Raw genomic sequence first — 57671 nt, forward strand, 5'->3', positions numbered from 1 at the left:
TTGTCGCCGCGCTTTGCTGGTGACTATGACTTCTTCGGTGACCGCAGCACCGTGCTGGTCTTCGGTGCCAACCGCTACTACGGGCGCAACCTGTTCAAGTACCGCCTGGCCGACGGCCGCCAGGCGATGAACACCCTGTACCGCCGCGCCACCCAGACTTCCGCCTGGGTCGGCAGCACCAACCTCAACACCACGCGCTTCTCGACCCTGGACATCCCCTACGACGACGAACTGACCCTGGGTCTCGAACAGCGCTGGCTCGACACCGACTTCAGCCTCAAGTACGTGCACCGCAAGGGCCACGACAAGATCGTCAAGACCAACGTCCGGGTCCTCGGCGAAGACCCGCTGGCCGGCTACACCACGCTCTACACCAAATACACCAACGAAGGCTCCAGCGAGAGCGACAACGTCAGCCTGACCATTACTCCGGTCCAACCGATCCGCGTGCTCAACAGCCTGACCAGCTTGCAGGTGGCCCTGAACTGGTCGCAAACCAAGGACGCCTACGGCAGCTACGACAGCTCGGTGGACGCCGACGAGTACGACAACAGCGACGTGATCTACAAAGGCTCGCGCATGCCCTACAACGAGCTGCCGGCCAGCGACTTCAACCGGCCGTGGACCGCACGCCTGAGCACTATCACCGAGATCCCGCAGTGGAACCTCACCATCAGCAACTTCTTCCGCTATCGCGGCGCCTACGAGCAGATCATCGATACCGGCAGGGACGTTGATGTCGGTGGCGAATCCCTGGCGGTCTACGACGTGGCCAAGGTCAGCCCGGCGCCGACCTGGGACCTGAAGGTGAAATGGGAGATCCCCACCGCGAAGGAGCAGGCGCTGTTCATGGCGGTGGACGTGACCAACGTCACCGACCGGGTCAACACGATCGTCTCCAGCAGCTCCACCGCACGTACCACCTACGAGATCGGCCGCCAGTACTGGCTCGAGGTCGGCTACCGCTTCTGACTTTCCTCACCGTGGAATGAACCTGATGAACAAGATCCTTGCGAGCCTGCTTGGCCCGCTGCTGCTCGGCGCCTGCGCCACGTCCCAGGCGCCCGACGAGGCGCTGCCCTGGGATGCCGCTGTGGTCCGCGGCACCCTGTCCAACGGCCTGGAATACCGCCTGGTGCGCGATGCCAGCCAGGCCAACCGCCTCGACCTGCGCCTGACCGTGCAGGCCGGCTCGGTGGACGAGGAGGCCGATCAGGTCGGCGTTGCCCACCTGGTCGAGCACCTGACGTTCTATAGCCATGGCGGCGACACCGATGACCTGCGTCAGCGCATGACCAGCCTCGGCTGGATCCAGGGCCGGCACTTCAACGCGGTGACCAGCTACGACCGCACCCAGTACCTGCTCAGCCCGCCGTCCGGGGTGAAAGAGGCTCCGCAGGCGCTGGAAGCGCTGTCCGACCTGGTCTTCGCCATGGACTACGATGCCGCCGACCTGGAGCGCGAGCGCCCGGTAGTGATCGAGGAATGGCGCGGCGGGTTGGGCGTGGCCCAGCGCATGAACGAGCAGCGCATCGCGTCCCAGCGTGCCGGCTCCCATTACCCGGCGCACCGCACCATCGGCAACGAGGGCGCCATTCGCAAGGCCAGTGTCGAAGCACTCAAGCGTTATCAACAGCGCTGGTACGTGCCGAACAACATGATCCTTTCGGTGGTCGGGGATTTCGAGCCCGTCGAACTGGCGAAGCAGATCGAACAGGCCTTCTCCGCACCGCTGGCGGGCCCTCTGCCAGGTCGAGAGCAACGCGAATTGCCGCTGGGCGACAGGCTCAAGGTCTTCCGCCTCCAGGATCCACAGTCCGGCAGCAACCAGGTGGCGCTGCTGTTCCGTTTGCACGAGCCGGACAGCCGCGGCACCACCCGGGCCGCCATGCGCGAGCGACTGATCGATCGGATGGCGCTTTCCGCCCTGATCACCAGCCTGCGTCGGCAACTGCCGCTGGATGGCGTGCGCAGCCTGACCGCGCAGAAAACCCTGATCGGCGAGCATTCCACGGTACTTGGCATCGCCGCCGGGGTGGACGGCCAGCAGCATCGCCGGGCCCTGCAACAGTTGCTGGGCGAGATCGAGCGCCTGCGCCAGCACGGTTTCACCGAAGCCGAAATGCAGCACGAGCGTGAAGTCATCCAAAAGCTGGGTGAGAAAGCCCTGGCCAAGGATGGCTCGCGGGACTTCCAGCAGTGGGTCGAGCAACTGAACAACGCTGCCGTGCAGGACAAGCCCGTCGTGGCGAAGCATGCGGCGGCGCAGCGTTACCTCGAGGTGCTCGGCAGCATCGACCGGGACGACCTGAACCAGCGGCTGTGGCGCTGGCTCGCCAGCCGCGACCGGGTGTTGCAGCTCAGCGCCCCCGGTGTGACGCCGCTGGAGCTGCCGACGGTGGCCGAGGTGGAACGATTGCAGGACTCCATCGCCCATACCGCGCTGGCTGCACCGAAACAGCAAGCCGCAGAGAGCACCAGCAAGCCCCTCGCCGAACTGGTCATGCCGGCGCTGCCGGCGCCAGGCAGCATGGTAAAGCGCAGATCGTTCGCCGAAGAGAAGGTCGAGCACTGGTCGCTGGGCAATGGCGACCGGCTGGTCTGGCTGCGGGCCAATGCCGAAGGCGGACGTTGGTCGCTGCAGGCGGATTCGACGGCGGGCTACAACCTGGCCGACCGACCGGTCTGGCGTACCCAGATGACCACGCAACTGGCGACCCAGAGCGCGCCGGCCGGGATTTCCGCCGAAGCGTTGGACGCTTGGCGCAAGGCGCGGAAAGTGACCTTGGGCGTCGAGCAGAAACCCCAGCGCCTGCAACTGAGCCTGAACGTCACGCCGGGCGAGGGTGCGCTGGCGGACCTGCTGCAAAGCTATCGCCTGAGCCAGGTCAATGTCCGTATCGACCCGGCGGCCTTCAGCGAGGCCCGGGAAGAACTGCTAAAACGCCTGCAAAGCCGTCTGGACGATGTGCGCGAGCGCGAAGCGTCGAGCATGCGCCGCCTTATGTACGGGCGCGATAGCTGGCAGGCGCCGGATGCTGCGGCCTTGCGGGCCCTGGATGCTGCCGCGCTGGACAGTGATTGGCAGCGCCTGTCCGCGGCACCGGTGACCTACTACCTGATGGCCGATATCGAGCCGGAGGCGCTCGAACAGGCAGTGCTCGCCCATCTGGCGAATATCCCCAGGGGCAAGGCCCTGAATCCCGCCGCGGCCTCGCAGAAACCGGGCCGGCGCAGCGAATCCCTGGCCATTGCCCTGGAGCCCCGCGCGGTATTCCAGGCCAGCAGTTTCAGCGAACAACCCTGGAGCCCGCAGGCGGCGGCGCGGGTCGCGGCCTTGCGTGATCTCGCCAGCCTGCAGCTCAAGCAGCGCTTGCGTGGCGAAGCGGCGGGGGTGTACCGGCTGAAGTTCGACAGCGAGCTGAACCCCGACACCGGTCGTATCGAAAGCCGGTTGAGCTTCACCTGCGATCCGGCCCGGGTCGATGAGCTCTGGGCCCTTGCCCAGGATGCCCTGGATAAACTGCCGGGGGCGGTGAGCGCCGAGTGGGTCAAGGGCGAGCGGGCGGAGTTGGCCAGGCAGGAAAGCAAACGCCGCGACGACCCGGCGACGCAACAGCGCCGCCTGGTCCTGAGCGAGCGCCACTGGGGCGATCCGCGTTACCTGAGCAGCCAGGCGCGGCTGCCTGAAGGCCTGAACAGCGGTGCATTGAAGGCCATGGCCGGGCAGTTGTTCCCCCGCGCCAACCAGGTCCAACTGCGCCTGTTGCCATCCCCGGCAGCGCAGGACCAGGCCCTGTGAACGCCCTGCGTGCCTTCTGGCGCCTGTCACGGCCCTTCTGGGCCAGCCGCCGGCAGTGGCCGGCCTGGGTGATGCTTGCCGGGGTGATCGGCATGGGCTTGCTGGTGGTGCAGATCAACGTGTGGATCAACGCCTGGAGCAAGACCTTCTACGACACCCTCGGCGCCTTCGACACCGACGCGCTGTATGCACTGATGGGCCAGTACTCGCTGTATATCGGCGCCTACGTGCTGATCTACGTGTACCTCGACTGGCTGCGCAAGGGCCTGGTGATGCGCTGGCGCCAGGCGATGACCGAGCGCCTTGCCGCCGACTGGCTCGGCGACCAGGCCTTCTATCGCCTGGGCCTGGGCAACGAGCCGGACAACCCGGACCAGCGTATCGCCCAAGATGTGGACATGATGGTGGACCTGAGCATCGAGCTGGTGGCGTCTTTCGTCATCAATCTGGCCCAGGTCGGCGCCTTCGTGGTGATTCTCTGGGAACTGTCCGGGACCCAGACCTTCAGCCTGTTCGGCACGGCGTTCAGCATCGACGGCTATCTGGTCTGGCTGGTGCTGGCCTACACATTGCTCGGCAGCCTGGTTACCCATTGGGTCGGCAAGCCGCTGCACCACCTCAACTACGAACGCGAACACCGCGAGGCGGACTTCCGTGCCAGCCTCCTGCGCAAGCGCGACCATGCCGAGCAGATTGCCCTGTACCGCGGCGAAGCGGTGGAACGGCGGCAGTTGTCCGGGCATTTCCAGGCGATTGCCGACAATTGGCGGCAGCTGATGGGGCGCGAGCGCAACCTGAGCCTGTTTACCGTGGCGTTCGAGCGGGTCAGCCTGATTATCCCGGTATTCGCCGCCTTGCCGCTGTTCCTGGCGAAGACCATCACCCTGGGCGGGCTGATGCAGATCCGCAGTGCGTTCACGGCGGTGCAGGGCTCGCTGAGCTGGTTTATCAAGCTGTACCCCAAGCTGGTGCGCTGGAGCGCGGCGTTGCAGCGCCTGGAGCAGTTCGAGCGGGCGATTGCCGCCAGCCGCCAGCAGGTTCGCGAGGTGCCGGCAGGGGCCTGCCTGTGTACCGAAGGGCTAGTGGTGTGCCAGCCAGACGGCACCGTACTGCTGGACGGGCTGGATGTGCGGGTGATGCCGGGGCAGTGGGTACGCCTGGACGGGCGCAGCGGGCTTGGCAAGTCGACGCTGCTGCGCACCTTGCAGGGTCTGTGGCCCTACTGCCGGGGCCAATGGCAGTTGCCGCCAGGGCGAAGCCTGTTGTTGCCGCAGCAGCCTTATCTGGCGCGAATGTCATTGCGTGAGCTGCTGGCGTATCCGGACACGGCTCTGCCCAGTGACGGTCGACTTGCCGGGGCGCTGGACAAGGTCGGGCTCGCCGCGCTGGCCGCACGGCTGGACGACACCTGTGAATGGCAACGCGCCCTGAGTGGCGGCGAGCAGCAGCGCATCAGCCTGGCCCGTGCCTTGTTGTACAGGCCGCAGACGCTGTACCTGGACGAGGCGACCAACCAACTGGATGACGACAGTGCCCGGGGCCTGTTGAAGATGCTCAAGCGGGAGTTGCCGGGGTGCACGGTGGTGGCGGTGACGCACCAGGTGGTGTTGGCGGGGTTGTTCGAGCGGACGGTGATGCTGGAAGGGGAGGCTGTACCTGCATAGTGGTTGCTGCTGATGGCCCTATCGCTGGCAAGCCAGCTCCCACAGGGGCCGAGTGCACCGCTGAACCTGTGGGAGCTGGCTTGCCAGCGATAGGGCCCGGAAGAACAGTCAGAGGCTCAGATTTGCCACGAACTGGCTGGCATTCCTCCCCAGCTTCTCGATCACCGCGCCGCGCACCTGCTCGTACGCCTGCACATTCAGCACCGCCGTCTGTGCCGAGCGGAAGATCTGCACTTCGTTGTTCTGGAAATTGATGAACAGGAAGCTGTTGTTGCTGACATTGCGGATCAGTTGCACGCAATTCATCAACATGGTCACGTCACCCGCAGCATTCTGCGAACAGGGCAGGATCTGGAAGGTGCCGACATGCCCGCTGTTGCTGTGGTTCATGAACAGCTCCAGGGCATGGGGCTGCTTGCGCAGCGACTCCAGGGTGCGCCGGGCGATGGGGCTGAAGGCCGAACCCCCGGCGACGCCTTCGATGATGTCGATGATGACGTCGTTCATGCTGAACGACGCCTGGCTCGGGTGGAAACGCAGCAGTTCCGTGTGCGACAGGGTCCAGCCCAGCTTGCCCAGGCCCTCGGTATAGAACCCGAACCATTCCTCGCGCTGGCGCGCCTTGTCGAAGCGTTTGTTCGCTGCCAGTTGCATCAGCAGGGTGCTGTTGAGCACATCTTCCCTGGCCTGGCGGGTCAGGCCGGCGACGAACGACAGCAGGCTGTCGCCGGCGACCATTGCGCTGTCGGCGGACGGGCCGGGGTTATCGGGCTGGTCGGGCGGGCTTTGTTGCAGCAGTCGGGTCGCGTTGCCGGTGATTTCCAGCGCGGCGATGAATTCCAGCCGATCGGTCAGGTTGTTCATCGGGTGACTCCTTTCATTGATGGACCGCCGACGTTAGCGAAATGCCCGATACATGGCAGGCGGAGGGCCTTCCCCGGCGGTTCCCGACGCCCTTTGTCGCCCTTTGACGCTTTCGGCAATTCCCCTGTCGTTTTTGCATCGGGACGACAATCAACCGAGGCATATGCTGACCCCCAATAGCGCCGGCAGACGATTCGGCGCGCGATTGCCAATAAAGGGGACAGCCTGATGAGCCCAGCCGAACTACACGCCGACAGCATCGTTATCGACGGTCTGATCATCGCCAAGTGGAACCGCGAACTGTTCGAGGACATGCGCAAGGGCGGGCTGACCGCGGCCAACTGCACCGTGTCGGTCTGGGAGGGCTTCAAGGCGACCGTGGACCAGATCGCCGCGAGCCAGAAGCTGATCCGCGAAAACAGTGACCTGGTGATGCCCGTGCGCACCACCGCCGATATCCGCAAGGCCAAGGAGCTGGGCAAGACCGGCATCCTCTTCGGTTTCCAGAACGCCCACGCGTTCGAAGACCAGATCGCCTACGTTGACGTGTTCAAGCAGCTCGGCGTGGGCATCGTGCAGATGTGCTACAACACCCAGAACCTGGTCGGCACCGGCTGCTACGAGCGTGACGGCGGGCTGTCGGGCTTCGGTCGCGAGATCGTCGCCGAGATGAACCGCGTCGGCATCATGTGCGACCTGTCGCACGTAGGCTCGAAGACCAGCGAGGAAGTCATCCTCGAATCGAAGAAGCCGGTGTGCTACTCCCACTGCCTGCCTTCTGGCCTGAAGGAACATCCGCGCAACAAGTCCGACGAGGAACTGAAGTTCATCGCCGACCACGGCGGCTTCGTCGGCGTGACCATGTTCGCGCCGTTCCTGGCCAAGGGCATCGACTCGACCATCGACGACTACGCCGAGGCCATCGAATACACCATGAACATCGTCGGTGAAGACGCCATCGGTATCGGTACCGACTTCACCCAGGGCCATGGCCAGGACTTCTTCGAATACCTGACCCACGACAAGGGCTACGCCCGTCGCCTGACCAACTTCGGCAAGATCATCAACCCGCTGGGCATCCGCACCGTGGGCGAGTTCCCCAACCTCACCGAAACCCTGCTCAAGCGCGGCCATTCCGAGCGCGTGGTGCGCAAGATCATGGGCGAAAACTGGGTGAACGTTCTCAAGGATGTCTGGGGCGAGTAAGCCTCCGAAGCCTCTCTATCGAACCCCCGCATCAGGGCGGGGGCAGCCAATACAAATTTCTGGAGTTGAGTTTCCATGGCCAAGATCGCCCCGCAATTGCCAATCGAAGTCGACAGCGAGACCGGTGTCTGGACCAGCGACGCCCTGCCAATGCTCTACGTACCTCGGCATTTCTTCGTCAACAACCACATGGGCATCGAGGAAGTGCTGGGCGCCGAGGCCTATGCCGAAATCCTCTACAAGGCCGGCTACAAGTCCGCCTGGCACTGGTGCGAGAAGGAAGCCGAATGCCACGGCCTGGAAGGCGTGGCGGTGTTCGAGCACTACATGAAGCGCCTGTCCCAGCGTGGCTGGGGCCTGTTCAAGATCCAGGACATCGACCTGGATAAAGGCACCGCCAGCGTCAAGCTCGAGCATTCCGCGTTTGTCTACGTCTACGGCAAGGTCGGGCGCAAGGTCGACTACATGTTCACCGGCTGGTTCGCCGGGGCCATGGACCAGATCCTCGCCGCTCGCGGCAGCAACATCCGTACGGTCGCCGAGCAGGTCTACGGCGGTTCCGAAGAAGGCCACGACGACGGCCTGTTCATCGTCAAGCCGTTGTAAGTCGAGGAGCACCCGCCATGGCGTTCGAAGCTATGTTCCAGCCGATCCAGATCGGCAAACTGACCATCCGCAACCGTGTGCTGAGTACCGCGCACGCCGAGGTCTATGCCACCGACGGCGGCATGACCACCGAGCGCTATGTGAAGTACTACGAAGAGAAGGCCAAGGGCGGCATCGGCCTGGCCATCTGCGGCGGTTCTTCCGTGGTCGCCATCGACAGCCCGCAGCAGTGGTGGTCGTCGGTCAACCTGTCCACCGACCGGATCATCCCGCACTTCCAGAATCTTGCCGACGCCATGCACAAGCACGGCGCCAAGATCATGATCCAGATTACCCACATGGGCCGTCGCTCGCGCTGGGACGGCTACCACTGGCCGACCCTGATGTCGCCGTCCGGCATCCGCGAACCGGTGCACCGCGCTACCTGCAAGACCATCGAGCCGGAAGAGATCTGGCGGGTGATCGGCAACTACGCGCAAGCTGCACGCCGCGCGAAGGAAGGCGGCCTGGACGGCGTCGAACTGTCCGCCGTGCACCAGCACATGATCGACCAGTTCTGGAGCCCGCGGGTCAACAAGCGTACCGACGAATGGGGCGGCAGCTTCGAAGGCCGCATGAAGTTCGGCCTGGAAGTGCTCAAGGCGGTGCGTGCCGAGGTCGGGCCGGACTTCTGCGTCGGCATGCGTATCTGCGGTGACGAATTCCACCCCGATGGCCTTAGCCACGAGGACATGAAGGAAATCGCCAAGTACTACGATGCCACCGGCATGGTCGATTTCTTCGGCGTGATCGGCTCGGGTTGCGACACCCACAACACCCTGGCCAACGTGATCCCCAACATGAGCTACCCGCCGGAGCCGTTCCTGCACCTGGCGGCGGGCATCAAGGAAGTGGTCAAGGCCCCGGTCCTGCACGCGCAGAACATCAAGGACCCGAACCAGGCCACGCGCATCCTCGAAGGCGGCTACGTCGACATGGTCGGCATGACCCGCGCGCACATCGCCGACCCGCACCTGATCGCCAAGATCAAGATGGGCCAGGTCGACCAGATCAAGCAGTGCGTCGGTGCCAACTACTGCATCGACCGCCAGTACCAGGGTCTGGATGTGCTGTGCATCCAGAACGCCGCGACCTCCCGCGAATACATGGGCGTGCCGCACATCATCGAGAAGTCCACCGGGCCGAAGCGCAAGGTGGTGATCGTCGGTGCCGGCCCGGCGGGCATGGAGGCGGCGCGGGTCGCTGCCGAGCGTGGCCACGACGTCACCCTGTTCGAGAAGAAGGAGCAGATCGGCGGGCAGATCACCATCGCCGCCAAGGCCCCGCAACGCGACCAGATCGCCGGTATCACCCGCTGGTACCAACTGGAGCTGGCGCGCCTGAAGGTGGATCTGCGCCTGGGCACTGCGGCGGATGCCGACACGATCATGGACCTGCGCCCGGACATCGTGGTGCTGGCGGTGGGCGGTCATCCGTTCATGGAGCAGAACGAACACTGGGGCGCTGCCGAAGGGTTGGTGGTCAGCAGTTGGGACGTGCTCGACGGCAAGGTCGCACCGGGCAAGAACGTGCTGGTCTACGACACCATCTGCGAATTCACCGGCATGTCGGTGGCCGACTTCATCGCCGACAAGGGCAGCCAGGTCGAGATCGTCACCGACGATATCAAGCCGGGCGTGGCCATCGGCGGGACCTCGTTCCCCACCTACTACCGCAGCATGTACCCCAAGGAAGTGATCATGACCGGCGACCTGATGCTGGAAAAGGTCTACCGCGAGGGCGACAAGCTGGTGGCGGTGCTGGAGAACGAATACACCGGGGCCAAGGAAGAGCGGGTGGTCGACCAGGTGGTGATCGAGAACGGCGTGCGGCCGGACGAAGCGCTGTACTACGCGCTCAAGGACGGTTCGCGCAACAAGGGCCAGATCGATGTGGAAGCCCTGTTCGCCATCCAGCCGCAGCCGATCCTCGGCCAGGCCGGCGACGGTTACCTGTTGTACCGCATCGGCGACTGCGTGGCGCAGCGCAATACCCATGCGGCGATCTATGACGCCTTGCGCCTGTGCAAGGACTTCTGATCGGACCTTGATCGAGAGAGCGGCACGGACCCTGTGGGAGCGGGTTTACCCGCGATTGCTGTAGTGGCTTCACCATCGCAATCGCGGGTAAACCCGCTCCCACAAGGTTCGCGGCAACTGAACCACCCGAGTGGGAGCTTCCCATGCTGAACGTTATCCTCCCCGTCCTGCTGTTCGCCGCCCTCGGCCTGGCCGTGCTCGGCGCCGTGCGGCGCGTGCGGATGTGGCGCCAGGGCCGGCCTTCGCCGGTCAACCTGCTGGCCGGCCTGCTGGCCATGCCGCGGCGCTACCTGGTCGACCTCCACCATGTGGTGGAGCGCGACAAGTACATGTCGAAAACCCACGTGGCTACCGCCGGCGGCTTCGTCCTGTCCGCCGTGCTCGCCATCGTTGTCCACGGCTTCGGCCTGCACAGCAAGATCCTCGGCTACGCCCTGCTGGCGGCGACGGTGCTGATGTTCTGCGGTGCCCTGTTCGTCTTCAAGCGCCGCCTCGACCCGCCTTCACGGCTGTCGAAAGGCCCCTGGATGCGCTTGCCGAAAAGCCTCCTGGTGTTTTCCACCACCTTCTTCATCGCCACCCTGCCGGTAGCCGGCATCCTTCCCGAAGGCTTCGGCGGCTGGTTCCTCGTCGGCCTGCTCGGGCTGGGGGTGATCTGGGGCGTGTCCGAGCTGTTCCTCGGCATGACCTGGGGCGGCCCGATGAAACACGCCTTCGCCGGAGCCCTGCACCTGGCCTGGCACCGCCGCGCCGAGCGCTTCGGCGGCGGCCGCTCCACCGGCCTCAAGCCGCTGGACCTGGAAGACCGCAGCGCGCCATTGGGCGTGGAAAAACCCAAGGACTTCACCTGGAACCAGTTGCTCGGCTTCGATGCCTGCGTACAGTGCGGCAAGTGCGAAGCGATGTGCCCGGCCTTCGCTGCCGGCCAGCCGCTGAACCCGAAGAAACTGATCCAGGACATGGTCATCGGCCTGGCCGGTGGCACCGACGCGCAGTTCGCCGGCAGCCCGTACCCTGGCAAGCCGATCGGCGAACACGGCGGCCATCCGCACCAGCCGATCGTCAACGGCCTGGTGGACGCCGAGACCCTGTGGTCCTGCACCACCTGCCGGGCCTGCGTCGAGGAATGCCCGATGATGATCGAGCACGTCGATGCCATCGTCGACATGCGTCGCCACCTGACCCTGGAAAAAGGCGCCACACCGAACAAGGGCGCGGAAGTGCTCGATAACCTGATCGCCACCGACAACCCCGGCGGCTTCAACCCGGGCGGGCGCATGAACTGGGCGGCCGACCTGAACCTCAAGGTGCTCTCAGAGGTGAAATCCACCGAGGTGCTGTTCTGGGTCGGCGATGGCGCTTTCGACATGCGCAACCAGCGCACCCTGCGCGCCTTCGTCAAAGTGCTGAAAGCCTCGGGCGTGGACTTCGCCGTGCTCGGCCTGGAAGAACGCGACAGCGGCGACGTGGCCCGGCGCCTGGGTGACGAAGCCACCTTCCAGACCCTGGCCAAGCGCAACATCCAAACGCTCGCGAAATACCGTTTCCAGCGCATTGTCACCTGCGACCCGCACAGCTTCCATGTGCTGAAGAACGAATACGGCGCCTTTGGCGGCGAGTACCTGGTGCAGCACCACAGCACCTACATCGCCGAGCTGCTGGACGCCGGCAAGCTCAGCCTCGACGCACACAAGGGCGGCAGCGTGACCTATCACGACCCGTGCTACCTGGGCCGCTACAACGGTGAATACGAGGCGCCGCGCCAGGTGCTGCGCGCCCTCGGCATCGAGGTCAAGGAGATGGCGCGTTCCGGCTTCCGTTCCCGCTGCTGCGGCGGTGGCGGCGGTGCGCCGATCACCGACATCCCCGGCAAGCAGCGTATTCCCGATATGCGCATGGAAGACATCCGCGAGACCGGCGCCGAGGTGGTGGCGGTGGGTTGTCCACAGTGCACAGCCATGCTCGAAGGCGTGGTCGAACCCCGGCCTCTTATCAAGGACCTGGCCGAGCTGGTGGCCGACGCCCTGGTGGAAAGTGCCGCGCCGAGCAAGCCGGCGCCGAGCAAACGTGAACCTGCGGAGGTGCACTGATGAGCGACATTATTCGCCGCGACCCGCGTGCCGAATGGATCGCACGCAACCGCCTGCATCCGCTGCATGCGGCCATGCAGGTCAAGCAGGACAGCTGGATGGGGCCCAACGGCGTCATCCGCAAGAATCCCCACGCGGTCGGCTTCATCGGCCCCAATGGCCTCAAGCGCATCGACCGCAGCGGCGCCCAGCAGGGTGGTGGCAGCAGCAAGCGCAGCGCGGCGGCCGAGGTACAACTGCCGCTGCACCAGGTCACGGCGCCGGCGTTCTATATCGCCGTGGTCCCGGACATGGTCGGCGGTCGCCTGAGCAGCCACGACCGCGATCTGCTCGGCCTGGCCCACAGCCTGGCCGGCAGCGACGGCGCGGTACTGGCCGTGGTGTTCGGCGAGCACAAGGAAAGCAACTTCACCGGCAACGGTGTCGACCGCCTGCTGCTGATCGACGGCGAGCAGTTCGAGGGTTATGCACCGGAACAACGGGTGCAGGGCCTGCGGGCTGTGGATAACCAGTTCTCGCCGCGCCACTGGCTGCTGCCCGACAGCCGTACCGGTGGTGGCGAACTGGGCCGGCGCTTTGCCGCCGCCTTGGGCGAACGCCCGGCGACGCGGGTCTGGCAGGTCAAGGACGGGCTTTCCAGCGGCCGTGCCGGTGCCGGCCAGCAGGACCTGGTGCGCAATCTGCCACGCCTGATCCTGGCCGCCGCCGAATGCGCCGAACCGGTCAGCGAAACCCGCCATGAAGCCTTGCCGGTGGAGTTGTCCACAGCGGTGGCGCGCAGCCTGTCGCGGATCGAGGATCTCGGCCCGGTGGCGGTGGACCCGGCGGCCATTGCCATGGCCGAGGCCGAGTTCATCGTCTCCGGCGGCAACGGGGTCAAGGACTGGGCGCTGTTCCACCGTGCCACGGCAGCCCTCGGCGCCACCGAAGGCGCCTCGCGGGTGGCGGTGGACGACGGCTTCATGCCGCGCAACCGCCAGGTCGGTGCCACCGGCACCTGGGTTACCGCGCGGGTCTATGTGGCCGTCGGTATCTCCGGGGCGATCCAGCACCTGCAGGGCATCGGCGCCTGCGACAAGGTGGTGGCGATCAACATGGATCCGGGCTGCGACATGATCAAGCGTGCCGATCTTTCGGTGATCGGCGACAGCGCAGCGATCCTCCAGGCCCTGATCGAGGCTGTGGACAACTTCCGCAATGGCGCCCGGCGCGATGCGGCATAAGGGCAGGGCAACGTCATGAACACGAAGATCATCAGCCTGGTATCGGTTGGCGCCCACCCCACCTCGGGGCGCAGCCGCCGCGCCGAACAGGACGCCCGGGCCGTCGAGCTGGGCCTGCAACTGGCCGGCGACAGCCTGCGGGTGCTGCATGCCGGCGACCCACGGGAAGAAGCCTTGCGCGCCTACCTGGGCATGGGCCTGGAGAAACTGGAGGTACTGGAACAACCGGTCGGTGCCGATGTGCTCGGGCCGCTCGGTGATTACCTGCGTGATGCCGGAGCGCAACTGGTGCTGACCGGCAGCCAGGCGGAAACCGGCGAAGGTTCGGGGATGCTTCCGTACCTGCTGGCCGAACGCCTGGGCTGGCCGTTGGTGGTAGGGCTGGCCGAGGTGGAATCAATCGAAAACGGCACTGCCCAGGTGCTGCAAGCCTTGCCACGCGGGCAGCGCAGGCGGCTGAAGGTGCGCCTGCCGTTTCTCGCCTCTGTGGATAACGCCGCACCGAAGCCTCGCCAGAGCGCTTTCGGCCCGGCCCGGCGCGGCGTGCTGGCGGCTCACGAGGTGGAAATCGTCGACGACGAACTGTTCGACAGCGCCGAGCTGCTGCCGGCAAAGCCCCGGCCCAAGCGGCTCAAGGTGATCAAGGCGAAGAGCGGCGCCGATCGCATGAAGGCCGCCACGGCCAAGGCTAGCGGGGGCGGTGGTCAGGTGCTGAAGGACGTCAGTCCACAGGCGGGCGCCGAGGCGATTCTCAAGCTGTTGGTGGAGGAAGGCGTGCTGCGCTGAGCGTTGTGCACAAAGTCTGTTGGCGGTTCTGTGGATAAAATGTTGGTCACCCTCTGGAAGCCTTGCTCTGCAAGGCTTTCGTGCTTCTGGTCATAAATCGTACAGCTCAATTCCGGTTGTGTGCGCTGTAGATGCGGCTTTGAGCGAAAGGAGTTGCTCACAATCCTTGTTGGCGGCTCTGTGGATAAACTGTTTGGTTTAAAAATAAAATTATTAAAATCAACGGGTTATCTTTTCTGATCAAAAAATATCCAATTTACCCGAAAACTACGATCGGTTGTCCTATAACCCAGAAAAATCCAAGGCTTGCGAGCTTATCCACAGCGCAAGCCGCAACCTGAAAAGTTTCACACAAAGTCTGTTGGCCCATTTGTGGATAAGGTGTTCGCTGACCGCTGAAGGCCAGGTTTTACAAGGGCTTTAGCGAGTCGGTCAAAAAATGATCAGTTTATCTTTGTGCAACCGGCGTGCAGCCATGCCGCGTTCCTGCAGGGTTGCCCACAATAGCTATGGGTCGTGCTGTGGATAAAATTTTTGTCAAGCTGGCTTTGCTTCGCAAATGCGGGGGCTTGTCGGGTTTGTTCAAAAAACGCACCTGATAGAACTGTCAGTAGTGCTCGTCCCGGATCAAGGCGTAAAGTTGGCCCGAGGGGACTACCTGCGTGAGGTTCAGCATGCCGACTTTGCCCGCCGTCCGGACTGATCGGAAAGCGCCTGGTGTCACCCGAATCGGCTTCAACGGCCAGGTTCTCGAGCCTTGGGGTTGCTATCTGCCAGGCAATGGTTATCGCGCCTACAATCCGGCCCTGTTGCGTTTCCACAGCCCGGACCGCTGGAGTCCCTTCGAGCGCGGCGGGCTCAATCCCTATGCCTACTGCTCCGGTGACCCGGTGAACGCCGTGGATCCGACCGGACGCTGGGAAGAAAAGATCACTCCGCTGCTGTCGCTGGGGCTGAACATGATGCTGTTCAGCCTGGCTGCCTACGCATTGCGCAGCACGGCGCCAGCCATGCAAAAACGCGCGCCGCTGACGGCTACCTATATCAGCTTCAGTGGTTCCCTGATCGGCATGTATGGTTCCGTCGAGCAATTACTGGGCAATCCCGAGGGCAGGTACCTCAACTGGCTAGGCACATCGTTGTCGACCATCTCGGCCGCGACGCGCGTCTGGCTCGCGCGGAGGGTGGACCGGCAGGATCGCTTCAACGAACGCATTCAGGCGATGCGTGACAAGATGTACAGGGAATCGAACGTCAAGTATGTGCCGCCGGTTTCCCCGTCCCAGACACCCGTTCCGCTCCGCTCGGTCACTCCGCCCGCGAGCACGCCCCCGGCCAATCCGGTACAGCGGACACCGCCGCCGCCGCGTGAGCAGTCGGCTTCTCCGATCTCCAGCGTTCCGCCGCACTTGTCGGGTTCGCTGCGTTCGGGATCGATAGTCAGCGTTGCGTCGACCAGCAGTCGAGGTTCGGTAATTGGAGATTTACCGAAGATCAACCGGGATATTCGTGGGCAGCGCAAGCAAAGCGTGCGCTTCTTCGCGACCAACTATTGATGAGCAGACCATTCTCACAACTTGGCTTCAACGGCCACCACCTGGAGGCTGCGGGTTGGTATCACCTGGGCAACGGCCACCGGGTCTACGGCCCGATGCTCATGCGCTTTCACTGCCCGGACCGGCTGAGCCCGTTCGGCGCGGGGGGCTTGAATGCCTACGCCTATTGCCTGGGCGACCCGGTCAATAGAAGGGACCCGACGGGACGCGCGACAGAAGATATTCACATCGTGAGTCTGGTCGTTGCTGGTATATCCATCGGCTACGGGTTCATGTCTCTCATCGTTCCTCCGCTGGCCAGGCTGGCACGCCCTGGCTCCCGCGTGCATGGCTGGGCTTCGATGGGGCCACCTCTCAGCTCGTCCCCGGGGGGGCTGGATGCCGCTGCTACCATTGCCGGAATAGCAGGGGGAGCAATCGGGGCCGCGGCCACCAAGCTGAGCATGGAGGACCCGGAGTCACGCTTGGCGAAGGACCTTACTCATATCAGCCTGTACACAACGCTCGGCGTACTGGTCACCGGCAGGCTGGTTGTGGGGGTGACGCCTGCGAAAGACTTCACCTCCCATCGCTGGCGCACCGTGGGCAAGTTCGTCCATGGTCCGAAAAAAATCGAACGGAACGAGCAGCCCAGGTTGAATGTAGCGTCGATGAACGATCCGGATATCGAAATGAGGAATCTCTCGTCGAGGCGGGCCACCCCTCCAATCTTGCCGGAGATACAGTCGCAACAGCAGGTCGTGCAGAGGCGTAGCGGTCGTACCGCAGAGTATTTCCGGCGACTATGGCCAACGCGGGGCAGTTGGAATCGTCCCGAGTAGGCCGGGTGCGGGGCGTAGCTGACCTGGCATTTCTGTCAGTTTCGCTGTGCCGACGACTGGATTAGCGTGGTGGATACAAATTCGCCTACAGGGACATCCAGCAATGAAAGACCTCGGTACGGATGCTGACTATGGTCGAAAGGCTGTCACCACAGTGCTGATCGCCACCAATCACAGCCAGACGGTGATTGCCGAGTATGCCGGCAGGCTCAACCGTATCGCCTGCGAACCCTACGGTGTTCAAAGCGCAGATCGGTCGCCGCAGTCACGCCAGGGCTTCAATGGTGAGCTTCGCGAAACGCTGCTGGACGGATACGCGCTGGGAGTGGGTTATCGTTTCTACAATCCACTGTTGAGGCGGTTTCAAGGTGCGGACGAGCTAAGCCCGTTCGAGGCGGGTGGGCTCAATGGATATGGATATTGCGCAGGTGACCCGCTGAACAATGGCGATCCAAGTGGACGCGTAGTGGTTTCCTGGCTCCAGGGGTGGCAAACCAGGGGCTTTCAAAAAACGATGAGACCGCAGCTGGATCTACAAATCCATGTGCCTGCGCGGACTGACTGGAACATACCTTATATACCGCTTGGCACACCACGCCAGGTACCTTCCGTTGCGAGGCACAGGATGGAGCCTCAGCCTGTAGCGTTCAGTGGCCAGGGCGTCAATAGATCGGATGTGCCGGCTGTTGCTGCTAGCCACACGCGCACCTCCCGCCGGGCGACGCCTTCACTCGATCGATATTCATTCATGCGCTCGGGGGTGGAGTTCCAGCCTGGATATGCCAGTCCGACCACCCGGCTGTGGATAAAAACCGCAGTACCGGCATCGGGCATGCCCAAATCCGGGCCCGCTGGTCGAGCGGAGTACCCTAAGACATTCGAGAGGCTCGATGAGTACCCGCCTGGTGTCATCAACACTGGATTAATCGTGCATGAGCTGCGCTCACCCGGCCTCGTCCGGGCCGCAGAATTGACCAGGCATGGGACACGACAGTCGCGGTCCTCGATTCGGCAGTAGCCGAGCCGGGCCCGTTTGGGCCCGACGCTTGCCGCGGAGCGACCTGGTTAGACCGAAACATCCTTCAGATAAGGCGCCGGCTCCGCCCCCAGGTTGTTCAACACCCGCTGGCTGTACCAGTCGATGAAGTTGACCACGCCGAACTCGTAGGTTTTCGAGTACGGGCCTGGCTGGTACGCGGTGGAGTTGATGCCACGCTGGTTTTCCTCGGCCAGGCGACGGTCCTGGTCGTTGGTGGCGTCCCACACTTCGCGCATGCGCTGCGGGTCGTAGTCCACGCCTTCCACGGCGTCCTTGCGCACCAGCCACTTGGTGGTGACCTTGGTTTCCTGGGCACTGATCGGCCACACGGTGAAGACGATCATGTGGTCGCCCATGCAGTGGTTCCACGAGTGCGGCAGGTGGAGGATGCGCATCGAGCCGAGGTCGGGGTTCTGGATTCGTCCCATCAGCTTGCTGCAGGCCTGCTTGCCGTCCATGGTCATGGACACGGTGCCCTTGAGCAGCGGCATGCGCACGATGCGGTTGCGCAGGCCGTGGCTCTTGTGCAAGTACGGGATCTTCTCGGCTTCCCAGGCGGCGGCGGAGGCGGCGACGTGGTCCTTGAACGACTGGGTCGCGCGCGGATCGTTGGTGTCGTCCCATTCGAGCAGGGTGTTGAGCAGTTCCGGGTGCGAACCGCTGCAGTGGTAGCACTCGCGGTTGTTTTCCAGGACCAGCTTCCAGTTGGCCTTTTCCAGCAGGGTGGTCTGCACGGCCACCTTGGTGTTTTCCATGTCGTACGGTTCCATGTAGTGCGCCAGGGTGGCGAGGAACTCGTCGATGGCCGGCGGGTTTTCCGCCAGGCTGATGAAGATGTAGCCACCGGCGACCTTCACATGCACCGGTTTCAGGCCGTATTGCTTCATGTCGAAGTCGGCGCCCATTTCGGTGCCGGCGAACAGCAGGCGGCCGTCCAGCTCGTAGGTCCATTGGTGGTACGGGCAGACCAGCTTGGCCACCTTGCCCTTGTCGCTGGTGCACAGGCGCGAGCCGCGATGGCGGCAGACGTTGTGGAAGGCGTGGACCTGGCCCTCGGCTCCGCGCACCACCATGATCGGGTTCTTGCCGATTTCCAGGGTGAGGAAGTTGCCCTTGGCCGGGATTTCGCAGGTCATGCCGGCGATCAGCCACTCCTTGTGGAAGATCTCCTGCATGTCGATCTGGAACAGGCGCTCGTCGGTGTAGAAGGGTTGCGGCAGCGAGAAGGTGCGCTCGCGGTTCTGCAGCATTTCGGCGGTGGCCTTGCGTGCTGGTTCCAGCGGATCGTCCAGGCTCAGGGTGGTGACGTCCATCGTGCGTGTCCTCATGGCCTCGGTGGGCCGGCGAAAGTGGCTAATCGTTGTTATGCGACGCAGGGCATTTGTGCAGGGATCATTTGCGACGGAGTGTGCGATTGCCGACGACGCGAACCATATCCATGGGCGACATGATCGAATCCGTTTCCGACGCGCCAGCCCTTGTCGGCAGGGGCTGGTCGCGATAAGCACGCCGATGTCGTGAACAGGTAAGTGCAGCGCCGATGGCTTGCGCATTATCGGCATCATCAGGCCGCAGTCGGCCGTGGAGACCCGAGCATGTCCAACACCTTCCTCAACCCGGTGACCACCCAGACCTGGGCCAACGGCCGCCATATCGTTCGCTGCGTCAAGGTCATCCAGGAAACCTGGGACGTGCGCACCTTCTGCTTCATGGCCGACCAGCCGATCATGTTCTTCTTCAAGCCGGGCCAGTTCGTCACCCTGGAGCTGGAAATCGAAGGCCAGCCGGTGATGCGTTCCTACACCATCTCCAGTTCGCCATCGGTGCCCTACAGCTTCTCGGTGACCATCAAGCGCGTGCCGGGCGGCAAGGTTTCCAACTACCTGCACGACACCCTGCACGAGGGCCAGGAACTGGCGGTGCACGGGCCGGTCGGGCTGTTCAACGCCATCGACTTCCCCAGCCCGAAGGTCCTGTACCTCAGCGGCGGCGTCGGCATCACCCCGGTGATGTCCATGGCCCGCTGGTTCTACGACACCAACGGCAACGTCGATATGGTCTTCGTGCACAGCGCACGCTCGCCGAAGGACATCATCTACCACCGCGAGCTGGAGCACATGGCGTCGCGGATTCCCAACTTCAGCCTGCACATCATTTGCGAGAAACATGGCCTCGGCGAGCCCTGGGCCGGCTATCGCGGCTACCTGAACCACAAGCTGCTGGAGCTGATGGCGCCGGACTTCATGGAGCGCGAGATCTTCTGCTGCGGCCCGACGCCCTATATGACCGCGGTCAAGCGCCTGCTCGAAGGCGCCGGCTACGACATGAGCCGCTATCACGAGGAGTCCTTCGGTGCGACGCCGCCGGAGGCCAAGGCCGACGCGGTGGAGCATGCCGAGCAGGCAGCGGAAGCGGCGGAGGAAATCACCGCCAGCGATATGCACCTGGTGGAGTTCACCGCCACCGGCAAGAGCAGCCGCATCGTGCCCGGCGAGACCGTGCATGCCGCTGCGGCCAAGGTCGGCCTGATGATTCCCAAGGCCTGCGGCATGGGCATCTGCGGCACCTGCAAGGTGCTCAAGCTGGGTGGCGAAGTGGAGATGGAGCACAACGGCGGGATCACCGACGAGGACGTCGCCGAAGGCTACATCCTGTCCTGCTGCAGCGTGCCGAAGGGTGATGTACGGATCGAATACTGAGGTCAGTACAAGGGAACCCAGGTCAATAGCAGCGACATCACGAAGCCCGCGAGCAGCAGCACGCGGGCTTTTGTCTTTCTGGGCCTGGCGGCGAGTGCGGTGACCAGCGCGCGGCCCTGCACGGCCATGGCACCGAGCATGCACAGCGCCAGCAAGGCCAGGGTGGCGCTGCCCAGCCCGGGGATGATCCGTTCGCCCAGCAGGCGCAGGCTGAGCACCGTATCCACGGCAGGAATGGCCGAGGCCATCAGGGCGCCGAGGCACATCAGGCCCAGCGCTGGCAGGCTCAGGCCGAGGTAATGTGCCGGCCCCTGGTTGACCAGCGCAGGCAACAGGATCTGCCAGAGTGTCGCCGCTACTGCCAGGGACACGAAGGCCGACCAGGCAAAGCCCGGCTGGCGTTGTGCCGTATCGGCTTCCAGCAACAGCGGAGCGGCGAACCCCAGCAGCACCAGGACCAGCGCCAGCAAAGGTGCCAGCAGTGCCAGGAGCCGATACAGCAAGGGCGGGCCCATGGATGCCAGCAATGCCGACAGGCTTACCGCCAGCAGCAGCCAATGCTGGGGTGTTCCGGGCAGCAGGTGAATGGCCATGCGCACGAGGATCTGCAGATGCACGGTGTGCAGAACCAGTGCCAGCGGCAGCAGCAGGATTGCACAGGGGATGAAAGGCTGCCGGCGCGCGACCAGGCTGCCGAGCAGTATCGCGGGAATGATCGCCAGCACCGACTGCCAGAAGCCCAGGCCCTGCAGCGGGCCGAGAAAGCCGATGGCGAGCGGGCCGGGGAGAAAGTTGCTGGCGAACCAGAAGGCGATGCTCTGGCGGGGCTGGGTGTGCATGGTGGGGGCTGGCGTACTCGTCAGGTTCGAGCGCGCGAGGGTAGGGGATGTCGAGGCGTTTTACCGGGGGGAAATGATTCAAAACGTGCAGGGGAAAAGGCGGGGGATTACCGGGGATTAAGCGGTTTCCGGGGGATTTCGCGAGGATTTGTAGGAATTGGTTTTGTGAGGGTGTAGGTGGTGCTCCAGGGATGCCGGATTGTGTGGTGAATTCCTGGTATCACTGTCGATATTCATGGTGCGGCGCTGACCTTGTGGGAGCGGGTTCACCCGCGATTGCGGTAGTGGATTCACCATCGCAATCGCGGGTGAACCCGCTCCCACAGGGTCCGCGTCAGACGAATATCAGACCCTGAACCGCCCCACCAGGTTATTCAGGTCTACCGCCAGCCGCGACAGCTCGGCACTGGCTGCGCTGGTCTGGTGGGCGCCGGTTGCCGATTGCACCGACAGGTCATTGATGTTCACCAGGTTGCGGTCCACTTCCCGCGCCACCTGGGCCTGCTCCTCGGCGGCGCTGGCGATCACCAGGTTGCGCTCGTTGATCTGCGCCACGGCTCCGGTGATGGTATCCAGCGCGCTGCCGGCACCACGGGCGATGTTCAGGGTCGATTCGGCGCGCTCGGTGCTGTTGCGCATGGAGCTGACCGCCTGCTCGGTGCCGCCCTGGATGCTGCTGACCATGCGTTCGATTTCCTGGGTGGATTGCTGCGTGCGGTGCGCCAGCGCCCGGACTTCATCGGCGACCACGGCAAACCCGCGACCGGCCTCGCCGGCCCGCGCGGCCTCGATGGCGGCGTTGAGGGCGAGCAGGTTGGTCTGGTCGGCCAGGCCGCGGATCACGTCCAGCACCTTGCCGATATCCCGCGACTGTTCGGCCAGGTTGCCGACCAGCACCGAGGTGCTTTGCACGTCGGTGCTCATGCGTTCGATGGCGCTGACGGTCTCCAGCACCAGGTCGCGGCCGTCGGTGGCGGAGCGGGTGGCTTCGGCCGAGGCTTCGGACGTGCTGACCGCGTTGCGCGCCACTTCTTCCACGGCGCTGGTCATCTCGGTGACCGCAGTGGCCGCCTGCTGGATTTCATTGTTCTGCTGTTGCAGGCCGCGGGCGCTTTCCTCGGTGACGCTGTTTAGCTCTTCGGCGGCCGAGGCCAATTGGGTGGCGGAGCCGGAAATCTGCTGCAGGGTGTCGCGCAACTGCTCCTGCATGGTCGCGATGGCCTGTTGCAGGCGGGTGGCTTCGTCCTTGCCCTCGGGGCGGATGCTTTGGGTCAGGTTGCCGCTGGCAATCTGCTCGGCGACGCCCAACACTTCGCTCATCGGCCTGACGATGCTGCGGGTCAGGACGATGGCACAGAGGAAGGTCAGCACCGTGGCCGCGACCAGCAGGGCGATAACCAGGGTGAAGGCATTGGAATACTGATCGGCGGCCGTCTGGTTGATGTCGCGGGTCTGCTCGGTATTGATCTTGACCAGCTTGTCCACGGTACTGGTAATCAGCTCCATGTTCTGCAGCAGGTCGCGGTTGATCATCTCGCGGATCGCCGGGAGGTCGTTGGCCTGGGAGAGCTGGACCATGCGCGTTTCCAGCTGGCGGTACTGGCCGAGGGCCTGGACGAACTGGTTGTACACGGCCTGCTCTTCGTCGCTGGCGATCAGCGGCTCATAGATTTTTCGCGCGGCATCGATCTGCGCGTTGCGCTCGTTCAGTTGGCTGTAGGTGGCCTGTAGCAGGTCCGCTTCGCGGTTGATCATCAGGCGATAGGACAGGGTACGCAGGCGCAGGGTGTAGAGGTTGATCTGGTCAAGGGCCTTGATGCTCGGCACCGTGACCCGCTCGATCGATTGGCCGGCCTGGCGGATGTCGCTCATCTGGTGCAGGGCGAAGATGCCCAGGGCCAGCATCAGCGTGCCGATCAGCGCGAAGCCCAGCAGTGCACGCGGGGCGATGTTCATATTGCGTAAGGACATGGTTCGTATCCAGGCTCGGGAAGGAACGCGATCCATGCGCAAAGTTGGGGTGTTCTTAATGCCTATCGGTAAACGGCGGGCGGACTTGAGGCTTTGTCGGACAAAAATCACAGGCCGTCATCGCATCCTGTCCGACCGGAGGGGGGAACCGAGTGACCCATGTCGGGTCAATGTGCACCAACGCGGGGCTCTGGCCCCGATATTTCTGGCGGGTCGGGCATGTTTTCTTTATCGTGTGCGCCCCCGATTTACCCCTCCCTGGAGAAGGTCACCATGCTGGACACCACCCTGAGTCAACTGGAACAACTGGTCAGCGAACTGCTGCAGAAAAATCAGCAACTGGCCGAGCGCAATGCCCAACTGGACAGCGAGCTGGCCCAGGCCCGGGACGAGAACGAAAGCCTGCAACTGAGCCTGATGGAGCAGGAAGAGAAGTACGCCGGCACCAACGCCCGCATCCAGGCCCTGATCGAGCGTGCCAGCGGTACCGTCGGCGCATGAACGAGTCCGCGAAGACGATCAATGTCGTCTCGATCATGGGCAACGACTACTCGATCAAGGCCCCGGCGGGCCAGGAGCAGGTGCTTGCCGACGCGGTGCGGATGCTCAAGGCATCCCTGGCCGAAACCAAGCGCAGCTACCCGTCGTTGATCGGCGACAAGCTGCTGGTGCTGGCGGCCTTGAACCTGTGTTCACAGCAGATCGCGCTGCAGCAGGCGCACCAGCAAACCCTCGACCGTTATCAAGAGCAAGTCAGCGCCACGGTCGATGCAATCAGCCAGGCAATCGAAAACGCCTGATTTCCCACTGATTCAGCAGACCCCTGTGGGAGCGGGTTTACCCGCGATGACGTCGGTGAGTCCACCACCGTAATCGCGGGTAAACCCGCTCCCACAGGGTCCGCGTAACGGCTTATTTCTTCTTCTTTCTCTCTTTCCCTACTTTTGCAGGGGATATTGTCTTGCCCGCCTGGAAATATCGTATACCTGTGTTGTATACAATTGGCCTGTCATTTGCACTACAGGCTTTTATTTCCTTGAGGAACACCCATGCACTTCTGGCGGCGCAGTATCCAATGGCAATTGATAGCAAGCATGGGCGCAGCCCTGTTGGCGAGCATCCTGATCGTGGTGGCGATCTATACCGTGGCGGTCAACCGCCTGACCGAGCGTTACCTGGTGGACACGGCGCTGCCGGCCAGCATTGAGGCGATTCGTAACGACATCGAGCGCATGCTGGCCAGGCCGCTGACCGCAGCGGCCGATATCGCCTGGAACCCCATGCTGCGCGACTGGCTGGCAGCCGGGGAAGATCCGGCGCAGACCCCGGCGGTGGTCGAATACCTGGACACCCTGCGCGACAAGAACAAGGCCTTCACCTCGGTCTATGCCTCGACCCTGAGTAACCATTACTACAACGAGAAGGGCCTGGACCGTACCCTTAGCCGCAGCAATCCCGCGGACAAATGGTTCTACGGCTTCATCGACAGCGGTAACCAGCGGGTGCTCAACATCGATACCGACACCAGCACCGGCGAACTGGCACTGTTCATCGATTACCGGGTGGAAAAGGACGGCCGGCTGGTCGGTGTGGGTGGCCTCGGCCTGCGCATGACCGAGTTGTCCGAGCTGATCCACGATTTCAGCTTCGGCGAGCACGGGCGGGTGATGCTGGTGCGCAACGATGGCCTGATCCAGGTTCATCCGCAGACCGAACACGGCGGCAAGCGCCAACTGGCCGAGCAGATTGGCGAAGCGGCGGCGCAGGCCATCCTGCTCAACCGTGATGGCTTCGAGAGCGTGAGCTTCGAGCGCGACGGTGAAACCTGGCTGGCCCTGAGCCTGCCACTGCGGGACCTGAATTGGCGACTGGTGGCAGAAGTGCCGCAGGCGCAGATCTATGCGCAGGTGAAGCAGACCGTATGGCTGACCAGCCTGACCGGCGCCGCCGTGGCCCTGTTGTCGCTGCTGCTGGTGGTGTGGTTGGCGCGAGGCATCGTGCGGCCGCTGCGCCAGGTCACCGCGGCGCTGGGCGCGATCGGCGACGGCGGCGGCGACCTCAGCCATCGCCTCGACGAGAGCCGGCGCGATGAACTGGGTGACCTGGCCCGTGGCTTCAACCGCTTCCTCGACAGCCAGCGCAAGCTGATCGGCGAGGTACTGCGCACCAGCGAAGAACTGCACAAGGCAGTGGTGCAGGTGATCCATGTGGTGGTCAGCACCGCCGAGCGCTCGTCGCAGCAGCAGGCGATGACCGAGATGGTCGCTACCGCCGTGCACGAGATGGGCCTGACCGTGCAGGAAATCGCGCAGAACGCCGGGGAAGCGGCGCACGCCTCGCAGACCGCCCGGGACGAGGCCTTGCAGGCACGCAGCGTGGTGCAGCGCTCGATCGCCCATATCGAAGGCATGTCGGGCGAGATCGGCACGGCGGCCGGGGCCGTCAGCCAGCTGGCCGAGGAGGTGGCGTCGATCGACAAGGTGCTGGCGGTGATCCGCAGCATTTCCGAACAGACCAACCTGCTGGCGCTCAATGCGGCCATCGAAGCGGCGCGGGCCGGAGAGATGGGCCGTGGTTTTGCCGTAGTGGCCGACGAAGTGCGCACCCTGGCGCAGCGCACGCAGGTGTCCACGGGCGAGATCCAGCAAATGATCCAGCGCCTCAAGCAGGGCACCGGCACGGCGGTGGACTCGATGCATGCCGGGCAGGCGGCGACGGGGACGGGGGTGGAGTCCAGCCAGTTGACCGGTGCATCGTTGACCACCATTACCGGGCAGGTCGAGCGGATCAGCGATATGAACCTGCAGGTGGCGACGGCGACCGAAGAGCAATCGGCGGTGACCGAAGAGATCAACCGCAATGTGCAGGGGATTTCCGAACTGGCCCGGCAGACGGCGGTGGAGGTGCAGGGTTGCCGGCAGGATTGCGAGGCGTTGCAGCGGCTGGCGGATGACCTGGCCCGGCAGATGGGCGGTTTCCGGCTTTAGATCGCTATCGCTGGCAAGCCAGCTCCCACAGGCGCCGCGAACCTTGTGGGAGCTGGCGTTGCCAGCGATGAGGCCCTCAAGCCCCCATCACGGCCCGGATATCCGCCGCCAATTCCCGCACCCGGGCCTCCTCGGTGTCCCACGAACACATGAACCGCGCCCCACCGCTGCCAATGAAGGTGTAGAACCTCCAGCCTTTATTCCGCAGCTGTTCCAGCGCCGCCTCCGGCATCTGCAGGAACACCCCGTTGGCCTCCACCGGGAACATCAGTTCGACCCCCGGGACATCCGCTACCAGGCCGCTCAGCAACTGCGCGCAATGGTTGGCATGCTGCCCGTGACGCAGCCACGCGCCGTTTTCCAGCAGCCCGACCCAGGGCGCTGACAGGAAGCGCATCTTCGAGGCCAGTTGCCCGGCCTGCTTGCAGCGGTAGTCGAAGTCCTCGGCCAGCTTGCGGTTGAAGAACAGGATCGCTTCACCCACCGCCATGCCGTTCTTGGTACCGCCGAAGCACAGTACGTCGATCCCGGCTTTCCAGGTCAGTTCCGCCGGCGAGCAGCCGAGGAAGGCGCAGGCGTTGGCGAAGCGGGCGCCGTCCATGTGCAGGTTCAGCCCCAGTTCCTTGCAGGTCTCGCTGATCGCCTTGAGTTCTTCCGGGCGATACACGCTACCGACCTCGGTGGCCTGGGTGATGGTCACCACGCGCGGCTTGGGATAGTGGATGTCCTGGCGCTTGAGCGCCACTTCACGGATCGATGCCGGGGTCAGCTTGCCGTTCTCGCTGCGCGCGGTGAGCAGCTTCGAGCCGTTGGAGAAGAATTCCGGCGCGCCGCATTCGTCGGTCTCGACGTGGGCGGTCTCGGAGCAGATCACGCTGTGGTAGCTCTGGCACAGGGACGACAGGGCCAGGGAGTTGGCCGCGGTGCCGTTGAAGGCGAAGAACACTTCGCAGTCAGTTTCGAACAACTGGCGGAAATGGTCGGCGGCGCGGGCCGTCCACTGGTCGTCGCCGTAGGCGCGTTCGTGACCCTGGTTGGCCTTTTCCATGGCGGCCCAGGCTTCCGGGCAGATACCGGAATAGTTGTCACTGGCGAATTGCTGGCTTTGTTCTGTCATGGCTCGGGTCCTGTTAGCAAGGCAGGGGAGCACTCTAAAGCATGGCCTGTCAGGTTGCCTATACAACCTGGTTTCGATGTCGTTTTCAGGGGCCAATCGCCGGCAACGCCGGCTCCCACAATGACCGTGGCGCATGCGATCCCTGTGGGAGCCGGCGTTGCCGGCGATTAGGCCCGAAAGGGCGCCGCAAAGCGACTATCGCAAACAAGACAAAACAATGTCGTAAACGCACCTTTGCGTGGCGTGCGCAGGCATCTGGCAGGGCCGTCCCGGTCATACCATCGCTGCAAAGGACACCCGTCAATGACACGGGTTCCACTTAAATAAGAGCCCCACCGCTGCCGGGAGAAATGCGATGTTCAGCAAGCAAGACCAGATCCAGGGTTACGACGATGCACTGCTGGCGGCCATGAACGCCGAAGAGCAACGCCAGGAAGATCACATCGAGCTGATCGCCTCGGAGAACTACACCAGCAAGCGCGTCATGCAGGCCCAGGGCAGCGGCCTGACCAACAAGTACGCCGAAGGCTATCCGGGCAAGCGCTACTACGGCGGTTGCGAGCATGTGGACAAGGTCGAGGCCCTGGCCATCGAGCGTGCCAAGCAGCTGTTCGGCGCCGACTACGCCAACGTCCAGCCACACTCCGGTTCTTCCGCCAACGGCGCGGTGTACCTGGCCCTGCTGCAGGCCGGCGACACCATCCTGGGCATGAGCCTGGCCCACGGCGGCCACCTGACCCACGGCGCCAAGGTGTCTTCCTCCGGCAAGCTGTACAACGCGGTTCAATACGGTATCGATACCAATACCGGCCTGATCGACTACGACGAAGTCGAGCGCCTGGCCGTCGAGCACAAGCCGAAGATGATCGTCGCCGGCTTCTCCGCCTACTCCAAGACCCTCGACTTCCCGCGCTTCCGCCAGATCGCCGACAAGGTCGGTGCGCTGCTGTTCGTCGACATGGCCCACGTCGCCGGCCTGGTCGCCGCCGGCCTGTACCCGAACCCGCTGCCGTATGCCGACGTGGTCACCACCACCACCCACAAGACCCTGCGCGGTCCGCGTGGCGGCCTGATCCTGGCCAAGGCCAACGAAGAGATCGAGAAGAAGCTCAACGCCGCGGTCTTCCCTGGCGCCCAGGGCGGCCCGCTGATGCACGTGATCGCGGCCAAGGCCGTGTGCTTCAAGGAAGCCCTCGAGCCTGGCTTCAAGGCCTACCAGCAGCAAGTGATCGAAAACGCCCAGGCCATGGCTGGCGTGTTCATCGATCGTGGCTACGATGTAGTGTCCGGCGGCACCGACAACCACCTGTTCCTGGTCAGCCTGATCCGCCAGGGCCTGACCGGCAAGGACGCCGACGCCGCCCTGGGCCGTGCCCATATCACCGTCAACAAGAACGCCGTGCCCAACGACCCGCAGTCGCCTTTCGTGACCTCGGGCCTGCGCATCGGTACCCCGGCCGTCACCACCCGCGGTTTCAAGGTTGCCCAGTGCGTGGCCCTGGCCGGCTGGATCTGCGACATCCTCGACAACCTCGGTGACGCCGATGTGGAAGCCGATGTAGCGCGCAACGTGTCGGCACTGTGTGCGGACTTCCCGGTTTACCGCTGAGTGGAGCAAAGAACCATGCAACGTTATTCGGGCTTCGGCCTCTTCAAGCATTCCCTCAGCCACCACGAGAACTGGCAGCGCATGTGGCGCACGCCAACGCCGAAGAAGGTCTACGACGTGGTCATCGTCGGCGGCGGCGGCCACGGCCTGGCCACGGCCTACTATCTGGCCAAGGAACACGGCATCACCAACGTGGCCGTGATCGAGAAGGGCTGGCTGGGCGGCGGCAACACCGCGCGCAACACCACCATCGTGCGCTCCAACTACCTGTGGGACGAGTCGGCACACCTGTACGAACACGCCATGAAGCTGTGGGAAGGCCTGTCCCAGGACATCAACTACAACGTGATGTTCTCCCAGCGCGGCGTCTACAACCTGTGTCACACCCTGCAGGACATGCGTGATTCCGAGCGCCGGGTCAACGCCAACCGCCTCAACGGCGTGGACGGCGAACTGCTCAACGCGAAACAGGTGGCGGAAGAAATCCCTTACCTGGACTGCTCGAAGAACACCCGTTATCCAATCATCGGCGCCACCGTGCAGCGCCGCGGCGGCGTGGCCCGCCACGATGCCGTGGCCTGGGGCTTCGCCCGTGCCGCCGATGCCCTGGGCGTCGACCTGATCCAGCAGACCGAAGTGATCGGCTTCCGCAAGGAAAACAACACCGTGATCGGCGTGGAAACCAACAAGGGCTTCATCGGCGCCAAGCGCGTTGGCGTGGTCACCGCCGGTAACTCCGGGCACATGGCGCGCCTTGCCGGCTTCCGCCTGCCGCTGGAGTCGCACCCGCTGCAAGCGCTGGTGTCCGAGCCGATCAAGCCGATCATCGACAGCGTGATCATGTCCAACGCCGTGCACGGCTACATCAGCCAGTCCGACAAGGGCGACCTGGTGATCGGCGCCGGTATCGACGGCTGGGTCGGCTACGGCCAGCGCGGCTCGTACCCGGTGATCGAGCACACCCTGCAGGCCATCGTGGAAATGTTCCCGATCCTCTCCCGCGTGCGCATGAACCGCCAGTGGGGCGGCATCGTCGACACCAGCCCGGACGCCTGCCCGATCATCTCCAAGACCCCGGTGAAGAACATGTTCTTCAACTGCGGCTGGGGCACCGGCGGCTTCAAGGCCACCCCGGGCTCGGGCAACGTCTTCGCCGCCAGCCTGGCGAAGGGCGAAATGCACCCGCTGGCCAAACCGTTTTCCATCGACCGTTTCCACAACGGCGCCCTGATCGACGAACACGGCGCAGCCGCCGTCGCCCACTAACAGGAGAATCCATCATGCTGCACATCTTCTGTCCACACTGCGGCGAACTGCGGTCCGAGGAAGAGTTCCATTCGGCCGGCCAGGCGCACATCCCGCGTCCGCTGGACCCGAACGCCTGCACCGACGAGCAGTGGGGCGACTACATGTTCTTCCGCGACAACCCGCGCGGCCTGCACCACGAACTGTGGATCCACGCTGCCGGTTGCCGCCAGTACTTCAACGCCACCCGCGACACCGTGACCTACGAGATCCTGGAAACCTACAAGATCGGCGCCAAGCCGCAAGTCACCGGTAAAAGCAGCGCCCCGCAGTTGGTCGCCAACGGCCAGGGAGAAAAGGTATGAGCCAGGTTTATCGTCTTTCCAGCGGCGGCCGCATCGACCGCAGCAAGGTCCTGAACTTCACCTTCAACGGCCAGACCTACCAGGGCTACGCCGGTGACACCCTGGCCGCTGCGCTGCTGGCCAACGGCGTCGACATCGTCGGGCGCAGCTTCAAGTACTCGCGTCCACGCGGCATCATCGCCGCCGGTGCCGAGGAGCCGAACGCCATCCTGCAGATCGGCGCCAGCGAAGCCACCCAGGTGCCGAACGTGCGTGCCACCCAGCAGGCGCTGTACTCCGGCCTGGTGGCCACCAGCACCAACGGCTGGCCGAGCGTGAACAACGACGTCATGGGCATCATCGGCAAGGTCGGCGGCAAGATGATGCCGCCGGGCTTCTACTACAAGACGTTCATGTACCCGCAGTCGTTCTGGATGACCTACGAGAAGTACATCCGCAAGGCCGCCGGCCTGGGCCGCGCGCCACTGCAGAACGACCCGGACACCTACGACTACATGAACCAGCACTGCGACGTGCTGGTGGTCGGCGCCGGCCCCGCCGGCCTGGCTGCCGCCCTGGCCGCAGGCCGTAGCGGTGCGCGGGTGATCCTCGCCGACGAACAGGAAGAGTTCGGTGGCAGCCTGCTCGACAGCCGCGAAAGCCTCGACGGCAAGCCGGCGACCGAATGGGTTTCCGCTGCGGTCAACGAACTCAAGGGCATGCCGGAAGTCACCCTGCTGCCGCGTGCCACCGTCAACGGCTACCACGACCACAACTTCCTGACCATCCACGAGCGCCTGACCGACCACCTCGGTGATCGCGCGCCGATCGGCCAGGTTCGCCAGCGCATGCACCGCGTGCGTGCCAAGCGCGTGGTCCTGGCCACCGGCGCCCACGAGCGTCCGCTGGTCTACGCCAACAACGACGTGCCGGGCAACATGCTGGCCGGTGCCATTTCCGTCTATGTACGCCGCTATGGCGTGGCCCCGGGCCGCAAGCTGGTGCTGTCGACCAACAACGACCATGCCTACCGCGTGGCCCTCGACTGGCACGACGCCGGCCTGCAAGTGGTCGCCATCGCCGACGCACGCCACAACCCGCGCGGTTCGCTGGTGGAAGAAGCGCGGGCCAAGGGCATTCGCATCCTCACCTCCAGCGCCGTGGTCGAGTCCCGCGGCAGCAAGCGCGTGACCGGTGCCCGTGTCGCTGCCATCGACGTCAAGGCGCACAAGGTCACCAGCCCCGGCGAGTGGCTGGACTGCGACCTGATCGGCAGCTCCGGTGGCTACAGCCCGGTCGTGCACCTGGCTTCGCACCTGGGTGGCAAGCCGGTCTGGCGTGAAGACATCCTCGGCTTCGTACCGGGCGATGCGCCGCAGAAACGTGTGTGCGTCGGTGGCATCAATGGCGTCTTCGCCCTCGGTGACAGCCTGGCCGACGGCTTTGCCGGTGGCGCCCTGGCCGCCGCCGAGGCCGGCTTCAAGGCTCCGGCCGTGACCGTGCCGAAGACCCTGGCGCGCCAGGAAGAAGCCACCGTCGCACTGTTCCAGGTCCCCCACGACAAGAGCACTGCCCGCGCACCGAAGCAGTTCGTCGACCAGCAGAACGACGTCACCGCCGCCGCCATCGAACTGGCGACCCGCGAGGGCTTCGAGTCGGTCGAGCACGTCAAGCGCTACACCGCGCTGGGCTTCGGTACCGACCAGGGCAAGCTGGGCAACATCAACGGCCTGGCGATCGCCGCGCGCTCCATGGGCATCACCATTCCGGAAATGGGCACCACCATGTTCCGCCCGAACTACACGCCGATTACCTTCGGCGCGGTTGCCGGGCGTCACTGCGGCCACCTGTTCGAGCCGGTGCGCTTCACCGCCCTGCATGCCTGGCACGTGAAGAACGGCGCCGAGTTCGAGGATGTCGGCCAGTGGAAACGGCCGTGGTACTTCCCGCGTGCCGGCGAGGACATCCACGCCGCCGTGGCCCGTGAATGCAAGGCCGTGCGCGACAGCGTGGGCCTGCTGGACGCTTCGACCCTGGGCAAGATCGACATCCAGGGCCCCGATGCCCGTGAGTTCCTCAACCGCATCTACACCAACGCCTGGACCAAGCTCGACGTGGGCAAGGCGCGCTACGGCCTGATGTGCAAGGAAGACGGCATGGTCTTCGACGACGGCGTGACCGCCTGCGTCGGCGACAACCACTTCATCATGACCACCACCACCGGCGGCGCGGCCCGCGTGCTGCAATGGCTGGAGATCTACCAGCAGACCGAATGGCCGGACCTGAAGGTGTACTTCACCTCGGTCACCGACCATTGGGCGACCCTGACCCTGTCCGGCCCGAACAGCCGCAAGCTGCTCAGCGAAGTCAGCGATATCGACCTGGACAAGGACGCCTTCCCGTTCATGAGCTGGAAGGAAGGCCTGGTGGGCGGCGTGCCGGCGCGGGTGTTCCGGATTTCCTTCACCGGCGAGCTGTCCTACGAGGTCAACATCCAGGCCAACTACGCCATGGGCGTGCTGGAGAAGATCGTCGAGGCCGGCAAGAAGTACAACCTGACCCCGTACGGCACCGAGACCATGCACGTACTGCGGGCGGAGAAGGGCTTCATCATCGTCGGCCAGGACACCGACGGCTCGATGACCCCGGACGACCTCAACATGAGCTGGTGCGTCGGCCGCAACAAGCCGTTCTCCTGGATCGGCCTGCGGGGCATGAACCGCGAGGACTGCGTGCGCGAAAACCGCAAGCAACTGGTGGGCCTCAAGCCGGTGGATCCGACCAAGTGGCTGCCGGAAGGTGCGCAACTGGTGTTCGATCCGAAGCAACCGATCCCGATGGACATGGTCGGCCACGTCACCTCCAGCTACGCCGCCAACTCGCTGGGTTATTCGTTCGCCATGGGCGTGGTCAAGGGCGGCCTCAAGCGCATGGGCCAGCGCGTCTACTCGCCGCAGGCCGATGGCAGCGTGATCGAGGCGGAGATCTGTTCTTCGGTGTTCTTCGATCCGAAAGGTGAGCGGCAGAACGTTTGACGGAGTGCCTGTGGGGGCTGTGATGGCCTCATCGCTGGCTTGCCGGCGATGAGGCCCTCGAAAGCGACACAGGTCCAACAGAATTCAAGGCAGGTATAAAAAAGATGAGCGCCATCAACGTCTACGAACAACGCCCTGGCTCCGACGCCAAGGCCGAATCGCCGCTGCACCACGCCGACCTGTCCAGCCTGGTCGGCAAGGGCCGCAAGAACCCGGGTGTCACGCTGCGCGAAAAGAAATTCCTCGGTCACCTGACCCTGCGCGGCGACGCCCATGACCCGGCCTTCGCCAGCGGCGTATTCAAGGCCATCGGCCTGGAATTGCCGGTGGCCCTGACTGTGGTCGCCAACGGCGAGATGTCCCTGCAATGGCTCGGCCCGGACGAGTGGTTGCTGATCGTGCCCGGCGGCCAGGAAGTCCCGGTGGAGAACGCCCTGCGCGAAGCGCTCGCCGGCCAGCATATCCAGGTGGTCAACGTCAGCGGCGGGCAGACCCTGCTGGAACTGAGCGGCCCGAAAGTCCGCGAAGTGCTGATGAAGTCCACCAGCTATGACGTGCACCCGAACAACTTCCCGGTCGGCAAGGCCGTCGGCACCGTGTTCGCCAAGTCGCAACTGGTGATCCGCCGTACCGGCGAGGAAACCTGGGAACTGCTGATCCGCCGCAGCTTCTCCGACTACTGGTGGCTGTGGCTGCAGGACGCCTCCGCCGAATACGGCCTGGCCATCGAAGCCTGAGGAGTATCGCCATGAGCCGTGCCCCGGACACCTGGATCCTCACCGCCGACTGCCCGAGCCTGCTCGGCACCGTGGATGCGGTTACCCGCTTCCTCTACGAGCAGCGTTGCTATGTCACCGAGCACCACTCGTTCGATGACCGGCTGTCCGGGCGCTTCTTCATCCGCGTCGAATTCCGTCAACCCGAGGACTTCGATGAACACGCCTTCCGTGCAGGCCTTGCCGAGCGCGGCGAGGCCTTTGGCATGGCCTTCGAGCTGACCGCACCGAACCACCGGCCCAAGGTGGTGATCATGGTTTCCAAGGCTGACCACTGCCTCAACGACCTGCTCTATCGCCAGCGTATCGGCCAGCTGGGCATGGACGTGGTGGCGGTGATTTCCAACCACCCGGACCTCGCACCCCTGGCCGAGTGGCACCATATTCCGTACTACCACTTCCCGCTGGATCCCCATGACAAGCCAGGGCAGGAGCGCAAGGTCCTGCAGGTGATCGAGGAGTCCGGCGCGGAACTGGTGATCCTCGCCCGCTACATGCAGGTGCTGTCGCCCGAGCTGTGCCGCCGCCTGGACGGCTGGGCGATCAATATCCACCACTCGCTGCTGCCCGGGTTCAAGGGCGCCAAACCGTATCACCAGGCCTACAACAAGGGCGTGAAGATGGTCGGCGCCACGGCGCACTACATCAACAACGACCTCGACGAAGGCCCGATCATCGCCCAGGGTGTGGAAGTGGTGGATCACAGCCACTATCCCGAGGACCTGATTGCCAAGGGGCGGGATATCGAGTGCCTGACACTGGCGCGCGCCGTGGGGTATCACATCGAGCGTCGGGTCTTCTTGAATGCCAACAGAACTGTAGTGCTCTGACGGGCCTCATCGCCGGCAACGCCGGCTCCCACAGGGTTCGCGAGCGCCGCCGAACCCTGTGGGAGCCGGCGTTGCCGGCGATTTGCATTTCTGAAACCGACAAAAACCTGCCGCCGGTAGATAACTGGCTGTCGCATCCAGTCACTGCATTCACGGCAGGCAGGCCCACAATCCCCCCATTCCAGTAACACATGCCGCCCATGGACGGTGGCGCTTCAACCAACGCTGCATAATTACAAATCAAGCGAGGTAAGAGCATGTCTGGCAATCGTGGAGTGGTGTATCTCGGCGCCGGAAAGGTCGAGGTGCAGAAGATCGATTATCCGAAGATGCAGGACCCGCGCGGTCGCAAGATCGAGCACGGGGTGATCCTCAAGGTGGTGTCCACCAATATCTGCGGCTCCGACCAGCACATGGTGCGCGGCCGGACCACCGCCCAGGTCGGCCTGGTCCTGGGTCATGAAATCACCGGCCAGGTGGTGGAGAAGGGCAGCGATGTCGAGAACCTGAAGATCGGCGACCTGGTTTCGGTACCGTTCAACGTCGCCTGCGGCCGCTGCCGCTCCTGCAAGGAACAGCACACCGGCGTGTGCCTTACCGTCAACCCGGCCCGTGCCGGTGGTGCCTACGGTTATGTCGACATGGGCGACTGGACCGGCGGCCAGGCCGAATACGTGCTGGTGCCGTATGCCGACTTCAACCTGCTGAAACTGCCGGACCGCGACAAGGCCATGGAGAAGATCCGCGACCTGACCTGCCTGTCCGATATCCTGCCGACCGGTTACCACGGTGCGGTGACTGCCGGCGTAGGTCCGGGCAGCACCGTCTATGTGGCCGGTGCCGGCCCTGTCGGCCTGGCCGCTGCTGCCTCGGCGCGCCTGCTCGGTGCGGCGGTGGTGATCGTCGGCGACGTCAACCCTGTCCGTCTGGCCCATGCCAAGGCCCAGGGCTTCGAGATCGCCGACCTGTCCCAGGACACCCCGCTGCATGAGCAGATCGCCAACCTGCTGGGTGAGCCGGAAGTGGATTGCGCTGTCGATGCGGTAGGCTTCGAGGCCCGTGGCCATGGTCATGCCGGGGCCAAGGCGGAAGCGCCGGCCACGGTGCTCAACTCGCTGATGCAGGTCACCCGCGTGGCCGGCAAGATCGGTATCCCGGGCCTGTACGTGACCGAGGACCCGGGTGCGGTGGATGCCGCGGCGAAGATCGGTGCCCTGAGCATCCGCTTCGGCCTGGGCTGGGCCAAGTCCCACAGCTTCCACACCGGCCAGACTCCGGTGATGAAGTACAACCGTGCGCTGATGCAGGCGATCATGTGGGACCGCATCAACATCGCCGAGGTGGTCGGGGTGCAGGTCATCAGCCTGGACCAGGCACCGGAAGGCTATGGCGAATTCGATGCCGGCGTGCCGAAGAAATTCGTGATCGACCCGCACAAGATGTTCAGTGCGGCGTAAGCGGACATGAAGAAGGGGCCTTGATAGGCCCCTTCTTCATTCGTATGGCTGTACGCGGACCCTGTGGGAGCGGGTTCACCCGCGATGACGTCGGTGGGCCCACCATCGCAATCGCGGGTGAACCCGCTCCCACAGGGGGCCGAGGTGGCCTTCAGGCCGTCAGTGTTGGCAGGCACTCGTCCAGCCGCTTGTACAGCGCACTCTGCGCCGGCCAGTTGCGCAGCAACCGCGCCCGATCCTTGGCGAAGGCCGGGGCGAAGCTCATCTGCGTCGCGTGCTGGCTCATGGCGTCCAGGTCGATCATCGCCCATTGCCCGTCCTGCCAGAACAGGTTGTAGGCCTTGAGGTCGCCATGGCTGATGCGCTCGTGGATCAACCGGGCGAGCAGGTTCTGCAACGCTGCCAGCTGTTCCTCCGGCACCTCGCCGCTTTCCACATAGGGCGCGAAAGCAGTCATCAGGTCCGGCCCTTCGAGCCATTCCGTCACCAAGTACGCCTTGCCCCGCAGCCCCAGCGTACGGGTTTCCAGTACCGCCAGCGGCTTTGGCGTGGCGAAGCCGAGGAACGCCAGGCGATGCCCTTCGATCCATGAATGCCAGGCCCGGCTCGGGCGCCAGAAGCGCTTGAACCAGTGGGCTGCATCCTTGATGTTGTAGCGCTTGATCACCAGCGGCCGGCCCTGGAACTCGACTCGTGCCACGCTGGCGGCGCCACCGGTCTTGTACAGATGGCCCTGGTCGATCAGCGCGTCGGCCTGCTCCAGCACCGGCAGCATCGCCGCCACTTCCGTGCGCAGGATGGCCTGCAGGCCGGAAGCCCCGCGCTCCACCGCGAACAGCGTGCAGTCGCGCCCGGCTTTTTCCAGGTAGTCCTTCATGCGCCAGTGACGCACCTTGTCGATCTGTTTCTGCAATGCTTCCAGCGGCAGGGCGTGCTCGCTGTTGGCCAGCAGGTAGTGCACCAGCAGCTCTTCGGTGAAGGGCTCCAGGCGCTTGGGCAACTGGGCGAAAAGTACGCCGAGGTTCTGCAATACCTGCTGGCGCGACAGCGGCTGCCCCGGCGTCTCGGCCTTGATGCCGCCACCGTCGATGATGAACAGCTGGCCGTTGTGGCGCAGCAGGTTGTCCAGGTGCAGGTCGTCCTGCCACAGGCCCTTGGCATGCAACTGCGCCACGGCAGCCAGGGCTTCGCCGAGCACCAGGCTCTGCGCGTCGCTCAGCGGCGCCTGCCCCTTGACCTCGGCCCAGGCATCGCCCAGGCTGCGCGAGCCTTCGAGGAATTCGAACAGCAGCCAGCCGCCCTGGCCTTCTTCCAGGCCGTCGGCGAGCAGCAGCGGGGTGGTCACGCCGTTGTCCGCCAGCAGGCGCACCCCGGCCAGTTCGCGCTGGAAGTGGCGGGCGGCATTGCTGCCGACCAGCAGCTTGGCCAGCACCGGCTTGCCGCGCCAGACACCCACGCCGACGTAACGCTGGCCCGGCAGCACCCGCAGCAGGCTGAGCAGTTGCAGTTCGGCGCTGCCGGCAGCATCGGCCAGGGTGATGCCCAGGGGCAGTTGCGGGGTACGGCCGGCATCCTTGAGTTCAGACAGGCGCATCAGCGGGTCTCCTTGTGACGGCGGCGGCGCAGCAAGCGTTGCAGCCAGGCCTGCACCAGCGAGCTGTCCGCCGGCTGGTCGAGGTACGCGGCGAGCAGCAGGCGGATCTGCGCCTCGCTCCACACCGGGGCGCGGCGCAGCAGCGGTTCCAGGTCCTTGAGCCGGTCGCGCTGGCCGAACAGCAGCGGGCGGGTCTTTTCCAGGTCGATCAGCTGCGCGTTCCAGCCGTCGCCGCGTTCGCGCAGGAAGATGTGCTTGGGATAGAAGCAGCCATGCACCTGCCCGGCAGCGTGCAGGGTCCGCGCCAGCTGGCCGCAGGCGCGGAGGATGCCGTGGCGCTGGCCATCGTCCAGCTCCTGCCACTGGCCGAGCAGCAGGTCGAGGTCGGTCCATTCATCGAGGGCACGGGTCATCAGGATCGCACGACGCTGGCCCTCGACCTTGCGCTCGCCGTAGTACACCGCCTGCAGGGCCGGGATATGCAGCTTCTGGTAACGGCTGATATTGCGGAATTCGCGGGCGAAGGTCGGCTCGCCGAAGGGGGCGTGCAGGGTGTGGGTCAGGTAGTCGCTTTGGCGCTTGAGGTAGAACCCCTTGCCCTCCAGCTCCAGGCGGAACACGCTGCTCCAGCCACCGCGTCCGGTGTTGGGCTCGTCCACCGCGTCCAGTTGCAGCGCCCAGAGCTGCTCGAAGCCGTTCAAGCCATGGCGTTCGAGCAGCGCCACGTCGGCACTGGCGACAAAATCACTCATTCACGTCCCTCGAAAAACTTCACGATGTGGCGGATGCGCTTCTTGTCCGACGCGTTCAGGCGCTCGCGCTGGCGGTATTGCAGGTAGAAGCGCAGGCGCTGGGTGGCGGAAAGATGGTACTTGGCCACTTTGTCCAGGCACGCCAGGTCCTTGGTGATGCGGTAGCGCAGCATGAAGCCCCACCAGAAGTCGCCGGTGGGGCAATCGATGAAGAATAGCGTGCCGGCGTCGTCCACCAGGAGGTTGCGCCACTTCAGGTCGTTGTGGGTGAAGTGGTGGTCATGCATCACCCGGGTATGCCGGGCCAGTTGGCGGCTCAGGTGATCGACCCACTGGCGGTCGCGCAGGCGCGCATCGTTGCGCTCGGCCAGGGCCGAGAGGTCTTCGGTGCGCGGCAGCTCGCGGGTGATCATGGCGCCGCGGCCAAAGCTCAGGCCGTTGCGCTCCAGGCCGCAGGCAACCACTTCGGCGGTGGGGATCTGCCATTTGGCGAACTGCTTGAGGTTCTGCCATTCGGCCTTGATCCGCGGCCTGCCCAGGTAGCGGCGCAGATGCTTGCCGGCGCCGGTGTAGCGTTTGACGTAGTAGTTGACCCCGTCACGCTCGACGCGGATCACTTCGCTCAGCGGATCGCGGGTCAGGTGCTCGCCCTTGAGGGCGAAGACCGCGTCGATGCTGCCGAAATCCTCTGCCAGGGCCGCGTACTTCGGCTCCAGTGTCCAACCCGCCATCAGAGCGCGTCCCCATACCGTTGCTTGCGCTCATAGAGCTTTTGCGCCTTGCCGTCCAGCCAGCGCAGCAGGCTCGCCTGTTCGGCCAGGACCTGGCGCAGCGGCTGCCGGAAGTAACCGCGCAGGAAGCGCAGCTTGTCGCGCCGGGTAAGGCCGATGTCCAGCGCCGAGAAATACAGGGCGGCCAGGTCCTTGTCGCGCCAGCGCCGGGTGATCCTGTCCCGGGTCTGGGCGCGGTGCAGGTCGATGACCGACAGGCGGAAGTCATCCGCCGTCACCGGGCGGTCGGTGTGCAGGAGGAAGTGGCAGATGTAGCAGTCGCGATGGTTGACCCCGGCGCGGTGCATGCCGCCGGTCATCTTCGCCACCTCGGCGATCAGTGCGCGCTTGAGGCGCGGCTCGGGCGGCTGCCTGACCCAGTCGATGCTGAAATCTTCCAGGCTGATGGTCGGTGCCAGCTCCTCGGTGACGATGAACGAATGCTGGGTCGCCGGGTTGCTGCCGCGCTCGCCGAAGGCCACGGCGGTCATGGTCGGCACGCCGGCTTCATGCAGGCGCTGGATGGCGGTCCATTCCTGGCCGGCACCGAGCACCGGCAGCTTGGCGCTGAACAGGTTCTTGAAGATCTCGCCCCAGCCGATGCCACGGTGGATCTTGACGAAGAAGCCCTCGCCAGCGACCTCGGTGCGCAGCGTGCGGCGGCCTTCCAGCTCGCGGTAGACCTCGCCCTGCAGGGCCTCGACCGCCTCGAAGGGGTCGCGTCCGGTCCAGAGCCGCTTGAACGGCTCCTTGAGTATCAGTTTCATGAGCGCTCCTGACCGAGGATCACGTCGGCGGCATGCTCCGGCATGCTGTACAGATCGGCGGTTTCGGCGAAGGCCAGGCCGTTCTGGCCCCAGCTGGCGCGGGCGGCGGGATCTTCGAGCATGCGCTGCAGGTAGCTGTTCAGCTGCTCCTGCTCGAAAGGTTCGTCCAGCACCAGGCCGCTGTCGGCCTCGGCGATGTAATGGGCGTAGCCGCAGACCGCAGTGACCAGCACCGGCAGCCCGGCGACCAGCGCCTCGAGCAGCACGGTGCCGGTGTTTTCGTTGTAGGCCGGGTGGATCAGCAGGTCGGCGCCGAGCAGGAAACGCGGTATATCGCTGCGTCCCTTGAGGAACTGCACCTGGTCGCCGAGGCCGAGGGTGGTGGCCTGCAACTGGAAGACCTTGGGATCGTCCTGGCCGATGACCATCAGCCGCGTGCGCTTGCGCAGGGCCGGGGGCAGGGCGGCCAGGGCCTTGAGGCTGCGGTCGGTGCCCTTGGTCTTGAAGCCGGAACCGATCTGCACCAGCAGCAGGTCGTCCTCGCCCAGGTTGAACTCACGACGGAACCCGGCGCGGATCTCGGCGGCATTGGCCGGGGCGCGGCGGTCCTGGGAGATGCCCGGCGGCAGCAGGTGAAAACGTTCCTCCTGGGTGCCGTAGTGCTTGATGAACAGCGGCTGCTGGACTTCGGAAATCATCAGGATTTCGGTTTTCGCCTCGCGATCGAACACCGCACGCTCGTACTCGGCGAAGTGCCGGTAGCGGCCCCAGCGGCGGTACAGGCCGCCTCGCAGGGTCTGGGCCTTGTCTTCGAAGCAGCCGTCGGCGGCGTAGTAGACGTCCAGGCCGGGCATCTTGTTGAAACCGATCAGGCGGTCCACCGGGCGTTTGGCCAGGTCCGCCGCCATCCAGGCGCTGAGCTTTTCATTGCGGCGGTGGTTGAACAGCGCCTTGACCGGCGCCACCAGCACCTCGAAGCCGGGTGGTACGTCGCCTTCCCAGATCAGGGTGTAGACACGAATCCGGTGCCCGCGGCGCTGGCACTCCAGGGCGATGCGCATGAAGTCGCGCTGCAGGCCGCCGAAGGGGAAATACTTGTAGAGCACGAAAGCCAGTTGCATCAACGAACATCCTCGGCCCGCAGCAGCTCGCCCAGCTGGCGCGCTACCCGTTCGGGATTCAGGCGAGTGAAGCACAGTGGCCACTCACGTTTGAGATCGAACCGGCGCAGGTCCTCGACGCTCGGCTTGTAGTTGCATTTCTTGCGCAGGCAGGGCGCGCAGGGGAAGTCGCTGGCGACATGCACCTGGGACTTGCCATAGGCTCCGGTCAGGCCCGGGTTGGTCGGGCCGAACAGGGAAACGGTCGGCACGTCCAGCGCTGCCGCCAGGTGGCCCAGCCCGGTATCCACCGCGACGCAGGCCTTGGCCGACGCCAGTACCCGGGCCACCCCGGCCAGGTTCAGCTTGGGCAGCACCCGGGCATTCTTCAGGCCCTGGGCGATGCGCTCGGCGCGGGCTTTTTCCACCGGGTTGCCCCAGGGCAGGCACACGTGCAGGCCGGCCCGGCCCAGGCGTTCGGCCAGCTGGCGCCAGTACAGCTCGGGCCAGTGCTTGGTGTCCCAGGTGGTGCCGTGGAGAAACACTACATAAGGGGCGACACCGACCTCTTCAAGGCGGCTGCGGTCCAGGCCGTAGTTACCGATGCCCTCGGGAATGTCATAGCCCAGGGCCAGGGCGAACAGCTGGCGGATGCGCTCCACCGCGTGCTGGCCCTTGGCAACCGACAGACGGCGGTCGTAGAAGCGGCTGGAGAAACCCTCGCGCGCCGAGTACCGGTCGAGGCCGGCAATCGGCGTCTTCTTCACGTAGCGGGTCAGCCAGGCGCTCTTGACCAGGCCCTGGGCGTCGATCACCAGGTCGTACTTTTGCTCGCGGATGCGCTTCTTGAACTGGCGCCACTCGCCATTCTTGAAGGTCTGCCAGAGGTTCTTGCGCCAGCGGCGGATGGCCACCGGAATCACCTGGTCCACTGCCGGATGCCAGGTCGGGATCTCGGCGAAGCCTTCTTCCACCACCCAGTCGAAGCGGATGCCCGGGATGGCGTGGGCCGCATCGGTCAATGCCGGCAGGGCGTGGATCACATCGCCCAGGGATGAGGTCTTGATCAGCAGAACCCGCACTTAATCGACCTCGGTGATATCGACCAGCGCCGGGCCGTCGAGTCGTTGCAGGGCGCCGTTGACCGCACCCGGTTCGAGCAGGCGCAGGCAGTTGTAATGGCCATAGCGGCAGGTGCGGTCGAAGCACGGGCTGCACTCGATGCCCAGGCGCACCACTTCCACCTGGTCGGCCAGGGGCGGGGTGAAGCCCGGCGAGGTGGAGCCGTACACCGCCACCAGCGGGCGGTTCAGCGCAGCAGCGACGTGCATCAGGCCGGAGTCGTTGGACACCACCGCGTCGGCGCAGGACAGCAGGTCGATGGCCTCGGCCAGGGAGGTTTCGCCGGCGAGGTTCACGGATTCTTCGCGGAACCCCGGAATCAGGCGCTCGCGGATCTGCTCGCCGACCGGGTGGTCGTTCTTCGAACCGAACAGCCAGACCTGCCAGCCTTCGCGGATTTTCGCCTCGGCGACCTTGGCATAGTGCTCGGCAGGCCATTTCTTCGCTTCGCCGAACTCGGCGCCGGGGCACAGGGCCAGCACCGGGCGATCCAGCTCCAGGCCGAACTTGGCCAGGGCGGCGTCGCGGCTGGCGGCTTCGATCTGCAGGGCCGGGCGCGGATATGGCTGCGGCAGATCGCTGCCGGCCGGGTACGCGAGGGCCATGAAGCGCTCGATCATCAGAGGGTAGCGCTCTTTATCCAGGCGACGCACGTCGTTGAGCAGGCCGTAGCGGAATTCGCCACGCCAGCCGGTGCGCTTGGGGATTTTCGCGAAGAACGGCACCAGTGCCGACTTCAGCGAGTTGGGCAGGAGGATCGCTTGGTCGTACTGGCCGACCAGCGACTTGCCGATGCGCCGACGGGTGGCGAGGTCGAGCACGCCATGGCCGAGCGGGAAGCTCAAGGCCTGGCGAACCTGCGGCATGCGTTCGAGGATCGGCCGGCTCCATTCGGGCGCCAGCACGTCGATCACGCAATCGGCGTGACGCTGCTTCAGGACCTGGAACAGCGTCTGCGCCATTACCATGTCGCCCACCCAACTGGGCCCTATGATCAAAATTCTCATGCTTTATCCAGAAACGATCAGGGAGGCTGCAGCCTGTCTTGCAACAGCACTGGCCTCCCTTCTTTATATATTCAGGCTCGGTGACAACCGTCCACGATGCTCAGTGTAGGCGGGCTTCCTGCCGCCGGGTCCCGATCACGTTTCAGCTCAGCCCCAGTTCGCTCCAGATCCGCCGTACCTGCTGGCGCTCGTTGACGAACTGCCCGGCATCGATCACCCCGGCCTGTTTCTGCAAGGCCTGGCGGTGAGCGGCGGAGCGGAACGCCTTGTACACCTCGCGCAGCAGCACCGCATCGCTGGCCGGGACCAGCCCGGCGTCCTCGAGGCCTTCGAGGATGCGGATATTGTCGGTGTAGCGCAGCAGCGCCGGATGGCTGTGGGACCAGGCGAGCGCGGCGTATTGCACCATAAATTCAATATCGACGATACCACCGGCATCCTGCTTGATATCGAAGGGAACGCCGCTGTCGTAGGCGTTGGCGGCGGTTCCGGCGGCGGTGGATTTGGTTCCGAGGTTGTCGCGCATCTTGGCGCGCATCTCGCTGACCTCGCTGCGCAGGCCGGCCAGGTCGCGCTCCTTGCCCAGGACACGGGCCCGCACGCCCTCGAAGGCCGCGCCGACCTGCGGGCAACCCACCAGCACCCGGGCGCGGACCAGGGCCTGGTGTTCCCAGGTCCAGGCTTCGTTCTGCTGGTAGCGCTCGAAGGCGCCGACCGAGCTGACCAGCAGCCCGGATGCGCCGGAGGGTCGCAGGCGCATGTCCACGTCGTAGAGCTGGCCGGAGGCGGTCTGGGTGGTCAGCAGGTGAATGATGCGCTGGCCCAGGCGGGTAAAGAACTGGGCGCTGTCGATGGGCTTGGCGCCGTCGGTCTCGGCCTGCGGATCGCCGTCGTGGATGAACACCAGGTCGAGGTCCGAGCCATGGCCCAGCTCGATGCCGCCGACCTTGCCGTAGCCGACGATGATGAAGCCCGGATCGCACGGGCTGCCGTCGCTGCGCTGGGGCCGGCCATGGCGGGCCACGGTCTGGCGCCAGGCCAGTGCCAGGACCTGGTCGAGGATGGCCTCGGCAAGCCAGGTCAGGTAGTCGCTGACTTTCATCAGCGGCAGGCTGCCGGCGATTTCCGACGCGGCGACCCGCAGGCTGTGGGCCAGCTTGAAGTGACGCAGGGCTTCCATCTGCTGTTCGAGGTCGTCCTCGGGAATGCGGGTCAGGCGTTCGCGCAGCTCGGCAGCCAGTTCAGGGGCCAGGGGCGGGCTGAACAGGCGGCTTTCGTTGAGGAGTTCGTCGAGCAGCAGCGGGAAGCGGGCGATCTGTTCGGCGATCCACGGGCTGGCCGCGCACAGGGTCAGCAGGCGGCGCAGGGCGCCGGGGTTTTCGGTGAGCAGCACCAGGTAGGCCGAACGCCGGGCCACGGCTTCGACCAGGGGCAGGACACGCTCCAGCACCAGGTCGGGGTCGTCGTGCTCCACGGCCTGGGCCAGCAGGCGCGGGATAAAGGCATCGAGACGTTCCCGGCCGAGGCGCTGCATCGCGCGCAATTGCGGGCTGGAGCGCAGGCCGGCAAGCAGCTTGATGGCCCGCGGTGCATCGCGGAAGCCGGCGTCTTCCAGCTGGCGGCAGGCGGCTTCCTCGTCCTGGGCTTCTTCCCAGAGCGGCAGCCACTCGCCACCGACCACTACCTCGCCTTCGCCTTCGTCCTCATCCGGGTCGGCGATGACCTGGCGGAAGTGCCAGTCGATACGGGCGCGCCAATGCATCAGCCGGTCATGGAACGCGTCCCAGTCGGGGAAACCGAGCATGAAGGCGATGCGCGCGCGGTCGAGGTCGCCGTCGGGGAGCATCTGGGTCTGGCGGTCGGCGATGGCCTGGATCGCGTGCTCGGTGTAGCGCAGGAACATATAGCCCTCGCGCAGTTCCTCGACCACCGGCGCGGGCAGGTAGCCCTGGCCTTCGAGGGTTGCCAGCACCTTGAGCAACGGGCGCTGTTGCAGGCTCAGGTCGCGGCCACCGTGGATCAGCTGGAAGGCCTGGGCGATGAACTCCACTTCGCGGATGCCCCCGGCACCGAGCTTGATGTTCCCGGACATGCCCTTGCGCCGGACCTCCTGCTGGATCAGCTGCTTCATGGTGCGCAGCGCTTCGATCGCCGAGAAGTCCAGGTAGCGGCGGTAAACGAAGGGCCGCAGCATTTCCAGCAACTGGCTGCCGGCCACCTGGTCGCCGGCGACGACCCGGGCCTTGATCATGGCGTAGCGTTCCCAGTCGCGGCCCTGGTCCTGGTAGTACTGTTCCAGGGCATTGAAGCTCAGGGTCAGGGCGCCGGCCGAGCCATAGGGGCGCAGGCGCATGTCGACGCGGAAGACGAAGCCGTCGACGGTGATCGGGTCGAGGGCCTTGATCAGGCGCTGGCCGAGACGGTTGAAGAACTCCTGGTTATCCAGCGAGCGCTTCACGCCTTCGGTCTCGCCGCCTTCGGGGAAGGCGAAGATCAGGTCGATGTCCGACGACAGGTTCAACTCCACTGCGCCGAGCTTGCCCATGCCCAGCACCACCATCTGTTGCGGCTGGCCGCTGCGGTTGCCGATCGGCGTGCCGAATTGCTGGCAGTGGCGCGGGTAGAGCCATTGATAGGCCTGGTCGATGGCGGCGTCGGCCATGTCCGAGAGGTCGCGGCAGGTTTCCACCAGGTCGGCCTGGCGGGTCAGGTCGCGCCAGATGATCCGTACCTGGTGCCGGGTGCGCTGGCGGCGCAGGTTGCGCGCCAGTTCGTCCTCGGTGGTCGCGGCCTGGGCGGCGGCGGCCAGTTGCGCGCACAGCTCGCCCGGCGCGAAACGCCGCTCCAGCTCACCGCTTTCGGCCAGCGATAGGAGCATGGCCGGGTCGCGCAGGCTCTGTTCGAGAACGAATTCGCTGGCGGCGGCGACCCGGGCGAACGCGGCCCAGCGCTCGGCGGTCCAAGCGTCGAGGCTCAGGCCATCGACAGCGGCCACGGCGCTGCGCAGCGACTGTTCATTGCTGCCGGTCAGGTGTTGGAGGGTATCTGGCAGTGCGACCAGCGAAGGCAGGCTCATGGTCTATCCTTGATCGGCGGGAAAAAGCAGGTGGTGGCTACAGCGCCAGGGCGCGGCCCGGGCTGGACTGTCGTACAAAAGTTGAAAATAGCGGCATTTGCGTTTTTCTTGGCAGAAACCATCGCGACGAGCCTTTTGTCGACCGGTTTCGAATCACCGGTATCGTTTTTTCCCACAAGCCGTTAGCAAGGCTCGGATGGGTTTGATGTAGTTTTACTACTGCTTTTTTCAGTCGAAGGCGTGTAAAGGCGGATCGATTTGTAGTAAAACTACACGCCGCCGAGACCACCCTCGGTAATCCAAGAATTCATGTCGTCTGCCCAAAAGGCCAGTCGCAAACTTCAGGCAACCGATTCTGGAAGCCTTTCCGCCCTGGAGCAAGCCATGCAAGACCTCGATCCCGTCGAAACCCAGGAATGGCTGGACGCCCTGGAGTCGGTCCTCGACAAAGAAGGCGAAGACCGCGCTCACTACCTGATGACCCGTATGGGCGAGCTGGCCACCCGTAGTGGCTCGCAGCTGCCATACGCAATCACCACGCCGTATCGCAACACCATTCCGGTAACCCACGAAGCACGCATGCCTGGCGACCTGTTCATGGAACGCCGCATTCGCTCGCTGGTTCGCTGGAACGCCCTGGCGATGGTCATGCGCACCAACCTGAAGGACTCGGACCTGGGTGGTCACATCTCCTCGTTCGCCTCCAGCGCCACGCTGTACGACATCGGCTTCAACTACTTCTTCCAGGCTCCTACCGAGGAGCATGGCGGCGACCTGATCTTCTTCCAGGGCCACGCTTCTCCAGGCGTGTACGCCCGTGCCTTCATGGAAGGCCGCATCAGCGAAGAGCAGATGAACAACTTCCGCCAGGAAGTCGATGGCAACGGCCTGTCGTCCTACCCGCACCCATGGCTGATGCCTGACTTCTGGCAGTTCCCGACCGTTTCCATGGGTCTGGGCCCGATCCAGGCGATCTACCAGGCGCGCTTCATGAAGTACCTGGAAGCCCGCGGCTACATCCCTGCCGGCAAGCAGAAAGTCTGGTGCTTCATGGGCGACGGCGAGTGCGACGAGCCGGAATCCCTGGGCGCGATCGCCCTGGCCGGCCGCGAGAAGCTGGACAACCTGATCTTCGTCATCAACTGCAACCTGCAGCGCCTCGACGGCCCGGTTCGCGGCAACGGCAAGATCATCCAGGAACTCGAAGGCGTGTTCCGTGGCGGTGGCTGGAACGTCAACAAGGTGGTCTGGGGCCGCTTCTGGGATCCGCTGCTGGCCAAGGACACCGACGGTATCCTGCAGCGCCGCATGGACGAAGTCATCGACGGCGAGTACCAGAACTACAAGGCCAAGGACGGCGCGTTCGTCCGTGAGCACTTCTTCAATACCCCAGAACTCAAGGCCATGGTCGCCGACCTGTCCGACGACGAGATCTGGAAGCTCAACCGTGGCGGCCACGACCCGTACAAGGTCTATGCGGCCTACCACCAGGCGGTCAACCACAAAGAGCAGCCGACCGTCATCCTGGCCAAGACCATCAAGGGCTACGGTACCGGTGCTGGCGAAGCCAAGAACACCGCGCACAACACCAAGAAGGTCGATGTCGAGAGCCTGCGTCACTTCCGCGACCGCTTCGACATCCCGGTCAAGGACGAAGAGCTGGAAAACCTGCCGTTCTTCAAGCCTGAAGAAGGCAGCGCCGAAGCTCGCTACCTGGCCGAGCGCCGCGCCGCACTGGGCGGTTTCGTACCGCAGCGCCGCAGCAAGTCGTTCAGCATCCCGACGCCTCCGCTGGAAACCCTGAAGGCGATCCTGGACGGTTCGGGCGACCGTGAAATCTCCACCACCATGGCCTTCGTGCGGATTCTCGCGCAACTGGTCAAGGACAAGGAAATCGGCCAGCGCATCGTCCCGATCATCCCGGACGAAGCCCGTACCTTCGGTATGGAAGGCATGTTCCGCCAACTGGGCATCTACTCGTCCGTGGGCCAGCTCTACGAGCCGGTCGACAAGGACCAGGTGATGTTCTACCGCGAGGACAAGAAGGGCCAGATCCTCGAGGAAGGCATCAACGAAGCCGGCGCCATGTCGTCGTTCATCGCGGCCGGTACCTCGTACTCGAACCACAACCAGCCGATGCTGCCGTTCTACATCTTCTACTCGATGTTCGGCTTCCAGCGTATCGGCGACCTGGCCTGGGCGGCCGGCGACAGCCGTACCCGCGGCTTCCTGATCGGCGGTACCGCCGGCCGTACCACCCTGAACGGTGAAGGCCTGCAGCACGAAGACGGTCACAGCCACATGCTTGCCGGCACCATCCCGAACTGCCGCACCTATGATCCGACCTACGGCTACGAGCTGGCGGTGATCATCCAGGACGGCATGAAGAAGATGACCGAAGAGCAACAGGACGTCTTCTACTACATCACCGTGATGAACGAAGCCTACACCCAGCCAGCCATGCCGGCCGGCGTCGAGGAAGGCATCATCAAGGGCATGTACCTGCTCGAAGAAGACACCCGCGACGCGGCGCACCACGTCCAGCTGCTGGGCTCGGGCACCATCCTGCGCGAAGTCCGCGAAGCGGCGAAGATCCTGCGCGACGAGTACAACGTCGGCGCCGACGTCTGGTCCGTCACCAGCTTCAACGAACTGCGTCGCGACGGCCTGGCCGTGGAGCGCAGCAACCGCCTGAAGCCGGGCCAGAAGCCTCAGGTCACCTACGTCGAAGAGTGCCTGGCTGGCCGCAAGGGCCCGGTCATCGCCTCCACCGACTACATGAAGCTGTTCGCCGAGCAGATTCGCCAGTGGGTGCCGAGCAAAGAGTTCAAGGTCCTGGGTACCGATGGCTTCGGTCGCAGCGACAGCCGCAAGAAGCTGCGTCACTTCTTCGAAGTCGACCGTCACTTCGTCGTGCTGGCTGCCCTGGAAGCCCTGGCTGACCGCGGCGAGATCGAACCTAAGGTGGTGGCCGACGCCATCGTCAAGTTCGGCATCGACCCGGACAAGCGCAACCCACTGGACTGCTGAGGAGTATTTTTAAGTGAGCGAACTCATTCGCGTACCTGACATCGGCAGCGGTGAAGGTGAAATCATCGAGCTGTTCGTCAAGGTCGGTGACCGTATCGAAGCGGACCAGAGCCTGCTGACCCTGGAGTCCGACAAGGCCTCCATGGAGATCCCGGCACCCAAGGCCGGTGTGATCAAGGCGCTGAAAGTGAAGCTGGGCGACCGCCTGAAGGAAGGCGACGAACTGCTGGAACTGGAAGTCGAGGGTGCCGCTGCCGCGGCCCCCGAGGCTCCGGCCGCTGCACCTGCCGCTGCCGCGCCTGCTGCTGCACCGGCCGAGGCTGCACCTGCTCCGGCCGCGGCGCCAGCCGCTTCGGCTGCTGCTGCCGTCCAGGACATCCACGTGCCGGACATCGGCTCGTCGGGCAAGGCCAAGATCATCGAAGTGCTGGTCAAGGTCGGCGACACCGTCGAAGCCGACCAGTCGCTGATCACCCTGGAGTCCGACAAGGCCTCCATGGAGATCCCGTCGCCAGCCGCTGGCGTGGTCGAAGCCGTGATCGCCAAGCTGGACGACGAAGTCGGCACCGGTGACCTGATCCTGAAACTGAAGGTCGCCGGCAGCGCGCCTGCTGCTGCTCCAGCGCCTGCCGCTGCTGCACCGGCTCCGGCTGCCGCGCCTGCTGCTGCCCCGGCACCTGCTGCCGCAGCTTCGGCCCCAGCCGCTGCCGCTCCGGCCGCTGCGCCGGCGCCGAGCGGTGCGAAAGTCCATGCCGGCCCTGCCGTGCGCCAACTGGCTCGCGAATTCGGCGTCGAACTGAGCGCCGTATCGCCGACCGGTCCGCATGGTCGTGTACTGAAGGAAGACGTGCAGGTGTACGTCAAGGCGATGATGCAGAAGGCCAAGGAAGCGCCTGCCGCTGGCGGCGCTACCGGCGGCGCCGGCATTCCGCCGATCCCGGCCGTCGACTTCAGCAAGTTCGGTGAAGTGGAAGAAGTGGCCCTGACCCGCCTGATGCAGGTCGGTGCTGCCAACCTGCACCGCAGCTGGCTGAACGTGCCACACGTGACCCAGTTCGATTCGGCCGACATCACCGAGCTGGAAGCCTTCCGCGTAGCGCAGAAAGCCGTCGCCGAGAAAGCCGGCGTCAAGCTGACCGTGCTGCCGCTGCTGCTGAAAGCCTGTGCCCACCTGCTCAAGGAACTGCCGGACTTCAACAGTTCGCTGGCCCCGAGCGGCAAGGCCATCATCCGCAAGAAGTACGTGCACATCGGCTTTGCCGTGGACACCCCGGATGGCCTGCTGGTACCGGTAATCAAGAACGTCGACCAGAAGAGCCTGCTGCAACTCGCTGCCGAAGCCGCGGCCCTGGCTGAAAAAGCCCGGACCAAGAAGCTCTCGGCCGACGAGATGCAAGGTGCCTGCTTCACCATCTCCAGCCTCGGCCACATTGGCGGTACCGGCTTCACGCCGATCGTCAACGCGCCGGAAGTGGCGATCCTCGGTGTTTCCAAGGCCACCATCCAGCCGGTCTGGGACGGCAAGGCCTTCCAGCCGAAGCTGATGCTGCCGCTGTCGCTGTCCTACGATCACCGCGTGATCAACGGCGCCGCCGCCGCCCGCTTCACCAAGCGTCTGGGCGACGTGCTGGGCGACATCCGCACCTTGCTGCTGTAACTGCTGTTCGGCCTGTGTTTCCCTGCCGGGGGACGCAGGCCTGCAACCCTTTCGAGCTGCCACGCTCGTACCTCAACCCCGTCGTTTGGCGGGGCTTTTTTTTGCCTGCTGGAAAGCCTGTACGCGCACCCTGTGGGAGCGGGTTCACCCGCGATTGCAGTAGTGGATTCACCATCGTAATCGCGGGTAAACCCGCTCCCACAGGGTCCGTATTACGGCTTCTTGATTGAAGAAATCCCCCGCGAGGCCGACATAGATCAAACACGCGCCAAGCTTGGTGCTTGTCAGCCTCCGGCGCATGATGCAACCTTGCCCGAACGTGCATAGCAAAGTGCCAACGCCCGTGCCATCAGTCTTATTCGAGCGAGCTTTCCATGAAGAGCCAAACCGATGCCGCCAGCCGTCCGGCGGCCGAGGTAGTGACGCAGTTGCCGGTGCCTTCGCGGCTCGGCATGTTGCGCTTCGAGCGGCTGAACGAAGCGAGCTGGGCAATGCTCTATCTCGATCCGGGTTGCGAACGTCAATTCGGTCTGCCGGCGGTTGAACTCTGCGCCCTGGTCGGCTCGCCCTACGCCAGCCTGATGGAGCCCGAGGCCCGCTACAAACTGCATGACAGCATCCAGGCGCAACTGGCCAACAGCAGCCATTACGTCAGCCGCTATACCCTGCACACCAGCAGTGGTCCGCTGTCGCTGCTGGAACTGGGCGAAGCCTACAAGCAGCACAATCGCCAGTTGCTGCGCGGCTACCTGCTGGTGCTCGACGAGCAGGATGGCATCAGCCCGGAGCTGAGCGCCGATGTTCTGGAAACCCGCAACAATCGCTTGCAGATCGCCCTCAAGCTCAACCAGCAGGCACAGCAGGAACAACTCGAGCACCTGGAGCGGGTGCGTGCCCAGCAGGAACTGATCCTGCACCTGGCGCGGCATCGCTACAGTGCCGGCAACTCCCTCCAGGAAGCCGCCGAGCTGATCACCCGCAGCGCCTGCGAGATCTACAACATCGAATGCGCCAGCCTGTGGTACCTGGAAGGCCAGCGCCTGGAGCCGATCTCCGCGTTCTACCGCGAGACCCGCGAGTACCGGACGCCCGAGCCGATCGATGCCGGCCTGTTTCCGGACTACCTGGAAGCCCTGCACACCAGCCGCGCCATCGACGCGCACAACGCCAGCCATGACCCGCGCACCCGGGATATCACCGAGAGCCTGCGCCCGCGCGATGTGATCGCCATGCTCGACGCCAGCATCCGTATCGACGGCCAGGTGGTCGGCGTGCTCTGCCTGGAGCACGGCGGCAGCCCGCGGGCCTGGCAAAGCGACGAGATCGCCTTTGCCGGCGAGCTGGCCGACCAGTTCGCCCAGGTCATCAACAACCACAACCGCCGTGCCGCGACCAGCGCCCTGCACCTGTTCCAGCGTGCGGTGGAGCAGAGCGCCAACGCCTTCCTGCTGGTCAATCGCGACGGTGTGGTGGAGTACGTCAACCCGAGCTTCACCGCGATCACCCAATACAGCTCGGAAGAGGTCCAGGGGCACCGGCTGTCCGAGCTGTCGGCGCTGGAGAACCTCAGCGAACTGCTGTCCGACGAGTCCAGCCTGGCGATGGGCAACAGCTGGCAGGGCGAATTCAAGAGCCGCCGCAAGAACCTCGAACCGTACTGGGGGCAACTGTCGATTTCCAAGGTGTATGGCGATAATCGCGAACTGACCCACTACATCGGCATCTACGAGGACATCACCCAGAGCAAGCTGGCCCAGCAGCGCATCGAGCGCCTGGCCTACACCGACAACCTGACCGGCCTGGGCAACCGTCCGGCCTTCATCCGCAACCTCGACGAGCGCTTCGCCCGCGACAGCGATACGCCGATCTGCCTGCTGCTGGTGGATATCGACAACTTCAAGCGGATCAACGACAGCCTCGGCCACCAGACCGGCGACAAGCTGCTGGTCAGCCTGGCCCGACGCTTGCGCAACAGCCTCAACCCGGGCGGCAGCCTGGCGCGCTTCGCCAGTAACGAGTTCGCCGTGCTGCTGAACAACACCGACCTGGAGAGCGGCCAGCAGATTGCCCAGCAACTGCTCAATACCCTCGACAAGCCGATGTTCGTCGATAACCAGCTGATCAACGTTACCGGCTCCGTGGGCCTTGCCTGCGCGCCGCTGCATGGCAGCGACCCGCAGACCCTGATGAAAAACGCCGGCCTCGCCCTGCACAAGGCCAAGGCCAGCGGCAAGCATCAGGTCCAGGTGTTCACCGAGGCAATGAATGCCGAGGCGAGCTATAAGCTGTTCGTCGAGAACAACCTGCGCCGCGCCCTGGCGCAGAACGAGTTGCAGGTGTTCTACCAACCCAAGCTGTGCCTGCGAACCGGGCGCTTGCTCGGCCTGGAAGCCCTGCTGCGCTGGAACCACCCGGAGAAGGGCATGATCCGGCCGGACCAGTTTATCAGCGTGGCCGAGGAAACCGGCCTGATCATCCCCATCGGCAAGTGGGTGGCGCGCCAGGCCTGTCGCATGAGCCAGGAGCTGGCGGCCGAAGGCATGGGCAACCTGCAGGTGGCGATCAACCTGTCGCCCAAGCAGTTCTCCGATCCGGACCTGGTCGCGTCCATCGCCAATATCCTCCAGGAAGAAGCGCTGCCGCCGCACCTGCTGGAGCTGGAACTGACCGAGGGCCTGCTGCTGGAGGCGACCGAGGATACCCGGCGCCAACTGGACCAGCTCAAGCAGCTCGGCCTGACCCTGGCCATGGACGACTTCGGCACCGGCTATTCGTCGTTGAGCTACCTGAAGAAATTCCCCATCGACATCATCAAGATCGACCGCAGCTTCATCAACGACATCCCCGACAGCCAGGACGACATGGAGATCACCTCGGCGGTGGTGGCCATGGCCCACAACCTCAAGCTCAAGGTGGTCGCCGAGGGCATCGAGACGGCGGAGCAACTGGCGTTCCTGCGCAGGCACCGCTGCGATGTCGGCCAGGGCTACCTGTTCGACCGGCCGATCCCCGGCGACGAACTGGTCGACAAGCTGCGCCGCTATCCCCGTGGCCCGAGCGCCTGACAGCGGCGAAACACTCGGGCACACTACCGGTCTATCCCGATAAGGGCCGCGCCGTGGCGCTGCCCGCCTACCTGACGAGAGGAATGGGTTCATGGTCTTGCGTTCGGAAATCCTCGTGAATAAAAACGTCCTGCCAACCGCTGAACAGGCCCTGCCTGGCCGCGAAACCCCGATGGCACTGCCGGAAAAACACTTCGTGTTCAAGGACACGCCGCTGCTCGGCCCGTTCTTCGAAGGCGCGGTGGACTTCGCCATCTTCGGCCTGGGCTGCTTCTGGGGCGCGGAGCGACGCTTCTGGCAGCGTGAAGGCGTGATCAGCACCGTGGTCGGCTATGCCGGCGGTTTCACCCCGAATCCGACCTACGAAGAAGTCTGCTCCGGCCTGACCGGCCACACCGAAGTGGTGCTGGTGGTGTTCGACAAGGACAAGGTCAGCTACCGCGAGCTGCTGGCGATGTTCTGGGAGCTGCACAACCCGACCCAGGGCATGCGCCAGGGCAACGACATCGGCACCCAGTACCGCTCGGTGATCTACTGCACCTCGCCGGAGCAACTGGAGCAAGCCAGGGCCAGCCGCGACCAGTACCAGGCGGAGCTGCACAAGGCCGGCTTCGGCGAGATCACCACCGAGATCGACCAGGCGCCGACCGTGTACTTCGCCGAGGCCTATCACCAGCAGTACCTGGCGAAGAACCCCGACGGCTACTGCGGCATCGGTGGCACCGGGGTCTGCCTGCCGCCCAGCCTGCAAAACAACTGAGGAGCGACGATGTCGAGCATGACGCTGTTCCATTCGCCGCTGTCGCCGTTCGTGCGCAAGGTGATGGTGGTGCTGCATGAAACCGGCCAGGTGGACCGGGTCACGGTGCAATCGGTCAACATCACCCCGGTCAGCCCGGACGCCGATCTGAACCAGGGCAATCCGTCGGGCAAGATCCCGGCCCTGCGCCTGGAGGACGGCAGCGTCCTGCATGACAGCCGGGTCATCATCGACTTCCTCGACCAGCAGCATGTCGGCAATCCGCTGATTCCCCGCGAGGGCTCGGCGCGCTGGCGGCGCCTGACCCTGGCCTCGCAGGCGGACGCGCTCATGGATGCGGCGGTGCTGACCCGCTACGAGACCTTCCTGCGTCCGGAAGAGAAGCGTTGGGACCCATGGGTCGAGGCGCAGACGGACAAGATCCGCCGGGGGCTGGCGGATCTGGAAGAAAACCACTACGCCGAGATCGCCTCGGCGTTCGATGTGGCTTCGATTGGCGTGGCCTGCGCCCTGGGCTATATCGACCTGCGCATGCCGGACTTCGGCTGGCGCGAGCAGCAGCCGAAGCTGGCGGCCTGGTATGCCGAGGTCAGTCAGCGGGCTTCGATGAAGGCGACTGTCCCGGCCTGATCCTCAATGTCGGGGCCGCCCCGGATTGAGCTGCGCCCCGGATGTTGGACACTTTTGTCTAAAGCTATGCGGCTTGTGCTCTGTACGCTACAGGGCTCAGGCCGCCGAGCTTCATCTTGATACGTTCGTGGTTGTAGTAGCGGATGTAATCATCAATCCCAGCGCGTAATTGCTCGATGCTCTCAAATTTCTCGCGGTAGAAATACTCGGACTTCAGCGTGCCGAAAAAGCTTTCCATCGCCGCATTGTCCAGGCAGTTGCCCTTGCGCGACATGCTCTGTTCCAAGCCCGCTTCTTTCAAGCGCTGGCGGTAATCCGGATAGCGATAATGCCATCCCTGATCTGAGTGCAGCATCGGCTTACTGTCAGCCGGCAGCTTCTCCAGCGCTCGTTCAAGCATCGTTCCCACCAGGGTGTAACGCGGCCGAGTATCCGTTTGATAGGCCACGATCTCCCCGTTGTACAAGTCCAGAACTGGCGACAGATAAAGCTTTTCTCCAGCCACCTTGAACTCGGTAACGTCTGTCACCCATTTCTGATTCGGCTGATCAGCAGCGAACTCCCGGTTCATGGTGTTCGGCGATGCTTCGTCCATCAGCACTCTGTACGACTTGTATTTCTTCGGTCGTACCGTGCACTTGAGGTCCAACTCGCCCATGAGGCGGCGCACTTTCTTGCCGTTGATCACGTGCCCTTTCTGGCGCAGCGCAGCGGTCATGCGACGATAACCATACCGGCCCCTGTGGTGCTCCTGAATGCCCCGCATCGCCTGTTTCAGTGGAGCGTACTTATCCTCGGCGCCCTCGTCCCCGAAGTAGGTGTAGTAAGTGCTACGAGGCAAACCAGCAGCGATCAGCAGGTATTTCAGCCTGAACTGTCGGCGCAGCGCGGTAATCAGCTGGGCTTTTTCCTTACTGCCCGGGTCTGCCTGAGCTTCGCCTCCTCTAACTCCTCGAGCTTTTTTAGGTAGGCGTTCTCCGCTTCAAGCATGCGAACTTTCTCTAGTAACTCTTTGGGCGAGAGGTCCTCGTTACGCACGGCTGCAGGCTTGGAGGACTTGGCGGAAGGCTTGGGCATGGTGCGGGTTGAACTCTTTTCTACAGAAAGCTGGTTTGCGAGCCCGTCACTGTAATACTGGCGCAGCCATCTGCCCAGCTGACTAGAGTTACCTAGGTTGAACAACGCTGCGGCGGCGCGCTGAGAAAGACGGTCATTTAGCATGCGGTGAAGCACCGTAATCTTGAATTCGGCGCTGTGGCGCTGATGGCGATGCTCAAGGCTGGACCTGCCGTGTTGCTGATAGGCCACGACCCAACGGCGAAGCAAGGTGGGATCTATCTGGAACTGGTTCGCCACATGACGGAAACCTCGGCCTCGCTTGAGGAAGGCTTCGATGGCGGACAACTTGAACTGCTTTGAATACTTGGTCATGCAAAACACCCCGATGTTGGATTTTTTGTCCAACATCCGGGGCGCAGCTCAGATCCCTGTGGGAGCCGGCGTTGCCGGCGATGGCGGCAGCAGGTTCAACCCTGCTGCCTGTCCGGGCCTTATCGCTGGCAACGCCAGCTCCCACAAGGTGATGGGCCAGCAGCACCTGTGCGTTCCACAAGACCCTGATCCCCTTCACCAACTCTTCCCCAAACTCCCGGTCCTCCCTGAGCCCGCTCATCCTTGCACCTGCCCGGCCCGGTACC

Annotated in this window: 42 protein-coding genes and 2 pseudogenes (2 of these 44 running past the window's edge); 28 read left to right on the forward strand and 16 right to left on the reverse strand. The window is 64.4% G+C overall.

What is annotated here, in order from left to right; all coding sequences use genetic code 11:
• The 3 genes in view from ACPFMA_RS02000 to ACPFMA_RS02010 are tightly spaced (at most 25 nt apart) and all read left to right on the forward strand, a layout consistent with a single transcriptional unit that may run on beyond the window.
• On the forward strand, positions 1-972 hold the 3' portion of the coding sequence (locus ACPFMA_RS02000; protein WP_425929596.1) for a TonB-dependent receptor plug domain-containing protein. 1857 nt of this gene lie to the left of the window's left edge; the window shows 972 of its 2829 coding nt (coding positions 1858-2829); its start codon lies off the left edge, out of view; its stop codon occupies positions 970-972.
• 25 nt (positions 973-997) lie between these two features.
• Positions 998-3802: an insulinase family protein gene (locus tag ACPFMA_RS02005; protein WP_425929597.1), complete on the forward strand. Its 2805-nt coding sequence runs from the start codon at positions 998-1000 to the stop codon at positions 3800-3802.
• A complete protein-coding gene (locus tag ACPFMA_RS02010) occupies positions 3799-5466 on the forward strand; it encodes an ABC transporter ATP-binding protein/permease (protein WP_425929598.1) in 1668 nt (555 codons plus the stop codon). The genes ACPFMA_RS02005 and ACPFMA_RS02010 overlap by 4 nt, the downstream gene beginning before the upstream one ends.
• A gap of 108 nt (positions 5467-5574) precedes the next feature.
• Here ACPFMA_RS02010 and ACPFMA_RS02015 read toward each other — a convergent pair whose 3' ends face one another.
• Positions 5575-6330: a hypothetical protein gene (locus tag ACPFMA_RS02015; protein ID WP_064303707.1), complete on the reverse strand. Its 756-nt coding sequence runs from the start codon at positions 6328-6330 to the stop codon at positions 5575-5577.
• Between the two features lie 228 nt (positions 6331-6558).
• Here ACPFMA_RS02015 and ACPFMA_RS02020 point away from each other — a divergent pair, with 228 nt between their 5' ends.
• The 9 genes from ACPFMA_RS02020 (at position 6559) to ACPFMA_RS02060 (ending at position 17714) form a co-directional block, all read left to right on the forward strand.
• A complete protein-coding gene (locus tag ACPFMA_RS02020; RefSeq protein WP_009404077.1) occupies positions 6559-7536 on the forward strand; it encodes a dipeptidase in 978 nt (325 codons plus the stop codon).
• 75 nt (positions 7537-7611) lie between these two features.
• Positions 7612-8142, forward strand: coding sequence for a 4-vinyl reductase (locus ACPFMA_RS02025; protein ID WP_009404079.1), 531 nt, complete (start codon positions 7612-7614; stop codon positions 8140-8142).
• A gap of 17 nt (positions 8143-8159) precedes the next feature.
• Positions 8160-10220, forward strand: coding sequence for a dimethylglycine demethylation protein DgcA (gene dgcA, locus ACPFMA_RS02030; protein ID WP_009404086.1), 2061 nt, complete (start codon positions 8160-8162; stop codon positions 10218-10220).
• A 143-nt stretch (positions 10221-10363) separates the two neighbouring features.
• Positions 10364-12310 carry a dimethylglycine demethylation protein DgcB gene (dgcB, locus tag ACPFMA_RS02035; protein WP_425929599.1) on the forward strand — a complete coding sequence of 649 codons (1947 nt, stop codon included), beginning with the start codon at positions 10364-10366 and terminating at the stop codon, positions 12308-12310.
• A complete protein-coding gene (locus ACPFMA_RS02040; RefSeq protein WP_425929600.1) occupies positions 12310-13533 on the forward strand; it encodes an electron transfer flavoprotein subunit alpha/FixB family protein in 1224 nt (407 codons plus the stop codon). The genes dgcB and ACPFMA_RS02040 overlap by 1 nt, the downstream gene beginning before the upstream one ends.
• Before the next feature lie 15 nt (positions 13534-13548).
• Positions 13549-14319, forward strand: coding sequence for an electron transfer flavoprotein subunit beta (locus tag ACPFMA_RS02045; RefSeq protein ID WP_425929601.1), 771 nt, complete (start codon positions 13549-13551; stop codon positions 14317-14319).
• A gap of 674 nt (positions 14320-14993) precedes the next feature.
• A complete protein-coding gene (locus ACPFMA_RS02050) occupies positions 14994-15875 on the forward strand; it encodes an RHS repeat-associated core domain-containing protein (RefSeq protein WP_425929602.1) in 882 nt (293 codons plus the stop codon).
• On the forward strand, positions 15875-16696 hold the full coding sequence (locus tag ACPFMA_RS02055) for an RHS repeat-associated core domain-containing protein (protein WP_425929603.1): 822 nt from the start codon (positions 15875-15877) through the stop codon (positions 16694-16696). Before ACPFMA_RS02050 ends, ACPFMA_RS02055 begins: the two co-directional genes overlap by 1 nt.
• A 103-nt stretch (positions 16697-16799) precedes the next feature.
• Positions 16800-17714: an RHS repeat-associated core domain-containing protein gene (locus ACPFMA_RS02060; protein ID WP_425929604.1), complete on the forward strand. Its 915-nt coding sequence runs from the start codon at positions 16800-16802 to the stop codon at positions 17712-17714.
• A 47-nt stretch (positions 17715-17761) separates the two neighbouring features.
• On the opposite strand, the gene gbcA is transcribed toward ACPFMA_RS02060, so the two are convergent.
• On the reverse strand, positions 17762-19048 hold the full coding sequence (gene gbcA, locus ACPFMA_RS02065; RefSeq protein ID WP_009404102.1) for a glycine-betaine demethylase subunit GbcA: 1287 nt from the start codon (positions 19046-19048) through the stop codon (positions 17762-17764).
• A gap of 282 nt (positions 19049-19330) precedes the next feature.
• Between gbcA and gbcB the strand changes: the two genes are divergently transcribed.
• Entirely contained in the window at positions 19331-20434 is a 1104-nt protein-coding gene (gene gbcB / locus ACPFMA_RS02070) for a glycine-betaine demethylase subunit GbcB (RefSeq protein ID WP_064303699.1), read from the forward strand.
• A 2-nt stretch (positions 20435-20436) separates the two neighbouring features.
• Here gbcB and ACPFMA_RS02075 read toward each other — a convergent pair whose 3' ends face one another.
• The 3 genes and pseudogenes from ACPFMA_RS02075 to ACPFMA_RS02085 all read right to left on the reverse strand — a co-directional run.
• Entirely contained in the window at positions 20437-21273 is an 837-nt protein-coding gene (locus ACPFMA_RS02075) for a hypothetical protein (protein ID WP_425929605.1), read from the reverse strand.
• A gap of 345 nt (positions 21274-21618) precedes the next feature.
• Positions 21619-22713 (reverse strand): annotated as a pseudogene (locus tag ACPFMA_RS02080) (methyl-accepting chemotaxis protein); the annotation flags it as partial.
• A 36-nt stretch (positions 22714-22749) separates the two neighbouring features.
• Positions 22750-23280: pseudogene (locus ACPFMA_RS02085) on the reverse strand (MCP four helix bundle domain-containing protein); the annotation flags it as partial.
• 237 nt (positions 23281-23517) lie between these two features.
• Between ACPFMA_RS02085 and ACPFMA_RS02090 the strand changes: the two are divergent.
• The 3 genes from ACPFMA_RS02090 (at position 23518) to ACPFMA_RS02100 (ending at position 26231) form a co-directional block, all read left to right on the forward strand.
• Entirely contained in the window at positions 23518-23745 is a 228-nt protein-coding gene (locus ACPFMA_RS02090; RefSeq protein ID WP_064303696.1) for a hypothetical protein, read from the forward strand.
• Positions 23742-24044: a cell division protein ZapA gene (locus ACPFMA_RS02095; protein ID WP_064303695.1), complete on the forward strand. Its 303-nt coding sequence runs from the start codon at positions 23742-23744 to the stop codon at positions 24042-24044. The genes ACPFMA_RS02090 and ACPFMA_RS02095 overlap by 4 nt, the downstream gene beginning before the upstream one ends.
• Positions 24045-24293: 249 nt before the next feature.
• A complete protein-coding gene (locus ACPFMA_RS02100) occupies positions 24294-26231 on the forward strand; it encodes a methyl-accepting chemotaxis protein (protein ID WP_425929606.1) in 1938 nt (645 codons plus the stop codon).
• Between the two features lie 76 nt (positions 26232-26307).
• Here ACPFMA_RS02100 and ACPFMA_RS02105 read toward each other — a convergent pair whose 3' ends face one another.
• Entirely contained in the window at positions 26308-27348 is a 1041-nt protein-coding gene (locus tag ACPFMA_RS02105) for a low specificity L-threonine aldolase (RefSeq protein WP_064303693.1), read from the reverse strand.
• Positions 27349-27703: 355 nt separating this feature from the next.
• Between ACPFMA_RS02105 and ACPFMA_RS02110 the strand changes: the two genes are divergently transcribed.
• From ACPFMA_RS02110 to fdhA, 7 genes are all read left to right on the forward strand, one after another.
• On the forward strand, positions 27704-28957 hold the full coding sequence (locus ACPFMA_RS02110; RefSeq protein WP_009404114.1) for a serine hydroxymethyltransferase: 1254 nt from the start codon (positions 27704-27706) through the stop codon (positions 28955-28957).
• Positions 28958-28972: 15 nt separating this feature from the next.
• A complete protein-coding gene (locus tag ACPFMA_RS02115; RefSeq protein WP_009404115.1) occupies positions 28973-30223 on the forward strand; it encodes a sarcosine oxidase subunit beta family protein in 1251 nt (416 codons plus the stop codon).
• A gap of 14 nt (positions 30224-30237) precedes the next feature.
• On the forward strand, positions 30238-30567 hold the full coding sequence (locus tag ACPFMA_RS02120) for a sarcosine oxidase subunit delta (RefSeq protein WP_009404116.1): 330 nt from the start codon (positions 30238-30240) through the stop codon (positions 30565-30567).
• Positions 30564-33581 carry a sarcosine oxidase subunit alpha gene (locus tag ACPFMA_RS02125; RefSeq protein ID WP_009404120.1) on the forward strand — a complete coding sequence of 1006 codons (3018 nt, stop codon included), beginning with the start codon at positions 30564-30566 and terminating at the stop codon, positions 33579-33581. Before ACPFMA_RS02120 ends, ACPFMA_RS02125 begins: the two co-directional genes overlap by 4 nt.
• A 104-nt stretch (positions 33582-33685) precedes the next feature.
• A complete protein-coding gene (locus ACPFMA_RS02130) occupies positions 33686-34318 on the forward strand; it encodes a sarcosine oxidase subunit gamma (protein WP_009404122.1) in 633 nt (210 codons plus the stop codon).
• Between the two features lie 11 nt (positions 34319-34329).
• On the forward strand, positions 34330-35187 hold the full coding sequence (purU, locus tag ACPFMA_RS02135) for a formyltetrahydrofolate deformylase (RefSeq protein WP_009404124.1): 858 nt from the start codon (positions 34330-34332) through the stop codon (positions 35185-35187).
• A 257-nt stretch (positions 35188-35444) separates the two neighbouring features.
• Positions 35445-36644 carry a formaldehyde dehydrogenase, glutathione-independent gene (gene fdhA / locus ACPFMA_RS02140; protein WP_009404126.1) on the forward strand — a complete coding sequence of 400 codons (1200 nt, stop codon included), beginning with the start codon at positions 35445-35447 and terminating at the stop codon, positions 36642-36644.
• Positions 36645-36795: 151 nt separating this feature from the next.
• Here the strand turns inward: fdhA and ACPFMA_RS02145 are convergent, their stop codons facing one another.
• From ACPFMA_RS02145 to glnE, 8 genes are all read right to left on the reverse strand, one after another.
• Positions 36796-38238, reverse strand: a complete 1443-nt coding sequence (locus ACPFMA_RS02145; protein ID WP_425929607.1) for a lipopolysaccharide kinase InaA family protein — start codon at positions 38236-38238, stop codon at positions 36796-36798.
• Complete coding sequence (locus ACPFMA_RS02150) at positions 38238-38990, reverse strand: lipopolysaccharide kinase InaA family protein (RefSeq protein ID WP_420058653.1); 753 nt, start codon at positions 38988-38990, stop codon at positions 38238-38240. The genes ACPFMA_RS02145 and ACPFMA_RS02150 overlap by 1 nt, the downstream gene beginning before the upstream one ends.
• Entirely contained in the window at positions 38987-39721 is a 735-nt protein-coding gene (locus ACPFMA_RS02155) for a lipopolysaccharide kinase InaA family protein (protein ID WP_064303690.1), read from the reverse strand. The genes ACPFMA_RS02150 and ACPFMA_RS02155 overlap by 4 nt, the downstream gene beginning before the upstream one ends.
• A complete protein-coding gene (gene rfaP / locus ACPFMA_RS02160) occupies positions 39721-40527 on the reverse strand; it encodes a lipopolysaccharide core heptose(I) kinase RfaP (protein ID WP_064303689.1) in 807 nt (268 codons plus the stop codon). Before rfaP ends, ACPFMA_RS02155 begins: the two co-directional genes overlap by 1 nt.
• Positions 40524-41648, reverse strand: a complete 1125-nt coding sequence (locus tag ACPFMA_RS02165) for a glycosyltransferase family 4 protein (RefSeq protein ID WP_420058651.1) — start codon at positions 41646-41648, stop codon at positions 40524-40526. Before ACPFMA_RS02165 ends, rfaP begins: the two co-directional genes overlap by 4 nt.
• The gene (gene waaC, locus ACPFMA_RS02170) at positions 41648-42709 is read right to left on the reverse strand and encodes a lipopolysaccharide heptosyltransferase I (protein WP_420058650.1); all 1062 of its coding nucleotides are present in this window, start codon (positions 42707-42709) and stop codon (positions 41648-41650) included. Before waaC ends, ACPFMA_RS02165 begins: the two co-directional genes overlap by 1 nt.
• The gene (gene waaF / locus ACPFMA_RS02175) at positions 42710-43756 is read right to left on the reverse strand and encodes a lipopolysaccharide heptosyltransferase II (RefSeq protein ID WP_420058649.1); all 1047 of its coding nucleotides are present in this window, start codon (positions 43754-43756) and stop codon (positions 42710-42712) included.
• 142 nt (positions 43757-43898) lie between these two features.
• Positions 43899-46832 (reverse strand): bifunctional [glutamate--ammonia ligase]-adenylyl-L-tyrosine phosphorylase/[glutamate--ammonia-ligase] adenylyltransferase, encoded by a 2934-nt coding sequence (gene glnE / locus ACPFMA_RS02180; protein ID WP_425929608.1) that lies wholly within the window; start codon positions 46830-46832, stop codon positions 43899-43901.
• A gap of 384 nt (positions 46833-47216) precedes the next feature.
• On the opposite strand from glnE, the gene aceE reads away from it, so the two are divergent.
• From aceE to ACPFMA_RS02205, 5 genes are all read left to right on the forward strand, one after another.
• The gene (gene aceE, locus ACPFMA_RS02185; protein ID WP_009404141.1) at positions 47217-49862 is read left to right on the forward strand and encodes a pyruvate dehydrogenase (acetyl-transferring), homodimeric type; all 2646 of its coding nucleotides are present in this window, start codon (positions 47217-47219) and stop codon (positions 49860-49862) included.
• A 13-nt stretch (positions 49863-49875) separates the two neighbouring features.
• Positions 49876-51519, forward strand: a complete 1644-nt coding sequence (gene aceF / locus ACPFMA_RS02190) for a dihydrolipoyllysine-residue acetyltransferase (protein ID WP_425929609.1) — start codon at positions 49876-49878, stop codon at positions 51517-51519.
• A 374-nt stretch (positions 51520-51893) separates the two neighbouring features.
• Positions 51894-54584, forward strand: a complete 2691-nt coding sequence (locus tag ACPFMA_RS02195; protein ID WP_064303683.1) for a putative bifunctional diguanylate cyclase/phosphodiesterase — start codon at positions 51894-51896, stop codon at positions 54582-54584.
• 91 nt (positions 54585-54675) lie between these two features.
• On the forward strand, positions 54676-55344 hold the full coding sequence (gene msrA / locus ACPFMA_RS02200; RefSeq protein WP_064303682.1) for a peptide-methionine (S)-S-oxide reductase MsrA: 669 nt from the start codon (positions 54676-54678) through the stop codon (positions 55342-55344).
• A gap of 9 nt (positions 55345-55353) precedes the next feature.
• The gene (locus tag ACPFMA_RS02205; RefSeq protein ID WP_425929610.1) at positions 55354-55974 is read left to right on the forward strand and encodes a glutathione S-transferase; all 621 of its coding nucleotides are present in this window, start codon (positions 55354-55356) and stop codon (positions 55972-55974) included.
• A gap of 64 nt (positions 55975-56038) precedes the next feature.
• Here ACPFMA_RS02205 and ACPFMA_RS02210 read toward each other — a convergent pair.
• A protein-coding gene (locus ACPFMA_RS02210; protein ID WP_425929056.1) for an IS3 family transposase occupies positions 56039-57405 on the reverse strand; the annotation gives its coding sequence in 2 pieces (ribosomal slippage) (positions 56039-56940 and positions 56940-57405; 1368 coding nt in all).
• 237 nt (positions 57406-57642) lie between these two features.
• Positions 57643-57671, reverse strand: partial view of a cell envelope integrity protein CreD gene (gene creD / locus ACPFMA_RS02215; RefSeq protein ID WP_425929611.1) — the 3' end only. It continues 1303 nt past the right edge of the window; 29 of the gene's 1332 nt are visible here — the last part of the coding sequence; its start codon lies beyond the right edge, outside the window; it ends in the stop codon at positions 57643-57645.

The organism is Pseudomonas sp. NyZ201 (assembly GCF_049860765.1).
GTDB classification, from domain to species: domain Bacteria; phylum Pseudomonadota; class Gammaproteobacteria; order Pseudomonadales; family Pseudomonadaceae; genus Aquipseudomonas; species Aquipseudomonas bharatica.

What these genes read in the sequence shown, in the direction of transcription:
- ACPFMA_RS02005 (WP_425929597.1), top strand. Translation starts at nt 998, where the DNA reads ATGAACAAGATCCTTGCGAGCCTGCTTGGCCCGCTGCTGCTCGGCGCC.
- ACPFMA_RS02015 (WP_064303707.1), bottom strand. Translation starts at nt 6,330, where the DNA reads ATGAACAACCTGACCGATCGGCTGGAATTCATCGCCGCGCTGGAAATC.
- ACPFMA_RS02020 (WP_009404077.1), top strand. Translation starts at nt 6,559, where the DNA reads ATGAGCCCAGCCGAACTACACGCCGACAGCATCGTTATCGACGGTCTG.
- ACPFMA_RS02025 (WP_009404079.1), top strand. Translation starts at nt 7,612, where the DNA reads ATGGCCAAGATCGCCCCGCAATTGCCAATCGAAGTCGACAGCGAGACC.
- dgcA (WP_009404086.1), top strand. Translation starts at nt 8,160, where the DNA reads ATGGCGTTCGAAGCTATGTTCCAGCCGATCCAGATCGGCAAACTGACC.
- dgcB (WP_425929599.1), top strand. Translation starts at nt 10,364, where the DNA reads ATGCTGAACGTTATCCTCCCCGTCCTGCTGTTCGCCGCCCTCGGCCTG.
- ACPFMA_RS02040 (WP_425929600.1), top strand. Translation starts at nt 12,310, where the DNA reads ATGAGCGACATTATTCGCCGCGACCCGCGTGCCGAATGGATCGCACGC.
- ACPFMA_RS02045 (WP_425929601.1), top strand. Translation starts at nt 13,549, where the DNA reads ATGAACACGAAGATCATCAGCCTGGTATCGGTTGGCGCCCACCCCACC.
- ACPFMA_RS02050 (WP_425929602.1), top strand. Translation starts at nt 14,994, where the DNA reads ATGCCGACTTTGCCCGCCGTCCGGACTGATCGGAAAGCGCCTGGTGTC.
- ACPFMA_RS02055 (WP_425929603.1), top strand. Translation starts at nt 15,875, where the DNA reads ATGAGCAGACCATTCTCACAACTTGGCTTCAACGGCCACCACCTGGAG.
- ACPFMA_RS02060 (WP_425929604.1), top strand. Translation starts at nt 16,800, where the DNA reads ATGAAAGACCTCGGTACGGATGCTGACTATGGTCGAAAGGCTGTCACC.
- gbcA (WP_009404102.1), bottom strand. Translation starts at nt 19,048, where the DNA reads ATGGACGTCACCACCCTGAGCCTGGACGATCCGCTGGAACCAGCACGC.
- gbcB (WP_064303699.1), top strand. Translation starts at nt 19,331, where the DNA reads ATGTCCAACACCTTCCTCAACCCGGTGACCACCCAGACCTGGGCCAAC.
- ACPFMA_RS02075 (WP_425929605.1), bottom strand. Translation starts at nt 21,273, where the DNA reads ATGCACACCCAGCCCCGCCAGAGCATCGCCTTCTGGTTCGCCAGCAAC.
- ACPFMA_RS02090 (WP_064303696.1), top strand. Translation starts at nt 23,518, where the DNA reads ATGCTGGACACCACCCTGAGTCAACTGGAACAACTGGTCAGCGAACTG.
- ACPFMA_RS02095 (WP_064303695.1), top strand. Translation starts at nt 23,742, where the DNA reads ATGAACGAGTCCGCGAAGACGATCAATGTCGTCTCGATCATGGGCAAC.
- ACPFMA_RS02100 (WP_425929606.1), top strand. Translation starts at nt 24,294, where the DNA reads ATGCACTTCTGGCGGCGCAGTATCCAATGGCAATTGATAGCAAGCATG.
- ACPFMA_RS02105 (WP_064303693.1), bottom strand. Translation starts at nt 27,348, where the DNA reads ATGACAGAACAAAGCCAGCAATTCGCCAGTGACAACTATTCCGGTATC.
- ACPFMA_RS02110 (WP_009404114.1), top strand. Translation starts at nt 27,704, where the DNA reads ATGTTCAGCAAGCAAGACCAGATCCAGGGTTACGACGATGCACTGCTG.
- ACPFMA_RS02115 (WP_009404115.1), top strand. Translation starts at nt 28,973, where the DNA reads ATGCAACGTTATTCGGGCTTCGGCCTCTTCAAGCATTCCCTCAGCCAC.
- ACPFMA_RS02120 (WP_009404116.1), top strand. Translation starts at nt 30,238, where the DNA reads ATGCTGCACATCTTCTGTCCACACTGCGGCGAACTGCGGTCCGAGGAA.
- ACPFMA_RS02125 (WP_009404120.1), top strand. Translation starts at nt 30,564, where the DNA reads ATGAGCCAGGTTTATCGTCTTTCCAGCGGCGGCCGCATCGACCGCAGC.
- ACPFMA_RS02130 (WP_009404122.1), top strand. Translation starts at nt 33,686, where the DNA reads ATGAGCGCCATCAACGTCTACGAACAACGCCCTGGCTCCGACGCCAAG.
- purU (WP_009404124.1), top strand. Translation starts at nt 34,330, where the DNA reads ATGAGCCGTGCCCCGGACACCTGGATCCTCACCGCCGACTGCCCGAGC.
- fdhA (WP_009404126.1), top strand. Translation starts at nt 35,445, where the DNA reads ATGTCTGGCAATCGTGGAGTGGTGTATCTCGGCGCCGGAAAGGTCGAG.
- ACPFMA_RS02145 (WP_425929607.1), bottom strand. Translation starts at nt 38,238, where the DNA reads ATGCGCCTGTCTGAACTCAAGGATGCCGGCCGTACCCCGCAACTGCCC.
- ACPFMA_RS02150 (WP_420058653.1), bottom strand. Translation starts at nt 38,990, where the DNA reads ATGAGTGATTTTGTCGCCAGTGCCGACGTGGCGCTGCTCGAACGCCAT.
- ACPFMA_RS02155 (WP_064303690.1), bottom strand. Translation starts at nt 39,721, where the DNA reads ATGGCGGGTTGGACACTGGAGCCGAAGTACGCGGCCCTGGCAGAGGAT.
- rfaP (WP_064303689.1), bottom strand. Translation starts at nt 40,527, where the DNA reads ATGAAACTGATACTCAAGGAGCCGTTCAAGCGGCTCTGGACCGGACGC.
- ACPFMA_RS02165 (WP_420058651.1), bottom strand. Translation starts at nt 41,648, where the DNA reads ATGCAACTGGCTTTCGTGCTCTACAAGTATTTCCCCTTCGGCGGCCTG.
- waaF (WP_420058649.1), bottom strand. Translation starts at nt 43,756, where the DNA reads ATGAGAATTTTGATCATAGGGCCCAGTTGGGTGGGCGACATGGTAATG.
- glnE (WP_425929608.1), bottom strand. Translation starts at nt 46,832, where the DNA reads ATGAGCCTGCCTTCGCTGGTCGCACTGCCAGATACCCTCCAACACCTG.
- aceE (WP_009404141.1), top strand. Translation starts at nt 47,217, where the DNA reads ATGCAAGACCTCGATCCCGTCGAAACCCAGGAATGGCTGGACGCCCTG.
- ACPFMA_RS02195 (WP_064303683.1), top strand. Translation starts at nt 51,894, where the DNA reads ATGAAGAGCCAAACCGATGCCGCCAGCCGTCCGGCGGCCGAGGTAGTG.
- msrA (WP_064303682.1), top strand. Translation starts at nt 54,676, where the DNA reads ATGGTCTTGCGTTCGGAAATCCTCGTGAATAAAAACGTCCTGCCAACC.
- ACPFMA_RS02205 (WP_425929610.1), top strand. Translation starts at nt 55,354, where the DNA reads ATGTCGAGCATGACGCTGTTCCATTCGCCGCTGTCGCCGTTCGTGCGC.